This is a genomic window from Paenibacillus sp. PvR098 (genome assembly GCF_017833255.1).
Taxonomy (GTDB): Bacteria; Bacillota; Bacilli; order Paenibacillales; family NBRC-103111; genus Paenibacillus_G.
Map to the genome: position 1 here is coordinate 2,364,533 of NZ_JAFIBU010000001.1, position 57,671 is coordinate 2,422,203.

Genomic DNA, 57,671 nt, shown 5'->3' on the forward strand with positions numbered 1-57,671 from the left:
ACCGATCGCTGCCGCATCACCGGTAATCAAGTTCACGACACCTTGGGGAAATCCGGCTTTTTCCACAAGACGGGCGAGCATCAACGCTGTTAACGGCGTTTCCGGGGCAGGCTTAGCCGCAAACGTGCAGCCCGCAGCGACGGAGGCTGCCAATTTTCTGGCCAAGATGCCAAAAGGGAAATTAAAGGGACAGATCGACACGACGACACCCACAGGTCTTTGCAACACGAAAATACGTTTTTTCGGATCAGCCGGCGATACTACAGTACCGTTAATGCGCTTCGCTTCTTCCGAATACCAGCTTACATAGGCGGAGGCCGAACGAATTTCCTCTAACGCTTCCTTCAGTACCTTGCCCGATTCGGCGGTCAATAAAGACGCCAGAGGCAAAGCATGCTCTCTCAGCAAATTGGCTAATCGATATAAATATTTCGAGCGTTCTCTCGCACTGACCATCGACCAGCTTCCAAACGCGGCCTGTGCGGCTTCAACCGCTTGCTCCGCCTCTCGGGCGCCCCCTTTCGAAACATAGGCAATCACTTTCTTCAATGAAGGATCCTCCACAGGCTCCCATTCCCCCGATTGGCCTTCAACCCATTGTCCGTTAATGTACATCTTTAATTTTTCATCAAGCCCGAAAAACTCAAACCAAGGAAAGCTTTGCTCGTTCATTTGCACATTCATATTCCGTCTCCCCCACTTCATTCCGTACTTTCGACAATGGCGGCAATCCCCTGTCCTACGCCGATACACATGGTGGCCAAGCTTCTTCTGGCTTTTCTTCGTTTCATTTCATGTATCAGTGTGGTCAAAATTCTTGCACCGCTGGCGCCCAGAGGATGCCCCAAAGCAATGGCTCCTCCATTGACGTTTACGATCGACGGGTCCAGCTCCAACCCCCGAATGCACTGCAGCGATTGAGAAGCGAACGCCTCGTTCAATTCCACCAAGTCCAAATCGCGGACGGTGAGCCCCGCTCTTTGGAGTACCTTTTGAACAGCCGGGATCGGTCCCAATCCCATGACATCCGGCTCGACTCCAGCGACGGCTCCAGCAACAAATCGGACGAGCGGCTTGATGCCCAGCTCCTTCGCTTTGTCCGCACTCATCAGCAGTAGGACGGACGCGCCGTCGTTGACTCCGGAAGCGTTGCCTGCGGTAACGGAACCGCCCGTGAACAGCGGCGGTAATTTCTCCAGCTGCTCCATTTTGAGGTTAAAGCGAGGATGTTCATCCCGCGCAAAAGACGTGTGATTTCCCTTGGCATCTTTCACCGTAACGGGTATGACCTCATCGTCGAACCGTCCGGATTCCCAGGCTCGCTGTGCTTTCAGCTGACTTTGAAGTGCAAATTCATCCTGATCGGCACGGGAAATGTGATGCCTGTCCGCTACGATTTGAGCCGTTCCAGGCATGCTTGTCGATCCGTACAAGCTTTCCATTTGGGGGTTGACGAACCTCCAGCCGATGGTGGTATCGTACATTTTCACATCGCCGCGGGGATATTCGGATTCCGCTTTTCCCATGACCAGCGGCGCCCTCGTCATGCTCTCCGTTCCTCCAGCCAAGTAAATATCGCCCGCACCTACGCTAATACTTCTCGCGGCATATATGACCGAATCCAAACCTGACCCGCATAAACGATTGACTGTCGTACCGCCTACCTCGAGGGGTAATCCGGATAAAAGAACCGCCATACGAGCCACATTGCGATTGTCCTCCCCCGCTTGATTCGCGCACCCCAGAATGACATCTTCAATGTCTTGAACCGGAACCAGAGGGTTGCGTTCAAGAATAGCTCGTATGGCGGCAGCGGCCAAATCGTCCGGACGTACAGATTTGAGTGAGCCCTTGTACTTTCCTATAGGAGTTCTAACCGCATCGACGATCACAACTTCTTTCATGAACGATCACCGTCACTTATTCTTTTTTCTCGTACACGTATACGCCTCTTCCGGTTTTGCGCCCTAACCGGCCGGCTTGCACATATTTCACAAGCAGCGGACAAGGCCGATACTTTTCACCCAAGGTTTGATGCAAATAGCGTAAATTATTGAGCCGAGCATCCAATCCCACAAGATCGGCAAGCTCCAAAGGCCCCATCGGATAATTCAAGCCTAGCTTGATCGCTTTATCGATTTCCTCGGGAGTTCCGAGTCCCTCCATCAGCATATAAAAGGCTTCATTTCCTACCAAGGCGCTCATCCGGCTGGTGACAAACCCGGGAAATTCATTAATGGTTACCGTTTCTTTGTTCATACGCTCGGCAGCCAGCTTGATCATGCTAACCGTCTCATCGCTCGTTTCCAGGCCCCGCACCATTTCGATCAACTTCATTTTGTAGGCCGGGTTAAAGAAGTGCATGGCCATGACTTTGTCCGGACGCTTCGTGAACGAACCGATTTCGGTAGGGCTCAAAGTGGACGTGTTGCTGGCAAGCAAGCAATGCTCCGGAGCATGCTGATCGAGCGTTTCGAAGATCTGCTTTTTTAAATCGAGCTTCTCCATTACGGCTTCAATGACAAGATCCGCCGTTTGGACGCTTCCTTCCAAATCCGAGTGATAGGATAATCGTCCCTTGGCCAATGCCGCTTCTTCAAGCGTTAATTTATTTCTTTGGATCGCGCCTACGAATAGTTCTTCTATCTCCTGTTTGCCGCTAAGCAAAACCTGCTCATACTTATCGACCAGCTTCACATGAAACCCGGAAACCGCCCCTGTGTAAGCGATTCCCCTGCCCATCACGCCGCCGCCGACAACAACGATTTGTTCAATCAAAGCCTGTTCCCCTCCCGCTTAACGGCTCTTGCGTGCTGCTCCTTAAGCCAAATGCTTCATTTTTTCAAAAGGGTTCTTGCAATGCTTGCAGTAATAAATTTCCTTGCATAGGGAAGAACCAAAAGGGCTGTCCCTCACAATATGCTTAGAGCCGCAGTAGGGGCAATGAACGACCCCGTTCGCAGCCAAGGCAATGCCGAAGTTTTTTAGTGCCGCTTCCCCATCAGAGCTGATTTTCTGGGAAGTCCAGGAGGATGTGAAGCTCCAGCTCACTTCCGCTCTTTTGCCCGGAAATTGCTCTTCCAAGGCATCAATGACCAGCTTGCGAATATGCTCTAACGCGGGGCAGCCGGAGAACGTGGGTGTAAGAACGATTCTAATGTGGTCCGGGCTGCAGTCAATGTTCTCAACAATACCCAGATCCACGATGCTGACAGGAAGCTCGGGATCCTCTACTGTTTTTAACACCTCGCATACCGCTTGTTGTTCCGCATTCACCCTAGATCACCACCTTCGATTTATCCCCAGACCATATCTGGATTTTGACGGTATATTACCGTGAACTCATTGTATAGCGGCATAAAATCGGAAGAGTGCTGCCCATAGCGTCCGCCTTGAACCGACAGGTTATCGATCATGTCTCTCTCTGCACTCGGTATCGATAATCCCAACTGGGCCAACCGGGGATTCAAATCCTTCAGGCATTCCTTTAACAGAGACTGCGTACTGACCGAGTCCAGACCATATTCCTTGGCGACACGCTCCACTAACGGGTCGGCAAAAAAATCGGATATCAAAGGGTAAATTTGCTCGACTGCCTTCTGCAGTAGTTGCTTTCCCTTGCTGTCCTCCGAGATCAGCAAAGCCCATTCCATCCAATGCTCGAGATGAACAGCTTCCTCCCGCTTCATCATACGGAGAACATCCTGCAGCCCCGAATCCGGGATTTGCTTGCCGAAGGACAATCTCACACTATCGCATATTTCATAGATGAGCTGTTTGATCACCAGACTTGCCCAATCATACGCATACCAGTATTCAGCCAGTCTCGAGACGTTGATTCTCTCCGGCTGCTTCCCGTAAATCAGATGATCCATCTCTTTTTCGCTCGACATATGGAGATTCAGCAGCATCCTGCAATGACCGATCTCATCTTGGGAAATCGAACCGATGGCGATGTTTTCCTCCAGATCGGGTCCGTATTCATATATTTTTTTGGTCAGCAAATGGCCTACCCAAAACTCGTCTTCCGCCCATTGAGTCAAAAAATCAACTAGCACCGTATTAGATTGCATGACAGACCCTCCGTTCAAACATTGTACTCCATAGATGCCAAGCGATATCTTTTATCTTTAGACATGCCCAAAAACTCAGTATCTTGAAAATGAATCATGTTCTTTCGATTCACAATGCTCAGCTTCACGCAATTCTCGCGGCGGGCAAAAATTTCACGTGCGCTGTGAAGAGCCAGAATCTCGCTTGGTGCCCGCACACTCCCTACATGAATCGCGGAACGGTCTACCTTCTCCTGAATGAATACTTCATATAATTGCTGTTCGCTCGTATCGTGTTGACCATGAGTCATGTCGGTTCACCCCGCTTCATGCCGATTGATTTTTGCTGCTCTTGTTCATCAAATCTCTGATCCATTGATAGTTTTCGTAGCTTTTACTTACGCTTTCCCGCCAATATTCCGAGGAAGGTCCGCCGCCGTTAATCACCGCTTTGACCTCTTCCCATTTCGGCTCGGTGTAGGACCAGATCCCTGTTTCGGCATCTTTAGATAATTCCGAATCTTGAATTTTGTAGCCTAGAGACTCTACCAGAGGAACAATCTTATCTAACCAACGCGTACGAATGGTATCGTTGGTGTCGACCTTGATTTTCCATTTCAAAGCATTGCTTGGTGCTTTGCCTTTCTCCGATGGACCAAAGTAAGCCAGCATTCTCGGGTACCAGATATCGAATGCATTTTGCACAGCTTCCCGCTGCTGATCGGTTCCATGCGTAGTCAGCTGCTGAATCATATTCACAGCCAGATTGTAATGAAAAGACTCTTCTTTCATAATTTTTCTCAGCGCCCGTTGATAAGGGAGGTAGCTGCCCAGAACGAGCGATTGAAATTGCACGATCGCGCCGGTGTTTTGCAGCAGCATGGCCGCAACCATTTCCTCATAAGAACCGAAAGAGTAATGAAAGATATTTAGAAGCTTGTTCTTGCGCTCAATATATCCTTCAATGATTTCCTCCCGGGTGTAGCCCAAATCTTCGCATGCCCGAATGAGAATATGAGCATGGCCCATTTCGTCCTGTGATTTCGCCGCGTACATCATCTTCCTGACGATGGATGGGGTGTATGGAATCCACTGCGATAGCATCATCGCGCCTACAATTTCGGCTAACGCCTGAAAGCCCATTAATCTCGTAACTTCCTTTTTGTATTCTTCAGGCATCCAATCGGTTGAATCGACTTTTCCTCCACCTTCCACATGCTGAAAGAAAGATTCTGCCGTCGTCATATCGCATAACCTCCTATTTTTTTAATGACTATTCATTAAGTAGTGCTGCAAAAAATATGCACGGCCAGAGCAGCAGAATCACTTCCTACTCTTCCACCGGCATTTTCCGTTAAACCGACTCGGGCTCCTTCCACCTGTCTATCGCCCGTCTGGCCTCTAAGCTGCCATACGACTTCACATATTTGAGCTAATCCGGTCGCTCCGCTGGGATTCCCTTTCGAAACAAGTCCCCCGCTCGTATTGACTGGAATTCTGCCGCCTAATGTCGTTGCTTTTTCCTGGAGAAGCTTGATGCCTTCCCCTTCCTTGCAAAAGCCCAAGGATTCATAAATCAACAGCTCCACCGGAGAAACAGAATCGTGAACCTCCGCTACATCAATATCGTCCGGCCCCACTCCCGCCAGCTCATACGCGCGCTTGGCCGCCCGCTCTGCCGCACGTTCACTGTCCTCGATATAAGGCGCTGAAGAATTAACTACAGAAGCCAGGACATCGACTCTTCCCCTCAAGTATTTGCGCTTGGCATACTCATGGCTGGAGATCACGGCTGCAGCGGCGCCATCGCCTATTGGCGAGCACATCAGCCGGGTCAAAGGGTCGCTTACCATAGGTGAATTTAATATCTCCTCGGCGGTGATCAGGTTTCTGTATTGGGCATACGGATTAAGAGAAGCATGGAACCGGTTCTTCTCCGATATGTGGGCAAATTCGAGCGGACTCACACCGAATTTATCCATGTAAGCTCTTGTTCTTTGCGCATAGGATTCGATGAAAATACTTCCCTGCATCTCGCGATCCTTGATCAGCTCCACATCGGTTGCGGCAGCAAGAGCTTTTAATGTTCGGGTTCGGTCTTGATGAAACAGCTTCTCTACCCCTACCACCAGAACCACATCGTATTGTCCGGACTTGACCGCCATATGGGCCAGGTTGAACGCGGTAGATGCGCTTGCGCAGGCATTCTCCACATTATATACAGGAAGTCCCGACAACCCGGAATCCCAAAGGCTGACCTGTCCACGCACGCATTCCTGCCCGGTGACAAAGCCGGCCATGGAATTGGCAAAGAATACCGCCTGGATTTCTTTTTTGTTGATTTGAGCGTCTGCTAGAGCTTCTGTTATTGCGCTTTGTGCCAAGCTCCTAAGGGTTTCGTGTTCATGCCTGGCAAATTTGGTCATCCCGACTCCGAGAACTTTCACAGGGTTCATGCTGAAGCCCCTTTCCCTCAACTAGCCTGACTTTTACTTCTTTTCCAAACCGCTCAGAATCATCTGATTAAAATGCCGGCTGACTTCCTCAACATTGTATTTGTGGCCTGGCTTGAACCATTTATAAAGCCAACTGCACATCCCCAGAATCCCATTGACGACCAGCACGGGGTCCAACTCTTCGAAATCGTTGGTTTTCACCCCTTGAGAGTAGATATTTCTGAGAATACCGATGAATTCTCTCTCTCTCGCGGTAATCAGCTCTGTGTGATCTTGGGACAATTCATATTTGTCTTGAAAAAATACGGTGAAGAAATCGAGATTATTGGCAACCAGCGCTGAATATTCTTCTATAACCAATCTTAATTTTTCTCTTGGATTCATGGAATTCTCAGCGATACGATTCATGGAATCCAGCCCTAATTTCATCGTCCGTTGGAAAATTTCGTATAGAATCTCCTGCTTACTATGGAAATGATAATAAACAGCGGGTGCGGTAATTTCCAGACGGTCCGCGACATCCTTCAAGGTTGCGCTTTTATACCCCTTTTCCTGGAATATACTGGCCGCCTGGTCTATGATTTCCTCACGACGGAGATGGTATTTTTGGCTTTTAGAACCCATGACTTAGAACACCTCTAACAATGATTTACTATATTAATTCGGCTTCGAATTGACCAATACGACCGCCGTAGATTCGACGAGTTCATTGCCGTGCTGGTTCACGCATCGCCCCACAAGCTCAACGAATCCCGCTTTCAGCTTTTCTTTATAGGTCAATGCTTCGATGGTCCACCTTGTGGTTACAGTATCACCTGCAAACACCGGCTTGAGAAATTTGCCACTGATGTTCGTGTTGGCCACGGCCGTACCCGCAAAAAAGTTTCCTAAGGACGACGCCATCACACCAAGTGTGAAAGGTCCGGGAAAAATCCGTTTCTGAAAAGGACCATTTTGGACAAACGTCTCATTCACATGCACAGGGTTGAAGTCACCTAACAAGGCACTCCCCAATACCAAGTGCGTTTCGGTCAATGTAACGGAGGAACCAAATTCATCGCCAACCTGCAAATCATCGAAATACTTCCCCTCGGCGACACCAATAATTGACATTATACCCTAACTTCCTTTCTTATTGTATCAAAGATTCGATACAAATCTCCAGAAATTTCAGTTGCTTTAAAAAATTCAAGGTCAATAAACCGGTGATAGGTTTTCCCTGTACAGATTACTTTTTCTTGATCCGCGTGGTTCATGTTATAGTCGCATTCGAATCCTTTTGTCGATAAATTTTCGATTTGGGCATGAATGATCAGTTCGTCATCCAATCGGGCCGGCGAAAGATAGGAAAACTCCGAACGAATCACCGGTGTTGCCACATTATATTGTTCCGCCATCTTTTTGTGCGATAGGTTATAATTGCGCAAGACTTGAGCTTGCGCTTTTTCTGCAAATGCCAAATATCTCGCGAAATAGACCACTCTGGCATAATCTACATCGTCAAAATCCACAACCAGCCGATACTCCAATTGCAACCCCTCACTTCATTATTCATAATCGTGGATATGCTCCACATGAAAAGGATCTACCGTCATGACCAATTGCCTCGAAAGAGCCAACATGAGAATGGCTAAATTTTTGATGCTGGGAACATCATGCTGACAAAGCAGTTTAAGGTTTTCGTGCGTTTGAAACACCAATTCATCCGTATTCAATTCCAGCTGCTTGCTCATGTTTGATTCTCCTCCCGATTCTTATTTCGCTGTATAAAAAATGCGGTCGCGGTCTTTGCTGCGCTCGTCTGTCCAACGGCGGACTTTAAATTCAAAACGCGGCAAGCTTTCCTTCGCTTCTGCGACTTTCATTCGGACCCCTACTCTATGCCGGATTTGATTTTCCAAGGAGCATATCATTTCCTGCTTTCTTTCCTCCGAAACGAAACTTTTGAATTCCAACGTGATCAACACGTCTTCTGTCCCGTTCTCCTCCATATACACCTTGCCCCGATATTCTTCCACTTCATCATAATCGAACAGAATAGATTCGATCGCAGCAGGCCATACATTAACGGCCTTGATTTTGATCATATCGTCGTATCGTGCGATACTCCCGGCCTCAAAAGCATCAAAGGTACGACCGCAGGAGCAGGTATGATACGGCAGGAACACGACTTTGTCATCAGTAGAGAAACGAATGAGAGGAGCCGCTTCACGATCCAGATTCGTCAATACGATTTCGCCTTCTTCACCCGGTTTCACCGGCTCTCCTGTTTCCCGGTTGAGCACCTCGACATAGGACATGTGTTCGAAAATATGAATGTGTCCTCGAGTCCCGTTATGCAAAACCCCGTGCTCGCATGTAAATCCAAGTCCGCCGCCCTGCTGTGTTGAACCATACATTTCAAAAAGCTTAGCACCCCAGAATGCTTCCATTTTCTCAACCCAAGCGGTGGAATAGCATTCCGTCGCCAGCATAATGCTCTTGAGATCCGGAAATTCTTTGCGCGGGTCAATACCCATTTCGGTACAAAGCACGGATAACCGTGTAAGATATGCAGGAACAATCGTAATTTGATTTGGCCTGAAACGAAGCATCATTTTGAGTTTGTCTTCGGATCTTTGCGTCCCTACATGCATGCTTAACACGCCAAGGTGTACGTAGGATTGCGTCAATGAATCCGGACCCGCCAATTGTCCAGCCGATCCGGGCCACGTGTTATAACAGGTATCTCCCCGGTTTACCCCGGACCAATGCAGGCCCATCGCCCACGTTTGGCCTGCGTATTCCTGATCTGCTCGGCTTCGGCCGTACAGTTCCTGTCCTAATCCGGAGGTTCCGCTTGTCGTGTACAGACCGATTAATTGCTCCTTTTTCATCCATGTCCGGCTGCCGAAAGGCGGATTGGCCTTCTGGTCGGCAATCAAGTCTTGTTTATTAATTCTCGGAACCTTGTTCCGGAAATCATCGAAATTACGGATATCGTCCGGCTTGATATTGTGCTGATCAAACAAATTCCGGTAAAACGGGTTGCGCGCATATTGATGCTCCAGCAAAAATTTGATCTTTTTCCATTGGAGCTGTTTCATTTCCTCCCGTGACAGTTGTTCCAATCTCGGATTAAATACGCGTTGATTCATCTTCATTCCTCCGCTATGTTGGATTGATTATGCACCCATGTACATCTTTTGAATATCAGAATCTGCAGATAATTCGGAAGAGCTCCCTTCCTTCAGCACCTTTCCGTTCGACAGGACATAAGAACGGTCCGATACGTTTAATGCCGCTTTTACATTTTGCTCCACCAGCAGAATCGAAATATGTTGATCCCGCAGCATGCGAATGGTTTTGAAGATTTCTTTGGTAATAATAGGCGAAATCCCCAAAGAAGGCTCATCGAGCATCAGTAATTTAGGCTGTGCAATAAAGCCGCGTGCAATAGCCAGCATCTGCTGCTCTCCACCGCTTAGCGTACCGCCTTTGTGATGTACTCGTTCATAAAGCCTCGGAAAGAGCTCGAACGCTTCCTTGATTTTTCGGGCTACCATTTCCTTTTCCTTTCTCCACCGAAAAGCGCCCAGCTCCAAATTTTCAATCACAGTAAGATCCTTGATGACTCCCCTTCCTTCCGGCACATGAATCAATCCGGCCTCGACTCTTTTGTAATCGGGCATATGGGTGATATCCTGGTCCATAAAAGTGATGCTGCCTTTATACGTGGGGTTCAACCCGGATAAGGTTCGAAGCAGCGTGGTTTTGCCGCCCCCGTTCGCACCGAGAATGCTGATGATCTCACCTTCAAGCACTTCCAGCTGTACCTGCTGCAAAACACGAATTTTGCCATACCCCGATTCCAGGTTTTCCACCCTAAGCACTGATATCCTCCTCTCCCATATAAGCCTGAATTACATCTTGGTTCCGTTTAATATCTTCCGGGCTTCCCTCTGCGATTTTCTTTCCATTATTCATGACCACAATGTCATCCGAAACCTCCATGACAAGTCCCATATGATGCTCCACCAATAAGATGGTAATGCCCATTTGGCGAATTTCGCGGAGAACGCCAACCAAGCGTTTGGTCTCGCTATCATTCAATCCTGCGGCAGGTTCATCCAACAGCAGCAGCTTGGGCTTTGCCATCAAGGCTCTTGCCAGCTCAAGCAAACGTTGATACCCGCAAGGAAGCTCGCTTGCCGGCGCGTGCAGCCAACCGGACAACCCGATCTGTTCGCTCACCCGATACGCTTCTTCCAAAGCTTCTTGCTCTTCTTTACGGGAGATGAAACTGCGTATACTGTTTCGGATCATACCCGCTTGAAAGCGCTTGTCATAGCCGACCAACAAATTCTCCAAAACGGTAAATCCGTTGCTGTCAAACATTTTGACGCCTTGAAAGGTCCGAATAATTCCGTGATGGGCAATCTGATGCGGCTTGCTTCCCGTGATGATGCGGTCTTCAAAAAGCACTTGACCCTCAGTTGGAGCAAAATTTCCCGATATCATGTTGAACACGGTCGTTTTCCCCGCGCCGTTGGGGCCGATGAGAGCTTTAATGCTTCCTTTTTCAATGTGAAAGCTCACTTGATCCACTGCTTTCAAACCGCCAAACACTTTGGAAATCTTCTGTACCTGTAACATCGAAACACCTCCATACCGTTCGAGCAGATTCGGTCTTGTCACACTTTGCGTCGTTGAAAGAACCTTTTTTGCAAGATACCGTATATGCCTTTAGGCATGAACAGCAAAATGACGATGAGCGCCGCGCCTGTCAGCAAAATTTTATAATCCTTAAACGAATGCGTCGTTTCGACCAACAGTACCCACACGAAGGATCCCAGCAAAGGACCGTAGATCACACCGTGACCGCCAAGCAAGGACATGACAACCAAATCGACGGAAAGGGCTAAGCCGAAAATATCCGGCGCGATAAAGCTCAAATAGTTAGCCATCACGAAACCGGCCGCAGCCGCATACATCGCACTGACCACGAAAATTTGAAGCTTGATCTTCCCCGTATAAATGCCTAAGGCCGATGCCGCTTCTTCATTACTTTGAATCGCAACCAAGGATCGTCCCGTGCGTGTTTTGGTCAGGTTACGAGCCAGAATAAATCCGACTCCGAATATGACCCAGGCTAATATAAAATAGCCCCTTTCGCCCAAACTGTTCGAAAATACGGTCAAGGAGTTCACGGTCATTCCCGAAGAGCCGCCGGTGATCGGGAACATCGATATCGCGAGCGCCTGGACCAGCAGAGCAAATCCCAACGTGGCGATGGCGAGATAATAGCCCTCCAGCTTCAAAATCGGATAACCGATAATTAATGCTATAAGCGCTGAGCCGATAAGCGCAATCATAAAGATGAGGATCGGATGTAATCCATGATGGCTTAGTATGCCTGTGATATAGGCTCCAAGAGCGATAAAGCCTCCGTTGCCAAGCGAAATTTGTCCGCCGTATCCCATGAGCAATTCCAAGCCGGTAGCTGCTAAAGCATAGATTCCTACAAAGGTAAGCAAGCTGTACAAATAGTGATTGGGAGGAAGCACAATCAGCATGGTACCGACCAGTACGATGACAACACTTAAACCGGCGATTTGTTTTTTCCTCATCGTTTAATCCCTCCTACTAACCCTTTTGGCATAAAAATAAGGAGCAGGAGCAGAAATACCAACGTCATCACATCCTTGTATTCCGATGAAACGAATCCCGCCATGTTGCTTTCGAATATCCCGAGCAGCAGTCCACCCAGCAAAGCTCCGACCGGACTTCCTAACCCCCCAAGAATCGAGGCCACCAATCCCTTAACGACGAACACAAGTCCCAAGGTATAATTCATCAGCAGCAGGGGTGCAATAACTACGCCGCTAATGGCCCCGATCGCTCCGCTCAAACCATAGGCCGTCATTCTCATCTGATTCACGCGGATCCCGGCAAGCCTTACGCTTTCGGGATTCGAGGAGCAAGCCCGAAACGCTTTCCCATAATAGGTTTTATGCAGAAAATAGTAGAGCCCTCCGTTGATCAGAATCATCACGGCAACAATAATCAGAACCTGATTCTGAATGGTGATGTCTCCCATTTTGATAGCGCCAGTCCAAATCGGCTCGGCCGTTTTGGACTGTTTGCCGAAGACCAGCATGGAAATCCCTTGTAAAGTAATCATGATCGCCAAGGTCATAATAATTTGATTAATCAAAGGCGAGGAAGAAATCGGCCTCATCAATGAACGCTCAATGATCAGTCCAATAAGTACCGCAACGACTATCGCTGCAAAAAAAGCCAATACGGAAGGCATATAACCGATGAACACAACGAAAGAAAGCGCTCCCAATGTAAAGTATTCGCCTTGTGACAAATTAATCACCTTGGAGATCGAAAAGACTAACGTAAATCCCATTCCGATCAAGCCGTAGATGCTGCCTAAACTAATTCCTGTGATTAGGCTTTGCAATAAATTGTCCATAGGTCATCCCCTTTAAAACAAATTTACTCGAGCAAGGACCATTTATTATCACGAATTTCTACGATTCTTAACGTTTCCGGGGACAGACCGATCCGATTATCTTTGGTGAATTTAAAGGTTCCATTCACGCCGATAATGCTCTCTCCGCCGTTTTCCATATAATCCTTGATCTTCTGCGGGTCTGTTCCAACCTTTGTCAAAGCATGATAAGCGACATTCAAAGCATCATAACCAAAACCTTCGATGTAACCGGGAACATAGTTATGGTCCTTTTGAAATTGAGAAATGAATTTTTCCAATACTTGTTTTTGCGGATGATCGCCTGGGATTTGCTCGAAAGCCGTGATAATCCCACCGGCGGCGAGCACCTTATCATTATCGACTTTCCCGATCAAGTCCAAGAAAGCTTGCGTTGCTGAGGAGTGGGGGGGCAGCATCGGCACATTCAGCCCGATTTCACTCATTTCCTTCCTTACCTTGACGGCAGGCTCGCCTGTCACGAACGAAATCACGGCCTCCGGCTTAGCAGACATAATGGAAGTAAGCTGCGGCTTCACATTGATGTCATTCATATTAAATGATTCGCGTTTCACGATATGGACATTATACTTCCCTGCATACTGGGTAATCGCTTTGTCTGCGATCTGTCCCAATGCGTCGTTGGGGTTGATGACTCCAATGTTCTTCATACCTTTTTGGGCGAAGTACTGAAATTGCCGCTCGATGACTTGATCCGTGGAATGTACGATCGACCACCCCCAACCGACTTTCGGATTCGGGACATAGCCTCCTGACATCGAGATCATAGGAATTCCGGCAGCCCCTGCTGCCTGCTCCGCAGCATTGGAGGTCGGCGTTCCATTCGGACCGATAATCATGATCACCTTATCCTCATTGATTAGACGTTTCGCCCACCGGCTTGCCTCTTCGGGTTTGGATTGGTCATCGTAAATAATAATCTCAAGAGGGTGGCCATTCACTCCTCCGGATTCGTTAATTTGCTTCTTCAAGGTTTCAACGGCACGCTGTGTGCTTTGTCCCAGCCATCCGGCAGGACCTGTAAGAGAGAGTATGGTACCGATTTTATAAGATTCATTTGCCTTTGGTTCAGCAGGTTTATCGTTAGAAACTTGGTTAGTAGCAGCCTGATTATTTGCAGATTGGTTCGAACATCCAACAGCCGCAAGCATAAAGATCATGATGAAAATACAAGAAAGTTTGAACTTTTTCACCACTGGCATTTCCCCCTTTTAAAAAATAATTCTTAAATAAAGCGCTTTCTTTTTTAAGTAAAAAAAGTAAGGGAGCTACAAGACTCATCCTAGTTCATTGGTTTTCGGCTGTCAAAGATAAAATATGGCTAAGGTCAGCTCCTCAAATTTGCATCAGGCCTCACCTCCGACATCAGAAAATTTTAATTAACATTAAGTAAAATATACTGTAGAAATCCCCCCTTGTCAATTGATTTTTCGTACTATTCTGATATTTGTTTTTGTTTCTGTTTGAGCCTATTTTTTTTCCCATCTTTATCTGAAAAACAAAAGAGGCGAGCAGCTGCCCACCTTTATCAGTTAATAAATATCTACGCGAGCATATGTTTTTTTTGTTATAAGATCTAACCCGCCGCTGCATTTTTAATGCTAAATTCTTTCTTTTGCGTATCAGGAATTTGGTAAACAACCCATGCGCTAATAACAAGGAAAATCGCGGAAAACCATATGCTCAGCGTGTAAGAGCCGTACAGATCATACAATAATCCCGGTATCCATGATCCGGCTGCCGCTCCAACCTGATGGCTAACGGAAATAAACCCAAAAATGACTCCAATTGAATAACGTTCAAATAAATGAGCACAAACGGAACTCGTGGGAGTAATTGCCGCGACATCGGTAAGTCCGTATATCATTCCAAATATAATAAGAGCTGCAATGGAATCAGTTGACAATAGTATCATATAGGTAATTGCTCGTAAGGTAAAAATGATAGCAAGCAGTTTCCCCCTGTGCATTTTATCAGAAAGATATCCGCTGCCAACCGTTCCAAACAGGTTAAAGATGGCTATAAGCGATAAAGTAAGCATGATCCATCGGGTTGGGACCCCTGTTCCTTCTGTATATGGAATAAAATGCGTTTGAACAAAACCCACATCCGTAAATCCACATATAAAATAAGGCGCCGCAATCATCCAAAAATATTTACTTTTCATGATCGCATATACGGATTGTTTTTGTTCAAGAGAATCGGTTGATTCATGCTCTGTGTTCGTATGCTGGGTGCTTTCTTCCTCCCCATACGCCTGAAGTCCAATATCGGACGGTTTGGAGCGCATGAAAAAATAACAAAGTGGAACAATTAGGAAGGTTATAATCAACCCTGAGACCAACATGGAAATGCGCCAGTGATAGGTTGAAATGATGTAAAGAGAAACGGGTACGATAATCAATTGCCCCACAGCCATACCTGACAGTACAATCCCCATGACTGTACCCTGCTTCTTATGAAACCATCTGGCGGCCGCAGCCGTACCTGTCACATTAGAGGCACCCGAAAAACCTATCGAAGCAATAATACCGTAAACGATAGCAAGCTGCCAAAAATCAGTGATATAGGATGAAATAATTAAAGAGATTCCGATCAGCAGCATGCTGACCGTCAGTACCGGACGTGCTCCGTATCTGTCATTCATCCTTCCGGTTACCGGTTGGAAAACACCATACACGACCAGACTTAATGTCGATATGATAGTCACCATACTTCTGCTGACCTCAAACTCTTCCTCCCAAGAGGTTACATATGCTCCAAACGAACTGCGAATCCCCATGGAGCCAAAAAGTCCAAGAAAACCTAAGCCGATGATAACCCAACCATAAAAAAAGGGAAACTTTCTAATGATAAAACCACCTCACACAAACAAATCGTTAGCAGGTTCATCCAAAGCAAACTCTGCTTTACAGCCATAATAAATAAAATCCCCTCGTTCGATAGCGTATAAATCCATTCTTATCGAGTGAATTTTTTCCACTATCAGACGTAGGGGATCCAACCAGTTCATAGGTGACTAAATATTAATGATGATGATCATGATCATGATTATGATCGTGGTCGTGGTCATGGTCTTTACAGTTTTTCAACTCATGCAATAGTTGTTTTAACTGATCCTCAGATACTATTTTCTTTTCAATCAGTAATTTTTCTAACGCCGTTTGCCAATGCTCATAGTAATACTTTTCGGTTTCATGATTCGGATCATTTTTTTCCGCTTTTGTTATTTCTTCAGCTAATTTATCCCGAAAATCATTCCAGACATATAAACCTTTCTTATCCAATGCTACTGCCATTGCAAATATTTTGCCTTCCCAAGGCTCCTGAAAGACAAGCTCTCCATTTTTGCGAGGCAGCGCACTTTTTCCTTCCATGCCTGAGATATAGGATGGGGCTTCCATTTTCGACCAATCCTCTCGTTTTATTAATTTAATGTTACTTTCGATACGCCTATCAAGGCTTCTCTTTGAATCAGTGTAACTAATTCATCTTCAGTCATACTTTCCGTACCCTCTGGTCGTTCGGGCAATACCATGTATCGTGTTTCCGCTAAGCTGTCCCATACCCGAATTTCAACGGTTTCATCCAGCTCCAGGCCAAATTCTTTTAAAACTTGTCTAGGCTCAATGACAACTCGGGATCGATATGCGTTACTTTTATACCATCTAGGCGGCAGCCCTAATACATTCCATGGGTAGCATGAACACAAAGTGCAAACGATAACATTATGAACATTAGGAGTGTTTTCAACTACAACAAATTTAGTGTTCTGAAGATTCTTTATGTCACACTCAACGAGCGCTTTTGTGCCATCGTCCAACAAACGCGCTTTAAATTCCGGATCGGTCCATGCCCGCGCAACCATTTTAGCGCCATTCAACGGTCCGATTTGGTTCTCAAAAAGATCAATTAATCCATCTAACTCCTCGGTGGAAATGAGTCCCTTTTCGAGAAGAATCGATTCTAACGCTTGAATTTTATACTCCACCTCAGTGATTGGAGCTGGATTATGATGGCCATGTTGATTCGACATATATGTAACCCCTTTCTTATTATGTAGCGGCTGGATCTAAATAGCTCTCCCAAAGATCAATCAGGACTTTATCTTTTCCGGGTGCATGAGGACCCCATAACTCGGACGCGTTAAATTCAACAACATAAACAGGCTCTTTATATGGCTGGTCGGAATATACGTTCGATTCAGGGAGCTTGTAATTTCCGTAAATGCCTTTAACAACCCCATATTTCCCTTTGGCATAACCGGGCAATCGGATATGAGCCTTCGAATGGATCATCTTCGTTAAAATTTTGTCCCCCGGCTTAAACTTTGGCGATGGTTCAGGAGTCTGTTCAGGTGTGATTCCCTCTTTATCTTGAACGTATTTCAATTGAGTGAATGCGCCCAAAAGATCCGCTTGGTCATCAATAGAAAATATCTTTCTTATTTCTCTTGTTTCATCATCATTCAGAACATTTTTCTCAAGCAATAGGATCATTAAGCCAATTAACCAACGTTCATAGTAACTGGAGGCCAAGTAATAATCAGGTCTGACTCTTTCAATCGCATAACGAACTTCATCTAATTTAATCACTTTGTTCTTATCCAAACACACCATCATGGCACGCATCTTTTTTTCCCAGTCTGCATGAAAAACAGGCTCATTTTCTTCGCGTATGACCGGTCCAAATCCTTGCATTCCTCCCATATCATGAACGCCATTCATTATATTACAACCCTTCTGTATATTAAGTCTGATTGATAAAGATTAAAAAAACACCTACACATTACTTTTATAGCAATATTACACAATATATAGTTCGATTTGGAACACCCAGTCACGTCCTTGCCAAGAAACAACCTGCCAAGCGGTTGTTTCTTGGATCCGTAGGACAACCAAGTTTCAATTCCATTCACTCATATTACGCATTCGGCACAAAGCTTCTTTATGCTTTATAACCAAAGGATGCCGAGACCTCTTTCATCATCTTTAACAAATATTGGCTTGTCACATCATCGATTTGCGTTGGTATCGTATGGGAAAAACCAACGACAACGATGACTGTGAGCAATCGCTTTTCGAAATTAAAAACCGGAAAGGCAATGGAGGATATACTCGGGACTAGCGGTTCTTTAGCAAAAGATATACCGTGTTCACGGACAATCGAGATTTCGGATTCCACATGGAGCCTCTGTTCCTCGTCAAACTTGGCCAATTGCTGCTGCTTCCATTCCCGAATGAGATGATCCTCCATAAAAGCTGCAAAAACCTTTGCAGTTGCCGACATAATAGGAAGAAACGTGCCGATTTGAGCACCGATATTAAGTCCTTGCAGACTATTGATAATTTTAACTACCATCGGTCCATTGTGAGACCAAGTCGTCAGCAGCACCGTGTTTTTGCAGGTTCGGTTGATTTCTTGAAGAAAAGGCGTCACCCGCTCGATCATGTTCTCCTGATTAATAGCTTTCATACCGTACTCCACCAGTTTGCTCCCAAGAGAATACAAGCCGGAATCCTTATCCCTATAAAGCATCCCAATTTGAGTAAGCGTATTTAAGTACTTATACAAGTTGCTTTTGGTGATTTTTGTTTTCTCGTATATCTCGTTAAACTTCAGCGGTTTTTCATAAGAAGCGACTAATTCGAGTATATCATTGCCAATCTGCAAAGATTGAATTGTCGTACTTGTTTTGGAAATAACCATTTTAGACAACCCTTCTGTAATTGACCTATGTATACAATATAAAATAATCATATCCAATGATCAACATATCCCAATCGTTGGGCAACTGATTTGGGTCGCCCTAATTCCGATTAAACATTATACCGAAAGCGAAACCAGCATCAGAAAGCTGGATCGCTTTCAGAAAAATCATGTTAATTCATCAAACTTGGGAGCCAAGTCGTGAGCGGAGGATAAAACGTAATTAACATAAGGACCACAAGCGCAACGGCTAGAAAAGGCAATACCGAACGTGCTAAGGTTTCAAACTTTACTTCCCCAACCGCTGAGGCAATGAATAAACCCGCTCCAACTGGCGGTGTAAGCAAGCCTATGGTGGCATTTATACAAATGACAACACCAAAATGAATCGGATCAATATCAAACGCGGCAACAAGAGGCATGAATATCGGCAATAACACAATCAATACCGCCATCTCGTCCATAATAATTCCTATAAGTAATAAAAAGAGATTTACGAGCAACAAGAAAACGATAGGGCTTGATGTCAGCGCCCCCATGAATTCTACTATTTTTTGGGGAATTTGTTCAAACGTCATAATCCAACCAAACAAGTTTGCAGTTGCGATCAGTAAGGTTACGGTGGAAGTCGCTATGGTCGCACCCACCAATATTTTGGGAAAATGCTTGATCTTTAAGTCCCTGTAGACAAAAAAACCAATTAAAATGGCGATAAAACAGGCAAATGCAGCAGACTCTGTCGTTGTAAATATACCGCTCATGATCCCGCCTACGATGATGAGAGGAACGGACAGCGCCGGTAGAACCTTAATAAAGCTGATGCCGATTTGTTTCCATGTAGCTCTTTCTGACTTCGGGAAATTATTTTTGTAACCTAAATATGCGATTAATAGGATAAAAGCTCCGGCGAGCAAAATCCCTGGAAGGATGCCGGCCATAAACATCTTGCCTACCGAAACCCCGGATCCGACGGCATAGATAATAAAAAGCATACTTGGAGGGATGATAGGTCCTAATAACGCTGCCGATGCAGTCGTTGCCGCCGCAAATTCACGGGTGTAGCCCTCTTTCTCCATCTCCGGAACCATTACCTTCGCCATCATTGCCGTTTGGGCCGTCGCAGAACCAAGAATGGAGGCCAAGAATACATTCGCGATAACGTTGACGTAAGCCAATCCCCCGCGGAAATGCCCTACGATCTTTTTCGCAAAATCAATTAATCTTCCGGTAATGCCAGCTGAGTTCATAAGTTCTCCTGCAAGCATAAAGAGAGGAATCGCCAACAAACTAAAGCTTTCGACTCCAGAATAAAGACGCTGCGGAACATTGTTGAATAAACCCGCGTTACCGTCAATCCCGATATAGGCTATGCTTGTGATCCCGAGCACCAATGCTATGGGGATCTGAATGGCCATCAATACGAAAAAAATGAGTAAGATATGCATCTACGTTCCCTCTCTCTGCTGTTTTTGGAATACGCCTGCGAATAAATCCAGAGAGTGCACAGCCATAAATAAAAACCCTAAGGGGATAGCAATGTAAGGGATGATCATCGGTAAGCCAACGGCTGGCGATTTTTGCAATAGTATAGAGGGATTCGTAATCCATTTCATCGATAAATACAGGAGAAAAACACAAAATAACAATGAAATCATAAAAGCAATCCCAAAGAATATTTGTCTGGCGGCTACCGGCAGCTTTTCCATGACAAAGCCTACTGCTGCAGCCCTGTTTGTCTTAATGCTCATGCTTCCGCCAATAAAGGTTATCCATACTAAAGCAAACATGCCGAATTCATCTGACCAACTGAGGGGTGAATGTAAAAAATAGCGAAAAATGACCCCCAAAATGAGAGAGGTTACCATAAACAATAAAAATACACAGGCCAAAATTCGTTCTATGAAAAAGATTCCATCACTAAGTTTGCGAACGAACGTCATTCTTCCAACTCCTTATGAATGAAAATATCAAAAACCGGCAGTCAAATAGATATCCCGGCCCATCGCAAACATGATTTGTTTGAGGCCTCTCAAGAGGTCTGGCAACGATGGTGACTGAAGCGTGCCTCGTTTAATTGCTTCATTTGATAAATGCGATCCTGGACGAGGGATATTCTCCCTCGTCGGACCCATTTAAAAGAGTGCCGCGCGGATCTAAGTGATACTCTCAATTTATAATTTTATTTTTGGTTTGCTTGAATAAATTCTTTAATTAACTCATTTTTGGAATATTTAGCATAGAGTTCTTCACTAATCTTTTTAAAACTATCCACATTGGTCAACTCGGTAACCGTCGCGCCTTTGGTTTTCAAATCTTCCAAATGTTTATGTTCTAGGGCAATCTGTTCTTTATTTCCCCACTCAACGGCCGCTTTCATCGCTTCGGTTATTATTTTTTGATCTTCCTGCGGAATAGCTTCGAATATCCCCTTGTTCATCATAACGATGCCCGGGTACACCATGTGATTGGTCAACGTGAGGTTTTTCGCGAGCTCATAATATTTTTCAGTCATTAAGGCATCGAGGTCAATGTCGACACCATCGATAACGCCGGTCTGCAAGGCGGTGTAGACTTCAGACAATGGCATAGGGGTAGGGGCTGCTCCTACAGCTTTCCAGAAGTCTTGAACGACAAGACTGGCTGAAACCCGAATCTTTTTCCCTACCATATCTTCCGCTTTGGTTACGGCTGCATTTTTCATCAGGATATGACGATCACCCGCAAAAACGTAATCCATTCCCACAAGTCCCTGCTTGCTCAATTCTGCTAAAATTTTCTTCGCCGGTTCGGAATTACGTGCATCCACAGCTGTATCAAGATTCTTGAATAAGAGCGGCATAAACCATGCGTTAAAAGCTTCCGAGCGGGTTCCTACATACCCGCCGGCTATAATTCCGAAATCCAGCGATCCGGTTTCCAACTGCTGCATCAAGTCTTTATCGGGGCCAAGTTGCGACGCCGGGTATAAACTCACTTGCATGCGGCCGTTGGAACGTGCATTTAATTCTTCATTAAATTTTTCGGCTGTTTTGTGCCACACGTGAGTAGGTTGCGTAGTATGAGCCAATTTGAACGTATACGTTTTACCGCCCTGTCCTTCGCTAGTTCCCTTGTCTTGCGGTTCGCCTCCGCAAGCGGTCAGTATGGCTGACAAGCTCAGAATCGAAACCAATGCCAAAGTTAACTTCTTTTTCATTCTATTAATCCCCCTAATAGCATACATTGTCTAAGTGTTACTCTCATTACACGCTTTTATTTTTTGTTTGCTTCAATAAATTCTTTAATCATTGCGTTGCTGGAATACTTCGTGTAGATATCATCGCGAATTTTTGCAAAGCTTTCCGTGTTCGTTAACTCGGTAACCGTCGCGCCTTTTGATTTCAAATCTTCCAGGTTCTTCTTTTCCATAGCGATCGATTCTTTGCTGCCATACTCAACTGCAGCTTTCATTGCTTCGGACACGATTTTTTGGTCTTCCGGAGACAATCCATCGAATTTCGCCTTGTTCATCATAACGACGCCCGGCCATGGCATATGGTTGGTAATCGTGAAGTTTTTAGCAATTTCATAATATTTTTCAGTCATCAAAGCGTCGAGGTCAATGTCAACACCATCGATAACGCCGGTTTGCAATGCAGTATACACTTCAGGCAAAGGCATTGGAGTAGGGGCACTGCCTACAGCTTTCCAAAAGTCTTGGATGGACGGGCTGCCGATGATACGGATCTTTTTATTCTTTAAATCATCCGGATTCGTAACAGAGGTGTTTTTCATCAAGACATGGCGGTTACCAGCCATAATATAGTCCATTCCAACAAGACCTTGCTTATCTAATCCTGCTAAAAGTTTTTTCGCCGGTTCGGAATTGCGAGCAGCCACGGCTGAGTCGATATCGCTAAGGAGGTAGGGCATGAACCAAGCATTAAACTCTTCGGCACGTGTACTCATTAATGCATTGGTAATAATCGCGAAATCGATCGTTCCGGTTTCAAGCTGCTGGATCATGTCTTTCTCCGGTCCAAGCTGACCGGCTGGGAACGTTTCCACTTTTATCCGCCCATTGGAACGCGCACTAACTTCTTCATTAAATTTCTCGGAGGTTTTGTGCCAAATATGAGTAGGCTGCGTAATATGCGCCATTTTGAACGTATACGTTTTGCCTTCCTGCCCTGCATCTTTTCCTGCGCCGGATCCCTCATTTTGAGAATTGCCTCCGCAAGCGGCAAGAATAAGTGATAAACTAAGAGTCGCGGCCAATACGAGTGAAAACTTCTTTTTCATAGTTGAAATCCCCCTATAAAGTGTAATTTTTTGATAAATTCATTTTCATTGCAGGTTCAACGAAGCTCTTTTCGTTATCAAGAAATCGTTTTCATTTTAGCTGCAACAAATGGAGTTTGGGAAGGTTACGACATAAACCATGCATTGTGTCAGATGCTATGCTCGCATAACATCTTCCTTCCATTCCACGCATAGTTCTCTTAGCATTCATTCTCAACTCCCCTTCAACAACAATGTCTGTAACCGTATACATTTAGAAATTAGCCATGGTTTTAAATTACAATTTTGATTTTCTCTAGATAAAGATTGGGCATCTGGATGCGTTTTCACAAGATGGTAAACATCAAGATCTCTTTCGTCTCCTTCCCGTATTATTCTATCTAGTCAGCTGAGAACATGTGAATTAAGTTCTCTATGTTTATATTATATAACTATGTTATGCAGTATCTGTCAATATTATTTTTTTCGACAAAAATATCACAAACGATTGACAAATGCTGCCGAAACTTACTTTCCCCGTATGTAACCTACATACTTTATAATATAAGGAATATGATTTTTAAAAAAATAATTTATAAATAAAAAAATATTCGTGTTTTGATATTGACAATCATCTAGTGATAAACATTATAATATAATTATCAATAAAGAACTTAATTCTCTATTTGTGGAATAATCCAAGTCGAGGTGATCCAAAATCAGCGTTGCAATGAAATGAAATCCTAGAATGCAGCCTATCCCAATTCTAAGTGAGGTGAAGCCCATTGAAAAAATTCCTCGTATTCATTGAACGTAAACCGAGCTTTTCTGGAAATTCCATACCGGACCACCGTAATTTTATACAAAGCTTGCGTGAAAAAAGCATCTTGGTTTCTGCCGGCGGGTTTAACGATCAAACTGGCGGTGCCTATATCCTTCAAACCGATTCTCTTGAAAACGCTATCCAAATTATGAATGAAGATCCCATGTTTATTGAGAACGAATGTATCTATACGTTAAAGGAATGGAACATTCAGTAAAATGTACAAGCTACTTTAAATTATATATAAAAGGAGTTTTAGCCATGAAATTAGTTAGCTTTAGTTACAACGGGAATACTCGGATTGGTTGCATTAATGAGGATCAAATCATCGATTTAAATTTTGCATACCGGAGCATGCTTGAATCCCAAGGCGTCATCCGCGCTGAGCAAATTGCAGAAGCATATGTTCCTGCCAATATGGTTGAATTCTTTCAAGGCGGAGAACAAAGTCTCCAATTGGCCAAACAAGCGATCGAATACGTTAACAATAGTGACGAAAAATTTAAATACAAAGTAGTTCTGCAGGTTTCAGATGTAAAAATAGAAGCTCCGGTCCTCAACCCCGGGAAAATGATTTGTGTCGGCCATAATTATCGCGAGCATATCTTGGAGATGGGACGAGGGCTCCCTCCGGTTCCTGTCGTATTTGCTAAGTTCAGCAATACCATCATTGGACCTCAAGATGATATTCCTTTCTTCCCCATCTCCGAGCAGCTTGATTATGAAGCGGAGTTCGCTTTTGTCATTGGAAAGCGGGCCAGAAATGTGTCGCAGGAACAAGCGCTCAATTATGTATCCGGTTACACTATCGTCAATGATGTGACGTACCGTGACATCCAAAGAAGAACCCTTCAATGGCTGCAGGGAAAAACCGTGGAAGGCTCTGCTCCAATGGGCCCATGGTTAGTAACCAGTGATGAGCTTGATGATCCGACCGGCTTGGAGGTTGTGCTCACCGTCAATGGCGAAGAACGTCAACGTTCCAACACAAACAATCTGGTATTTACCGTTGCCTATTTGGTCGAGTTTTTATCCAATCTGATGACTCTCGAGCCGGGCGATGTAATTTTAACAGGTACACCAGGCGGTGTAGGCGTAGCCCGCGATCCTCAAGTATTTTTGAAAGACGGAGATGTTGTTCGAATTGAAATCGACCGCATCGGGGCGCTTGAGAATCGGGTATCTAAAGTTGAAGGAGGGCAATAAGAATGAGTATCCAAGAGGCAATTCATTCCATCCAAGAAACGATAGATGAAATCGTTCGCGTTTCCAAAGTGTTACCCGAAGAAGTCATTCAATGGAAGCCAGCGGAAGATAAATGGTCCATTATCGAAGTATTGTGCCATGTGGAAGAAGCCACTCCTTATTGGTTAAATGAAGTTCAAGCGCTGCTAAAGTCTCCGGGAATCGAATGGGGGCGCGGACTGCAGCATGAAGGCCGATTAGCCGCCGTTGCTGGAGCCAGCGAGCGCTCTACCAGCGATGTACTGCAAGGCATCGAGAAATCCAAGGCGCAAGTGCAGGAGATTCTCAGCACCATTAGTGAGGATGATTTAAAAGAAGAGTCGCCAAGCCGCAATCCCCGTTTTGGAACTAAGCCACTGCAATTTATTGTGGATCATCTGTTGGTAGAGCATCTCACCACACATCTAAACCAAATCAATCGAAATATCGGGCAATTTAAGGAAGCTTAATAAATAATCTAACGAATGGGGTGTAGACGCATGGCAGATAAATTGGAGTTTTTCCAAAGTCAAACCGTAAAAGACTTTAATAAGGAAATCGAGAAGTACCATTTAGGACCTCTTTGGAATGCCATTCCTGACTTGATGCATAAGCAGCCTACGCCGCAAGCGGTACCTTATCTGTGGAAATGGGAGACGCTATACGCCAAACTCATGGAAGCCAGTGAAATTTTCACCCCTGATCGCGGGGGTGAAAGAAGAGCCATCTATTTACAAAACCCTGGGTTAACCTCTCGCCAGCCATGGGGTTGGGCCTCCACTACCCAAACCCTTTATGCGGCGGTTCAGTTAATACTGCCTGGCGAAACGGCACCCTCACACCGTCACACGCAGAGTGCTCTCCGGTTCATTATGAAAGGTGAGGGAGCTTATACTATCGTTCAAGGCGAGCGTATCTTCATGGATGAAGGGGATTTTCTGACCACGCCGGGGGGGCTTTGGCATGGTCACTCTCACCCTGGGAATCAGCCGATGATTTGGATGGACTGTCTGGATATACCGACTATCCACGCTATCGGTGGGTCATTCTTTGAAAGCTACCCTGAAAAAATCGAGCAGCCGAAAGTGCCGGATAATTATACCGCTCAACGCTATGAAGGCGGCATGGTTCGTCCGATCTCCGATCGTCATCCTAAGGTCGCACCACTCGGTTCTTATAAATGGTCGCAGACCTTGGCTGCACTCGAAGGCTTAAGCCGGTTTGAACCGGATCCGTATGATGGATATGCAGTAGAATTTATCAATCCATCCAATGGAAAAACAGCTAACCCGAACATTGCCTCTTGGATGCAGAAACTTCCTGGAGGGTTCCATTCTAAAGCACACAGACATACCAGCTCAACCATCTATCAGGTATTCAAAGGCAAAGGTTATTCCGTCATCAACGGGACTCGTTATGATTGGTCTCAAGGAGATTTCCTTGTCATACCTAACTGGGCTTGGCATGAGCATTTCGCTGCGGAAGATTCTTATTTGTTCTCCGCAAGTGACTTGCCGATCATGGAGAAATTCGAGCTTCAGCGAGAAGAGAATTATGAAGAGAATCAAGGGAATCAAGAGATTATTGATGAATTTAAACCTCTTTTACCTTAACATGTGCCAGATTCATTACATCAAAAATTAGCTTTAATTTAACCCTACATTACTTGAGGAGCATACCATTATGACAAACGAAAAAGACGTTCCTTTCCTTATAGTTGGTGGCGGTATCGGAGGTCTTGCTACAGCACTAGGCGTTGCCAAGACAGGTCGATCCGTCCAGGTATTAGAGTCAGCGCCGGAATTTGCCGAGATTGGCGCGGGAATTCAGCTAGCGCCCAACGCAACAGCCGTATTGGATCAATTAGGCGTGCTTGATGCCATCTCCGAATTTGCAGTCTTTCCAAAACGCCTAGTGCTGATGGATGCTGTAACCGGTAAAGAACTCAGCGCGTTAGACTTGGGCGAATCCTTCCGTGAGCGTTATGGTCATCCGTACATCGTACTTCACCGTTCAGACTTACACAAGGCTTTGCTTGATGCTTGTATAGCTGATGACCGGATTACGCTTCTGAACAACAAAACCGTAAAGACTGCCGAGAATATGGGCGATAAAGCCCAAGTTACCTGCACTGACGGTACATCTTATCTTTCTGATGCGGTGATTGGAGCCGACGGACTATGGTCCAGTACACGCCAATTGTTCAGCCAAGATAAGGCAATCTGTTCACAATACGTTGCTTACCGTGGTGCGATCCCTATGTCTGAGATTACTCCAAGTGCGGACCTGGACGATGTCATCATGTGGATCGGTCCTAACCTCCACCTAGTGCAGTACCCTGTGCGCCGCAAGGAGCTTTATAACCAGGTGGTTGTGTTCAAGAGCTTCCGCTACAAGGAAGATTCCGATGATTGGGGCACTCCAGAGGAGTTGGATGAGCATTTCGGAAAATGCTGTGAGCCCGTGCGTCATGCGGTGACTTTCATCCAGCGTCAGCGTCGTTGGCCGATGTACGATAGGGAGCCGATCGACAACTGGACGTCCGGCCGAATCACCCTTCTTGGGGACGCTGCTCACCCTATGCTACAGTATCTCGCTCAAGGTGGCTGTCAAGCATTAGAGGACGCGGCTTGCCTAACAAAACAGCTTAGCTTGCATGGTAACGACACGGAGAAAGCTTTCTTAGCTTATCAAGAGGATCGTATTCCACGTACGGCAAAAGTACAGCGCAGCGCACGCCTGTGGGGTGAATTCCTCCATACTGAGGATTCGATGGCAACATTTTTACGGAACATGATGTTAGCACAGCGCGGTCCCCAGAATTTTGAGACTAGCGATTGGCTGTACGGTCGTAGATACAATTAAAAGTACCACATTGAGAAACAACAAGTTGAGACACTTCAACCTGTTGTTTTTCATATGCATAAGAATAGCCGATCATCCTTAACAGATGATCGGCTAACCAAATCATACACCTTCCTTGAAGCCCTGGTTTGTTTGAGGTAACCGCAATGCGAAAAACAACATGAATACGCTAATTACAACGCAAATGAATCCCATCCAATGCAACTGCCTTATAGTAATTTCAACACCAAACACGATCCCCAGCAAGATGGATGAGATAATAGACCCTAAATACCGTGAAGTCATAAAAAGACCGGAAGCAACGCCTGTTTCATGGATGAATACAAATGAATACAAGGCGGTTTGCAGGCTTATATTCATCATTCCAATACTAACACCCAGAATCGAAAGCACAATAAATATCCATAAAGGCCCGGATTTTTCTTGGATCGTTAATAAAAGAAGAATCCCTACCATTACAATCCCTGTTCCGACAATTAGGGGATATCTTGTTCCGCTCCTCTCTAACCATCTTGCGGTCAATGGAGTAATCAATATTCCGAAAACGGACATGGATAACATGATTAATCCCGTTTTTTGTGTATCGTAAACCTTATCGTTCTGTAGATAAAGAGGGATTCCAAAGACAATCGAATACGTGATAATATTTACCAAAATAAATTGAGCATAGATCAATGTAACGTTGACATTCTGTTTCATAAAATGAACATCGATAAAAGGCTTCTCCTGACGTGATTCATATACATAAAAGATAACAGCTAATGCAATGCCTGCACATAATCCCCACCATTTGATTTCCTGACTCACGGAAATTAAAAAAAGAAGCCATATAAAGATGAGTAAAGAAAACAGTATTATTCCCCAAATATCGATTTTAATATGCTTCACGTTTTGCTTTACATCTGCAGGAATGATCTTTACCGCTAAAACAAACGACAATAGAATCACAGGAAGATTAAACAAAAAAATAGCTGGCCAATCCCCATAATGGATTAATAAACCTCCTATCGAAGGCCCCAATGCAGCAGAAGTAGATGAAAATATGGTTAGGATCCCGAGGGCTCGTGCCTGATTTTCAGTAATGCTGCTTCGTATAATTCCCATACCCGAAGGAAATAGAGCCGAAGTTCCAACAGCTTGAATGACACGGAATGCTAACAGCCAATGAAAACTCGGTGATAAAGGGGCCAGCATGGAGGAAACGGTGACCATTAGCAAGCCTACCAAAAAAAATCGTTTTCTTCCGTATAAGTCACTAAACCGCCCCATCACCGGTTGTGCAATCGCACTTGCCAAATAATAAGTCGAAATCAGCCAAGAAATATCCATGAAGGAAATATGAAAATCCTCTTGAAGACGCGATAAAGCTACCGAGATCATCGTCGTGTTCAAGGGATTTAACATGATCCCTAGTGCAACAGCTGTTATTAATAGCAATCGTTTTTTTTCAGTATGTTCCACTTTTGGGCCTCCAACATTCTTAAGACTTCAAACCAACCCTCCTTAACCGGGCTTTAAATTCACCCTCCGACATATATGCTACAATGCAGCCAAAATTACTTGGCTGCATTGTATAGTTGTAGCTAGTTTCACTTGTTCCTTGCTTCATCAGTAAGTCCGATTAAAGCGCCCTCTTTTGAAGCTTTCTCCTCGTGGTAGGTCCATATTTTCTGGATAATGCTCGGCTGCCAGTTTGATTCTCTCGTACGCTCCAAGTTTGCCCCTTCCAGAACTCGAACCCCTTTCCCCACCAGCATCGCATCATACTGTTTTTTTGCATTTTCTTCTATGAATACCGACCTTGCAAAGGCGCTTTTCACACTCTCGCCAACCACAACCGTGCCATGATGGCGCAGCTGTACCGTGATACCGCTTCCAAGCATTTCGGCTAACTCAGCACCCATTTCCGCTGTATTCACTAAACTCGATTTTTCATATACCGGCACATGATCGACAAATGAACCAATCCCAAATACCGGTTTCATCTCAACATCAGCAATGCCAAGCACGGTTTGGTAATGCGGATGATTATGGACGACGCTGAATACATCACTGCGTTTTTTGAAAATTTCCGTATGAATGTGATATTCACTTGGGGGCTCCGTGCCTCCATCAAGCAGATTGCCGTCCAGATCGCACATCACGATATCAGCCACAGAGACGGATGCCCGGCTGGCTTTACGCGAGTTAATTAAAAACCGATCGGTACCGGGGATTCTACAACTTACATGTCCGTTCATATCGAGCAGCTTGATATTTTCTAACAAACGAACCGCCATAGCAACCTGAATTTTTAGTTCTCTATCTTCGACCATATTCATGAAATATTCTCCTTTTTTGGTAATTAAATGATGATCTGTTTTAATTTCGGACAAAAGTTTAGTATAATGTAGTTGACTCTAAAATTCATAACTCAAAATGGGGCGCTGGTATGGATTCCGAAAAACTGGAAGCTTTCTTATGTATTGCTCGAGAAAACAGTTTTTCCAAAGCTTCGCAGATATTATTTGTCAATCAACCCACGCTTACTGCACGCATTCAATCTTTAGAAAAAGAGCTCGGGGTCGAATTGTTTGAACGCCTCGGCAAAGGAAAAGGGATTAAATTATCGCACTATGGAAACTTATATCTCCCATTAGCCCAACAAATCTTAGAACTCGTGAACGATTCCAAAGATTTAATGGAAAAAGAAAAGCGCGCCATGTATACCCATCTTCGGATTGGCGCTTCTCCCCGCATAGGAAGTTACATTTTGCCAGGAATACTTAGTGAATTTCACTTTGAATTTCCAAATATCGAAATGACCATGTTAAGCGGTTCCGCTTTGGAAGTTGCACAAATGGTTGCGGATGGAGACATCGACGTTGGTTTTATCAACCAACTTGTACATTTTGACCAGCTTCAGAACATTCAACTGATGCGGGATGACATCATGCTGTTCTTTAGCCATAAACGTCTGGAGCATTTTTTGGATCCCCAGCCGATTGAACAAATTGCCAATGAAATGATCATATTATTCGATAATAAACGAAATACCAATAAACAAAGTTCATACTGGCAACTGATTGACCACTATTTTACGGATCAAAATATGAACTTTCACAATGTGATTAACATTGACCAACTGGAAGCCATCAAAACTTTAGTGAAACAAAATGCCGGTGTTTCTTTTCTACCAAAAAGCATGATTTTACAGGAACTCAAAAGAAACGAGCTTGGTGCTGTTATGGTTGTACCCCCAATGCCTAAATTAGGCATACATATGATTTACCATAAACAACGGCACCGCTCGATTATTGATTCCCTGCAAAAAGTCGCCCAAAGATGTCTAATCTAAACGGTTATTTTCGTTAGCAATGAAAGCGTTTATCTGCGGTCTACGGTTATTATATGCCTATCACGCGTCCCCATTCGTACTTTCTACCTAAGCATTGATTATCCTTATCCATACTTTATTTTCCTCTACATAAATAGTAGTACGTAATGCTGCGAGACACGCACGGATTAATCCAATGGCTTAAAAGCCCAAATATGAAGTTTCTGGGCTCCTCCCTGAATACAATCGTGCAGTTGTTTCCAGAGGGGAGAATCTTCATTCAACCGCTCCGCTTTAATTCTGCTGTAGTGATCCATGTCTTTGACGTAGAATTCTTCGACAAAGAGCAGCGGTTGATCTGTTCCCTCGGCCACTTGCCGCCCCTCTACATCCTGTGCCAACGCTTGTTGTTTGAGCTGCGGCATGAGTGCCAGAAAGACATCTCGCGATTCTTTCTTAATCATAAATTCAATGTAGACTTTAAGCACAGAATCATACCCCCTCATGGACGATCTTATGATCTTTCCAACGTTTGGTCAATGTATTGGATATATCAAATTGATCCAATGTTCTTGCTACGATGTGATTGACCATATCATCGATACTGGAAGGTTTATTGTAGAACGCAGGAACCGGCGGGAGAATGACTGCACCCATTCTTGATAGAGCGAGCATATTCTCTAGATGGATATCGTTGAGCGGCGTTTCTCTGGTTAGCATAACCAGCTTTTTCCGCTCTTTCAGAATTACATCCGCTGCGCGTGCAAGCAGTCCATCCGCATAACCGATACGAATCGCAGCCAGCGTTTTCATGCTGCAGGGGGCAATGATCATCCCGTCCACCCGGAAGGAGCCGCTGGAAATAGATGCAGCCTGATTCATCGGAGAGTGAACGACTGAAGCCAGCTTCGATACTTCGGAAACGGAATAGTTGGTTTCCAAAGTAATGGTTGTTTCTGCCCATTTGGACATGACGAGATGCGTTTCCACTCCCTGTTCACGAAGCGCTTCAAGAATTCGGATTCCATAAATGGCTCCGGTAGCCCCAGAAATTCCTACTATGATTCTCATATCCGGCACCGCCTTCTCCTTATTAAAAGAAAACCGCGCCCGCGAACCTATCTCGAAACATCGATTAGGCATGCATCTATTTGCAGCAGCGGGCGCCCCATAATTAAATCCCTGCAAAAAAACTTAATTCCTTATGTTGTTTTTGAACCTTCCTATACTTTCTTTCTCATCTCTGCTAATTTTTCGCCGGTTTTGTAGTGCTCTCCCTGAATCGCTGCTAAAGCTTCTTCATCCGCCTCATCGCTCCAATCTCCAAGAGAATATCCGAACCACGGAGATTGCGGCTTCAATTTCGGCAACCCGAGCTCTTCCCAAATGACCCTCGCCTTTTCCATGTACTCTTTCTTGGGCAACGAGATCGGAGGGAACGGTTCTTTTAACGTGGCGTCAACCAACATGACCGAGTCCTCGCTCTCTGAACCCTCTGTAAAAGGCGGCGCATGCCACTTCTCCATACCTGTAATAAACTGGACATCCTTATGAGGCTTCATTCGGTAACACATAGCCCACATCACCGCATCCGTATTCTCCGGATCAATATCCTCGTCAACCGCTACGATGATTTTTCCTACACCCTTATGGAAAACGGCTGCGGCATGTAAAGCTCTCGAAACATCGGAACCCTTCGGGTCTTTAAATTGGATGATGATGAATTTCCTCAAGTTGGTCAGCGGTTCGTGCATGTGCACGCGAATAACGCTTGGAATATTCAACTCATCTTTTAAATGCCGCGTAAACAAAGGATTATATCCGACCTTTTTGATGACGCTTGACTCGCTTGGGGTTACCTGGCTGATGAACGATACCCAGATGGCTTCGTTACGGTGTGTAACCGCTGTTAAGTTCATATAAGGATTCCATTCTCTTGGATGCATATATCCGTGGGATTCGCCAAACGCTCCTTCAGGTTCCAAATACTCCGTTGAGATGATCCCTTCGAATACGATCTCCGCATCAGCGGGAACCATGACATCAACCGTTTTGCATTTCACCATGCGAATCGGTTCCCCTGCCAACCCGCCGGCTACCTCGATTTCATCTACTCCGTATGGGACTTTTTGTACGGCAGCATAGGACACCACAGGCGGAGAGCCGATGACCAGAGCAGCCTGCAGTGGCTCGCCTTTTTTCTGCGCTTTGCTCCAATGAATGTACATATGCTGTCCCGCTGCGGGATAGGCCCCTATTTTGGTTCTTCCTTTAATTTGCCCCCGATAATTTCCGACATTTCTTATGCCCGTCTCCGGGTCATGGGTGAACCAATGAGAACAAGTGGTGAACGGCGCGACATCAAACCCTGGGGTCGAAATCGGTATTGGGAATTGATCAAATCCGAACCCCTCTTGATCCAGCTCCTGGCCTGTACGGACAACTTCATGTACAGGAGCTTCCTCGCTGCTTACTTCTACGGGAGGGATTAAGTGATCCATTGCATGCTTCCATTTATCCTCGATCTCTTCTAACTTGCATCCCATGCCGATCGCATACATCTGTGGATTAGCCGCTAGTGCAGCAACCGCTACAGAATGCGCGTATTTTTTTCCTTTGGCATCCGTAACGTTTTCGAACAGAAATGCTTTCCGCTCCTCCTCGGGAATACCGCCCACGAATTGCCAGCGGACTAGCGTGTGGATATCGGTTTCTTTTTGAACTTCACGTTTAACGCGAAGCAGCATCCCTGCCTTTTCCAATTCCGCGAGATGTTCACGAAGATTCCTGTATCCCCGCTTACCTGTGATTTGGGCTTCCTGCTGCATGTTCATATCGTCACTCCATTCTTAATAAATAGCTGTTCAATTAAAATGAGACAAACCTAAAGTGCAGTACTTACCATACACGGCTTTTGCCGAGTTCAGCAGCTCCTCCTTTCTTCCTTAATCAAATTGCCTTCCTCTACTCCAATCATTTTTTCTGTAAAGACTCCTTGATTACAGGTAAGAGCTTTTGGCCGAATTCCACGTTCTCCTCTCTGGAATACTGGCGATATTGTTCTATTTTCGCAGGATCAACTGCTAAATTTGGGGAAACCGGAGGCACATCGGTTCGCTTGCTGTTAAGCAATACATTTTTCGTCAGCTTGATCTGGGTTTCTTTCGACAGCAGCCAGTTAATATACACCTTAGCCGCATTCGGATTAGGGGCGTCTTTAAGTAAGGAAAGACCGCCAAATCCGGAAGTTACCGGTATCACTTTATCCTTCAAGAATGTTATATTTTTGCCCAATCCCTGTTGTTGAAACGGAATAAGCTGGGTATCAATTAACCCAATGGCGATGGGATATTTGCCGCGAACCACCCACTCAGCCTGCTGGCGATTGTCATCGGTGACCACCACATTCTGGCTGGATAAAAGATCCCGTACAAATTGTTCTCCGTACATAAATCCCATACTGGCTAGAGCTTGGAACGAGACCCCGCCGGTTGGATTCTGGATTACGATTTTCCCTTTAAATTTAGGATCAAGCAGCTGTTCCGATGAAGAAAGCTCCGATTCTGAAACAAAGTCACGGTTCACAAAAACTGTCGGATCGACATACATCGTATAAGCCAACATATGTTTGTTTTCCTTGTCCATAAACAGCCCGTCTAGACCGCCGATCCATTTGCTCTCATCAGCAATTTCAGGACGCAGTAAAGGACGGATGGGCTCCAGAAAACCATCTTTCTTCGCTGCGTATAACGATGTTACCCCACCGGTCCGTAAATCCCACAGATGTTTCCCAAGCTCTCTTTCTTGTTTAACACGCGGATAGAAATCACGTCCATTAATCCCCGTATATTCTACTTTAATTTCGGGATAATCCTCTTGGAACAAATCTACCAGTGACTTTCTCCATGCTTCCGTAGGGTCGCCGGCGATGACAATTTTGCCCTCTTTTTTCGCGGCGGCTACAATGTCATCCCATTCGGTCGGTTGCTTTGCGGCGTCTTTCGTCTCTTCCGTTGTTGCTCCAGCCGGGGACGAAGACGGTGTTACGTTTGGAGCAGTGCCACAGGCTGCAAAGATGGAAAACATCAGGATACACATCAAGATCAATCCGTTTTTACGCAAACGGTTCCATGTCATGTTACAAATCACCCTTCCCATATTCTTGGTTTCACATTAAATGCGAATTCCCATTCGTTTACCTAACCATTTGGCAATGAGCGCTACGCCGATGGTAAGAATAACAACAAACACACCCGCGATCCCCGCCGCTTCGTAATTTCCATCCACCATATAATCCAACTGCAGCATCGCGATAGGCCTATTCTCTCCCGTAACAATCATGGCGATATTAGCTACGTTCCGGGATGCGGAAATAAAGGTTAACGTGCCGACAGAGAGCAGTACAGGTGCAAGAATCGGCATGATGATGCGCCTAAAGGTATACAACCAAGATCCTCCGGAGATCGATGACGCCTCTTCCAATTCGCTGCCCAGCTGAACCATGTTGCTTTTGATGAGCTGAACTCCTGTCGTCATGGAATTAATTAACACCGCTATAATCAAGATAAAGATCGTTCCGTAGAGCGGACGGAACACCGGTGTGCCGAGAAACATCCAAAGCAAACCGAGGCCCAGAATGATTCCAGGTATAGCGGCAGGGAGCCAAGTGAGAAAATCGATGATTCCCCGTCCAATATATTTGCTTCGGACAGAAATATAGGCTAGCAGGGTATACAAAACCATTCCTATCAAGGCCGCACTCCCCGCGAGAATGACTGTATTCCATAGAGATTTAATCAAGATCGGATCTTGAAGAATACGCTTCCAATGATCCAGAGTCCACACTTTTTCAATGTCGAAAAACCCGAACAAATTCATAAAAGTGCCCATGACCATAAAAATAATCGGGACTACCGTAACGAAGAAACTGAAGCCGAATACAAAAATAAATGCCGGCCATTTCATAGTTCCCAGGCGAACGATATTCCGTTTAAAATGACTCGTCACGGTTGTAAATCTCTTTCTTGAATTGAAATACTGCTGGAACAAAATCAATGGCAGCATGGCTACTAAGATCACTAAACTCAGCACGGTTGCCGCACCAAACTGAGGCTGCGCTTCCGAAATCAACTCGTATATTTTCGTACTGAAAACGTAAAAGCCCGTTGGGCCCCCCAACACCTTCTCGATCTCAAACGACTCCAGGGAGTGAATGAGGGAAATGATCAGTGTGATGAGAATCGCCGGTGTCATGACCGGCACAACAATGCGTAATATCGTTCCCATAATGCTTCTACCCGAAATTCGCGAAGCCTCTTCATAAGAGGAATCAAGATTGCGGAAAGCCGGCGTAAGGAAAATGTATGTTGCCGCTACACCACGGATGACGATATGCGCCCATACGATTCCCCAAAAGGAATAAATATTGAACGGTCCTTTCTCAAGACCAAACCAACTTGTGATGATCTGGTTAATCAATCCGAAATCGGGTTCCAAGAGAAGGATCCAGCCCATCAATATAGGCAGCGTAGGCAGGAAAAACGCCAACCACATAAAGAAGTCTAAATATTCTTTGCCAGGAAGATCCGTACGGGTTATAAGCCAAGAAATGAAAATACCGATAGGAAAAACAAGGATCGTCGTTACAATGACCCGGTTAAACGTATTGACGATGGATTCGAGCAAGCCTGCTTGGAACAAGGCCATTGTCCAATTTCCGAACCCGATCTGTTCCGTTCCGTCGGGAAGGGTAACGATAAAGCTGTTGATCACGAGTAAACCGAGTGGATAAACGATAACGATTAACAAGGCCGCAAGTATCAAAGTGCAAAAGATCAATCCGGCTTCAACTTTGAATCGTCTCCGTCGCATAGATTTCTGACTGCTATGTTCTATTACGACTTCGGCCATACGGACAACACCTCCGGAGGAAAGTACAGCCGTACTTTCTGGCCTTCTTCTAAATTTTGGACGCGGGGCGTGTATACAAGAATGGCTTCATCGCCTAACTTGACATGGCATTCAAATCGGTCTCCGCCGAAGAGAAGGGCGTCAATTTCCCCTTCCAAAACCTGATGATCCGATTCTTCGTTCCGGGCGTTCACCACAATATCTTCGGGTCGTATAGAAACAACCACTTTCTGCCCCTTGACTGGCTGTGTAATAAAGTTATTTTTCGCTGTTAGAACAGTACCCTTCCCTCCCTCCAACATGATCTGTATCTTATCCTGCTCTACGCTTTCAATTTCTGCTTCAAGCGTGATGTTTTTGCCGATAAAGTCACGAACAAACTGCGTATGCGGTTTCTCATACAGTTCTTTTGGAGTGCCTACTTGTTCGATCTTTCCTTGATTCATAATGCCGATTCGGTCTGAAAAGCTAAGAGCTTCCAATTGATCATGCGTGACAAGGATTACGGTTACCCCTATTCTTCGCTGCAGAAGCTTCAGTTCAACGCGCATCTGCTCGCGGAGTTTAACATCCAGATTACTAAACGGCTCATCGAGCAAAAGAATTTCCGGTTCATAAACGAGTGCTCTAGCTACAGCCACACGCTGCTGTTGGCCTCCGCTCAGTGCCGGTCCCGGGCGATTCTCCATGCCCTTGAGCCCTACCAGTTCCAACGTTTCCATGACCCGCTTGCGTATTTCCTCGCTTCGTACCTTTCGGGCGCGAAGCGGGTAGGCCACCGTTTCAAAGACAGTCAGGTGAGGCCAGATTGCATAAGACTGGAACACCATCCCCATCTGCCTTTTATGAGGAGGTACATATATGTTGTCTAAGGGCGAGACAAGCACCTTATCGCGAAAATAAATCTTGCCCGAGTCCGGCTGCTCAAGTCCGGCGATTTGCCTCAGCGTCGTCGTCTTGCCGCATCCGCTCGGCCCGAGCAGGGTGAAGATTTCCCCTTTTCGAACATTTAAACTCAGCTCATTTACAGCCGTATTGCTTCCAAAATGTTTGATGAGTTTCTCCAATCGGAGAATATGGTTTGTTTCACCGTCTTTCATAACCTTTTCTTCATTTGGGGAAGACGTCTTCAAAAATAACTCGGACAATTTTATACCTCCCTGGGAACTATACTGCTTATTCAGTTTTATTATTCTTGATAACCTAGTGAGGCTGGATGGCCGGATTCGATAGCTTCGAGGGCAGCCAACTTATGCGACCGCTTTTTCACCGCTACTGTTATTTCTGCATATAGGCCGCCCGGCGCATCGCAGCGAAGGGGTTTTCTTCCTCTACCAATATGCTTTTTGCCGCCGTTCCCGCAGATTCCTTCACATCTTCCGGCCGGGCAAACGGACTTCGCTCAGCATTTCCTTCTAAAACGGTCAGTTTGAACTTTCTTTCATCTTCCGTAAGATACGGCTCGGTTCCCAAGCCCTGACCGCAATGCTTCTGGCTCCCTGGACGACGATCGGATCCCGGGAAAAAACCGCCTCCACTTCTTCTTTGCTGTCCCCTTCAATCAACAGTACACTATGGATATCTCCGTTACCGTAATCGGGGAATTTCCAGGCGTCTTTATATCTTCCGCTTTTAGAAAATTTGTCTAAAAATTCAACATGAGCAGGTCTGAATTGATGGTTGAGATCCATGTTTTCAATCTTATAAATCACGGCATAAATCATCCCAATCGCTCCTTTTATGCAGACATTTCGCCTACTAATTTTGAGTTATTTCCTTTTTTATACCAAAACCAAAAGACGGCGCTTAATAGTAAAGCGACAACGGTGACCCACCAATTCGGTACGATGAGCATCAACCCCGTCAATCCTGACAAGGCTCTTAGGCTTGTCGACAATTTACGATTGATCCAACCGCCAAAACTGACGACCAGCAGATAGATTCCCAATACAGCCAGAGCCATTCGAGTAATGATGGTCGGCGTATCGCCCTGAAGCAATAAAGCAGGCTCAAACAAAAAGAAGAAAGGAAGAATAAATGCAACAAACGCCATTTTAACAGATTTATTCGCGACATCCATCGGATGAGCGTTGGCAATCGCCGCCGCAGCAAAACTGGCCACAGCGACAGGGGGCGATATGGCGGACATCGTAGCGTAATAGACCAGGAATAAATGGGCCGACAACGGATTCACCCCTAAATCAATCAAGACTGGAGCGAGCAATCCGGCGGACAAGACATAAACGGAAATCGTGGGCATACCCATTCCAAGAATAATCGTTATAATCATTGTAAGAAGGGCGGCTAATACCAGATTTCCTCCTGCAAACGCATTCACCAATGATGCTACTTTTCCGGATAAACCGGTAAGAAGCAAAGCACCTTCTACAATTCCCGCCGCAGCTACCGCAGCTACCAGCGGGGCCACTGTCATACAAGTTGACACAAAAGCGTCGAAAAGTTTTTTTAATGTAATCCTCGTATGCTGCTTAAACCAGCTGGTCATAATCACCGCAAAAACGGACATGGTTGCAGCATAGGAAGGCGTATACCCGGTAAAAATCATCCAGATCAGCACCGCAAACGGCAGGATGTTGGCCCAGCCCTCAATGAGGGCTTTGGACACGCTGGTCATTTCTTCATCCTTCAATCTTCCGATTCCTTGACTTATAGACAGATAATGAACTTGCATGTACAACGCAAAATAGTACAGCAGGGCGACGAATATCGCCGACGTGGCAATTTCCGAGTAGGGAATTCCGGTGAATCCCGCCATTAAAAATACCGTGGCGCCCATAATAGGGGGAAGAATGCTGCCCCCACAGGAGGCGGCTGCCTCAATCGCGGCAGCATAACTAGGAGAATAACCGATTTTCTTCATCGCCGGTATCGTTGCCGATCCCGTTGTCATGACATCCGATACGGGGCTGCCTGAAACCATTCCAAACAAACCGCTTGACACCAGAGCTACTTTGGCCGGCCCTCCTACCCTGCGGCCCGTCATGCTGGCTGCGATATCAAAGAAAAATTTGCCGCCGCCCGAGACCTGGAATAGAATCCCGAACAATACAAACAAAAAAGCATACGTAACCGCCACTAAAGTCGATTGACCGAAGATTCCATCGTTGCCGATGGTCATGATTTGAAAGAAGCGATCCAAATCGACCTTATGGACGGAAAAAGCGCCCTGGATGTGATGGCCGAAAAAGATATACGCCAGCAAAGCATAGACAACCATGGAAAGCCCGATCCCGATTGCACGCCGCATAAGCTCTAAAGTTAAAAGTACAAAAAGGGCTGAAAACACTTTATCCCAAATGATAAAACGGCTGAGACCGACCATCCATCCGGTAAAGCGCTCGATATTGAAGTAAAAATAAATCCCACATGCCAAGCTTAAGAAAGCGCATAAATAATCCGTCCAAATCAATCGGCTTAACTTGTAATATGAAGTGGTTGTCAGGTAGGCGATAAAGTACATGACCGGCAAAAAAATCATGCCGATTTCCAAGGGATGCAGGGTACCTTTAAATCCGAGCCATAACGCAAACAGTGTAATGCTTACTGATAGCAGAACAATTAGCCGGTACGCCCATTTCGGCGGATGTACGCGGTTTCCTTCCCGGAAAAAGAAGAACAATACTTTCAATAAATTAAAAGCAAAGTGCATTCAGCATCATCCTTCCTGAGTCATATGGTTTCACCCCTACTTCATTAAACCGACTTCTTTATAAAATTGCTCTGCGCCGGGATGAAGGTCATACCCCGTAGGTTTGGACAGCATTTCTTTATTGAATTGTTTAAAGACAGGATGCACTTTTTGGTAGTAATCATAATGATTGTAAATCCCCTTGGCCACTTTATAAGTTAACTGGTTGTCGGCCAAATGTCCGGCAAGGATCAACAAATCGCTGCCAACCGTGTAATAATCCTCTTTTAGGAATTCATAGGCGCCTGCTTTGATCGTTGACGCTTTACCATTGTATTCCTTAACAAAATTGTCCACCACCTTCTTGCTCATGGGAACCAGTACGGAATCTTTTACCCGCGACGCTTCCAAAATCTTTTGATCAGGCGGCCATGTGCTGACGATGATGATATCGACACGGCCATCTGCATAAAGTCCATAGGACTCGCTATTAGGAATATCCAGCACCTTTCCGCCCCAAGAATTTAGCTCATTTCTTGTAATGCCATGCCCTTCTAGCAGAGCATTGGCAATGGTGTGCTCCATTAAGTTGCCCGGTTGATTCGTTGCGATCTTGGCGGGAACCTTGTTGGTTTTAATATCGGATAACGTTTTAATTTTATATTTGTCTATAAATTCTTTGCTGGCAAAAACGTGGGTTTGCATATTTTCCGTAATGGTGGCTACCGTTTTAAAATTGTTTTTATCAAACTTTTTCGGAAAAGGAGCTTTCCCCGCTATGGCCATTTCAACGGCAATGGAGGCAACGCCCAGTGTGAGCGGGTATTTGGTCCCTTCCGCTATTTCCACCAAATCTCCCGCCATATTTCCGGGTTCATAAGCTACGTTTGAGCCGGGATACTCGCGTCTGACCATTTCATTCACTGCTTCTCCCACTAACGACAGCAATCCGCTGGCAGCCTGACCGGCAATCGGAACATTAACCGGTTTTTTGTCATCTGTAATAGGGGCGCTGCTTGAGTTGCCGGTCGTCGTAGCGGACGGATTAGTCGTCGCTGCCGCATTATTCTGATTTCCTCCGGCACAACCTGTTACTGTCAATGCCAATGCAAGTATGCCGGTAACCAACAGTTTTTTCATTTTCATTTTGTAATCTCCCCATTAATTAATAATTATTCTGAGAGCATATGTTCAAGCCACTTCCTGTGGAATGCGATAGTCGATATCCGGTGTCAAACCGTCCAGCCACTGAAATAGTTGTGCGTTATCCATAAGCTCAGCCTCCTGATGAAGGAAACTAACGCATTCCGCATAAAGCACCATATACTCCTGCAAATTTTCCGATGCCGTCAACGTCATATGAATTGCCTTCTTTCTTGATAAAATGTTGTTCTATGATGTCCTTATACGAGCAATGACCAATATATGTAAATCAATGATAACGCTTTCATTTTTAATTTGAAAATCAATCAATCTATATCATCTTAACAGTTTACTTTTAAAAAGCTTTTCCCGTTTCCCTCTTGAAATTTCTCCAGACTGCAAACTTTTAAAACCTTTATACTATCAATCCACCCCCTGATGCTGCCGGTTTTTGAATAACCAACTACGTAAATAGTATAATTGTTATAATTATTTGTCTAATAGAAATATTTTGAGTAGTATTCAACTTATTTGATAACTTTTACTTTTAGTTCATTACAACTCCACCGTCTACCACCAGTGTCTGCCCGGTAATGAAATCACTCTCATCAGAGCATAAAAACAATACGCTGCCCACAACATCCTCAGGAGTCTGTATACGTTTAATCGATCTGGAACCCAGCCGGGATTCACGGTATTTTCTCATTTCTTCGGAGACGTTATCTTCACTTTGCGTATTGCCCGGAGCGATACAGTTGACATTAATATTATAATCGCCCAATTCCCTGGCAAGACATCGGGTAAATCCGATGATGGCCGATTTGGAAGTCACATAGTGGATAAAACCGCTATTTCCGTGGAAAACGGTTCCGGATGAGACGTTTACGATTTTACCTTTTCCTTGCTGCTTCATAACGGGAACCACTGCACGACAAGCCAGCCAAGTGCCTTTGAGATTGACTGCCATAACTTTGTCCCAATCATCCGGTTCGACTTGATCGAAGGTTGCCTTCGTAATGGGTATGGTAGCGAATATTGCTGCATTATTAATTAATATATCCATTCTCCCATACGCCTTCATTACTTTCTCCACCATATGATTCAAGCTCTGTTCATCCGCTACATTAGTCGCAACGGCAAGGGCATCGAAATTTCGGTCCGTTAATTCTTTGGCTACTGCCTGAGCAGCCTTCTCATCCAATTCCGCGATAATCACTTTTGCGCCTTCCATTGCAAAATGTTTTGCGTAAGCTTTTCCTATGCCATGTCCGCCTCCGGTGATTACAGCTACACGATCTTGAAAACGTTTCATGAATGGCATCCTCCCTTTGTTTGCGGATTTACTTTTTTCGACTTATCGCGTGATATTCGACATATTCAGCCAAACCAATTTTTGTCCAAGTTCTTCCAATTCCACTTTGTTTGACACCGCCAAACGGCATAACTTTATCACCAAGAGCAGTACGAGAATGACTGTTTATAAATGTTGTCCCCGCTTCGATTTGCCGGGCAATCCTCAGCGCTCTGTCGACGTTTGGAGACCAGATGGAAGAGCACAGTCCATAGTCGGTGCTATTGGCCATGTGAATGACTTGTTCCTCCGTTTTGTATGGAATCAAAGGAATGACCGGTCCAAATTGTTCGCATGCGACGATTTCCGCCGCAGGTTCAACATTACCGATCACAACAGGCAGCAGGTAATAGCCGTTGTCCCATTGTTCCGGTTCCAATTTCCTGCCTAATTCCTTAACAACCGCCTGACTCATCTTCGCCCGCTGTATTAATTCTTTTACCCTGACCCATTGGTGTTTGTTGTTTAACGGTGCTAACGTGGATTGTTCATTAAAGCCGTAGCCTACTCTTAATTCATCGACAGCTTCACACATGAGATCAAAAAAGCGCTTATACATGTTTTCTGGGACGTAAATTCGTTTAACGGCATAACAAACCTGCCCCGATCGTATCAATGCTGCTTGTCGCAGTGCCGGGATGATCTCTTCGGGTTTCGCATCTTCCAATACGATTGCCGGGTCATTGCCTCCCAATTCTAAATTAATATTTTTCACTGTGGCTGCCGCATCCCCCATAATCAGCTTTCCGGTATGAGTGCCGCCGGTAAAAGCGATTTTCTTCACCAATGGATTCCGGGATAAGGCCGAACCGATTTCACCCTCACCATGCACAACGTTTATCGCGCCTGGAGGAAAGAACGCAGCCATGGTCTTCAATGCCAATGTTACGGATACCGGCGCGAATGGCGAGGGCTTCACGACAATCGTATTTCCGGATACCAACGCGGGAGCAACCTTGGACATCGTCAGTACGATCGGGGCGTTCCATGGGACAATAGCCGCCACCACGCCCCTTGGCATTTTCTCTATACTGATCCAGCTCTCATCGTCCTCAAACCGTTCCGGCTCGAAAAACGTTTCTGCTATTTCAACGGTGTTCCTTATAATTCTTATTCCGCCTGCAAGATCCCTCTTGGTATCCCGATGAAGCATTCCCTGCTCTTTTACCAAAAGAATCGACAATTCGTCCGCTTTTTCTTCCAACGCTTTGGCTGCAGCCAGCAGACGTTCAACACGTTCATGGATATCCGTCTTTCGCCATATTTGAAAAGCATTGTGCGCTGCATCTACCGCTTCATTGGCTTGATTTACATTTCCTATCGCAACTTGGGCAATCACATCCGTAAGACACCCCGGGTCCCTAATATCCATGTATGTATGTCCAGAAACATCTTGATTGTTAATAAATAAATCAATTGTCACCATATCCGGTCACCTTTTTCTTGCTTGATAAATTTCAATACATTTTCCCGCACCGTGGCCACCTCGGCAAAAAGCAACCACCCCGTTTTGAAAAAGCATGACGACCGTTCCTGGAAGATTGCCGAGTTACGATAGCCACTTTATTCACCATGACGGGAAGTTAAGACCACATATGATGGATACCGAAAGCCTTGACAAAAACAAGGTAGGAAAGAATGGCCGCTGTTACTGAATAGAGAATCGTCAGTTTCCAACTTTCCTTTATGACCCACTTGAGGTAAATGAACAAGGAAGCTAGGATAGCCAAAATCATGTTGGTGAAATAAATCAAAATCACAAATAGCAAGATCCATCCGGCAAAAAGCAACAAGGACTGTCCCGTTTCTTTCGAAGCTACCGGTTCTTCGGCTTTTTCGGGTTCCTCGGCCGCGCCCATCTGAACAAACGCGGTTTCGGATGCTCTTTTGTTTAAAAAAGGAAGCCTTTCCCGCACGGCAGGAAACAGGCTGTGAACCAAGTCAATACCCGAGAAGATCAGCATCGTAAAACCGACAATGCGCGGAACAAGCGCAACGTCGCTTCTCATCCCGATGGTAATATAAAGCAACAGCCCAGTAAAAAGGAACAATAAGCCGGAAAATATGCTTTTTTCATTGATTTGGATCAAGATTTTATGCTCCTTTCAGTCCTGTTTTTCCGCTTGTTTGAGATGAACGGATATACCAATGAAACAATAGTCAATGTTAACAAAGTCACAGCAATAGGCCTGGTAAAGAATCCCGACGGGCCAAATGTAGTCATGGATTGATGATAGGTAGCTTCCACCATTCCTCCCAATACCAATGCAATGGTAAGCGCAATTCGGGAATAACCGTATTTTTGCATAAAGATTCCGATCAATCCGAATAGAACGGTCACGATGACATCACCGAAGCGACCTTCGATCCCATACGCGCCAAGCATGGAAATGACAATAATGGCCGGCGCCATCAAAGTACAACGGATTTTAGTCATAAAAACCAACCGGGTCCCGATGACCAAACCGAGAACCATAGCCACCACTTTAGCAACAATAGCAGCCGCAATCAGAAAATAAGTCAAATCAAGATTTTTCTTCAACATCTCAGGACCTGGAGTCAGTCCATGCATCATCAGTCCTCCGATTAGCACAGCCATACTTGCGCTTCCCGGAATACCGAAAACCAATGTCGGGAGCAACGAACCGCCCTCCTTGGCATCGTTGGCCGATTCTACAGCGATAACTCCTTCAATTGCGCCCTTTCCGAATTTCTCTTTATCCTTCGACATTTGAACGGCGGTCCCATAAGCCATAAAACTCGCAACCGTGCCGCCCACTCCGGGAATCATGCCGAGATAGATACCGATAAAGCACGAACGCAAGAACAGCCAGAAATTTTTGAAAACTACGGTAATGCCTTCCCAGGTGAAACCTGATTTTACTTTCACTTCTCCCGCTATCGTGTTTTCTTCCCTACTTAATTTGAATGCCTCCGTTACCGCGAATAACCCTATAATCGCAGGAACCAAACTGATTCCGTCCCACAGATAGTCCGAATCGAATGTAAAACGTTCCCCTCCCATAATCGGTTCCGTACCGATGAAAGCCAGCATCAGTCCGAGTAATGCGGATATAAAGCCGCGGAACGTGTTGCCTTGCGTTACCACCGCAATGACGGCCAAACCGAATAATCCAAGCATAAAGAAATCCGGATAGGAAAATAACAAGATGAAATCTCTGGCAAAAGGAAGCATCAGATCCAAAACAACAAGACCTACAAATCCCCCAAGTGCTGAGCAAAACATGGCGGCTGTGATAGCCATCCCGGCTTTGCCTTGTTTAGCCAAGGGATATCCGTCAAAGGTTGTCGCCGCATTCACCGCATCGCCTGGCGTATTAATCAATATGGAAGTGATGGAGCCGCCAAAGTTAGATGAGCCATACGCGGATAACAAAACGACAATGGCGGCTTCCGGGCTCAAACTGAAGGTAAGGGGGATCAAAAGAGCCATCGAAATCGGCCCCCCTATCCCCGGCAATATCCCGATAATAAGCCCATAAATAACGGAACCAACCATCAATAACATCAAATCCCATTGGAACACATTTCCTATTTGAGACAGGAAACCCAAGTTAGTTCCTCCCCTGTGAACGGTAATTATTTTTTGGATTACAGTTGGACTGATGCGCAGTACGCAACTGAAATCGTGTTCTCGTGTTCTTTCTACTGGATAAATCGCATCTAGCCTTTGAACAACACTTCAATGACACTCTTATATTTACCGAACGTTTCAAACGCTTTTTTTACGGCTTCCGTAGACTCTTGCGGCGATAAATAATGGGTGCTTAACTCCAGCTTCTTGATGCTTTCTTGAAATTGCGGATCTTCTATCGCCTTCTTCAGCGCATCGGACAATATTTTTGCTACAGCCGGGTCCGTTCCCGGGGGAGCGGCAACCATTCGGGCAAACGTGAAGGCATTGACATATTCCGAATACCCCAAATCTTTGGCGCTCGGAACTCCAGGCAGTTCGGGGTGAGGTTCATTATCCAGATAAGCAAGCGGTCTCAAGTCGCCATTCTGAATGTTAGCACGAACGGTATCATAGGAAGGCGTACTAAATTCTCCGTCACCGCGGATGATGGAAAGTGCCGTAGACGCGGTATCATTGTGGTTCAACGACTTCCATTTCACTTTAAGGACATCCATCAGGATTGCATTGGCGATGGTTGTGCTGGCGGTCATTCCGTTGGTGCTCACGATCATTTCTTTATTGACTTTTTTGATATCCTCCAGAGATTGATACTTACTTTTTCCACCAACAACAGCTACCGTAACGTCCTTCGACACCTGACCCAACCAAGTGAATTTATTCAAGTCATATTTTACATTGCCCATCAACTGGGAGACAGCCATGCCGCTAAGGGTCAGAATCTGGATCGTATGTCCGTCAGGTTTGGCTTTGGCCAGAGCTTCGGTTGCTATAACTTGGCCTGCGCCGGGGATGTTTTCGATCACTACGGGATAATCCCCGGGCAAATACTTCTCCAAATAAGGCGCCAATGCTCGGGCCCACGTGTCGAAACCTCCGCCGGGATTTGCGCCTACAATAAACCTGATTCTCTCTTTAGGGAAATTGACTGCCGGTTCGCTGCCTAGAGCCGCTGTTGCAGCAGGAGTAGTTTCCATCCCGCCGGTTTTGGCATCGCCGCCGGTACTCTTGGCAGAGCTGCAGCCTATTAAAGAAATACAAATCAATAAAACAAGAATGATATGGAAGTAAGACCTCCTGTAAACCAATGCATTTTTCAAACAAAATCCCTCCGTTACCTCGTTTTTAACTCTTTTAAGGGCGGCCGGCGTATATCCATATCTAAAGTAAGAACGCGATACCTGTCTGCGGATGGGTATTTGTCGTATACGAAGGGCGCTGTCTTCGCTGTTTACCCGATGATTCCGATTCGGCATTCGATCTATTATTGCGGCTGCAGCGCCCCAATTTGGAAATCGTACATAAGACTGCCGTTACATCTTGAACAACTCCGTTACAACGTCCTTATATTTCACAAACGTTTCGAGCGTTTTCTTTACGGATGCAGCCGACTCTTCCGGTGAAAGATATTGTGTGTTGAGCTGCATCTTGGAGAGAATCTGTTGAAACTCAGGATCCTCGACCGTCTTTTTCAGGGCATCGGACAATACTTTTGCCACGGCCGGATCGGTTCCCGGCGGAGCGGCTATCGTGCGGGCAAAATTAAATGCGTCGGCATATTCGCCAAGACCCAAGTCTTTAGCATTCTGAACATTCGGCATTTTGGGATGAGATTTCATATCCAAATAGGCGACCGGTTTCACATCGCCGTTCTCGATGTAAGGACGAATGCTGTCATAGGAATTCAGGGTAAAATCTGCATCTCCACGCACAATAGACAGGATAGACTGCGACGTGTCGCCATGGTTGAGCGGCTTCCAATCGATTCCGAGCACTTTAAACAGAATGGCGTTGGCAATCGTGTTGCTTCCGGTTAGTCCTTTGGTGGCAACAACAATCTGCTTCTTGTCGTTAACCATATCCTGAAGGGAATTGTATTTGCTTTTCGCTCCCACTGCCACCGCAGTAACATCATTGCTTACTTGGCCAATCCAGGTGAATTTGTTCAAATCGAATTTCACATTCTCCACCAGTTGGGTGGCAGCCATGCCGCTAACCGTGACAAGCAGAATCGTATGTCCGTCCGGCTTGGCTTTGGCCAGGTACTCGGTAGCCGCCCTTCCCCCTGCACCGGCCATGTTCGTGACCACAACCGGATAATCACCTGGCAAATATTTTTCCAAAAAAGGAGTAATCGCACGCGCCCAGTTATCAAAGCCTCCGCCAGCCGTAGCCCCTACCAAAAATTCAATCTTCTGTGTAGGGAAATTTACGGGAGCTTTGGTTTCGCTTGGTTTGCTGTCGCTTCCTGTTTTCGTATCTGCGCCCGCTTGCTGCGGTGCCAAAGTTTTGTCATTGGAACCCGCACCCGGTGGTCCGGACGCGCAGCCCGCCACAAACACGGCCAATATTAAAATGATCGACAAAGGAAAAAACAACCGACGGTTTAACCGAATCGTTCTCATACATCATTCCCCTTATCAGTGGATTCATGTTATTGGTTACAAACCCTCTCTGCTGTGCATATTACAGATTAAGCGCTTACACAAATGTTCGCCGAACACGTCAATTTAAGCGTTCCGGCCTCCCGGCCTTAAAGGCCGGAGGCAAGTCATTCGTTATGCCGCGCTTTTATTAGCTTTTGACCAAACTCTGGCGCTCTAACAGATGTCTGTATTTTTCTTCTACATTGCGAAGCTGCTCGGCGTCCGTTTCAATGACCGGCGAAAATTTATCCTTCCATTCATAAGGCCGACAGGCATCGATAATCGCCCGCGAGGTAAAGAGCTTCTGCCCCTCGGGCATCGCCGGATCCAACGGAGCGTTGTAGGTACGGCGGATAATATCGATCGATTTCTCGGGATCGGTGCGCGTCGACATCGCCCATATCACTTCACCCAGGTTGGTCGGATCGATATCCTCATCCACCACGACCACGTATCGACCCATCCGTACGCCCTCGTTGCATTGGGATGCAATCAAAGCCGCCTGCTTGGCATGACCGGCATAACGCTGCTTGATGCTGATGATGTTGAATAAGCGGGTGCCTCCGGCTTCATGGCACCAAACTCCCCGAACGTCGGGAACGCCAACTGCCTCCAGCGCATTCCAGATCTCCGCGGACTTCTCGACCGCCCTGTAGAAGGTAATCGTTGAAGGAGGTTTAACCGGCGGGTGGGCATGAATGATCGGATTATCCCGGTACAAAATTCTTTCGATGCGAATCACCGGTTCCGGTTTTACTTCCTTCGCATAGTAACCCGTCCATTCGCCGAAAGGTCCTTCGTCCAGTTCCTCGCCCGGGTGCATAAATCCTTCCAGAACGATTTCAGCTCCTGCCGGGATAGGCAACCCGGTCAAATCGCTAATGACGACCTCCGTTGGACGTCCACGCAAGCCGCCGGCCAAATCGTATTCGCAAACCTCCTCATGCGAATGCGTCGAGGAAAAGACGAAGTGCAGTGGATCGGAGCCGAGGATAAGCGCAAATGGTGCCGGCTTTCCTTTAGCCCACCATTGTTCCCGATGCAGCTTTGCGTGCTTTCCGGGTTCCACATAGTTGCCGACCAGATTCTTGCCCAGGATTTGACCGCGGTATGTCCCTAAATTGACCCATCCGGTATCGGGATCCTGCGTAACCACCACGTTGCCGGTGCCGATATAAGCGCCGCCGTCGCGTTGGTGCCACTTCGGTATCGGCAAACGGGTCAAATCGATTTCATCGCCGACCAGGCGGTTTTGCAAAATCGGACCGTCGGCGACCACCTTATACGGAAGCTGTTTATGCTCGTTCAGCTTGCCTTTCCATTCCTTGACCAGACCCATTTTGTCACGGGCCGACAATCCGAAGGTATAAGCCAACCGTTCGGGTGCGCCCAAAAGATTGACGATGAAGCGAATATTGAGGGGGTTCTCGCAGTCCTTCATTTTATCAATCAGTAAAGCCGGACTTCCATCCTGGTGACATATCCAATCAATGAGCGCCGGAACCTCCTCATGAAGCGAAGCATTGCTGACGGTACGAATTTCACCCTTTTCTTCCAAATCCTCAATCCAACCACGCAGATCGTCAAAGCGAATATCCATGCCAAATACCTCCCAAAATAATATTATTATAATCCTCTGTACTGCTCTTGCTTCGAGGTTGTTTAACATAAAAATCCGATTTATTTAAATAACCAGCCGAATTTTTCTTTTACCTTCTTGGTCTTTTCCGGACTGAGCATATTGACCGGCGGGAACTGATCGCGCCACTCCCATGGGCGGCAAGCGTCAATAATACACCTGGAATTCGTCAGATTCTCGGCGGCTTTCTTGTCCGGATGGATGCGCGGATCCAGCCTCGTGCTCCAAGCCCGGTCGACAATATCGATCGATTCGGCCGGATCCGACCGCGTAACCATCGCCCACATCACTTCTTCCAAATCGGATACATCAATGTCATCGTCCACCACGACGACATACTTGCCGGCATAGTTGCCGACACGGCAAAACGTTGCAATGTGACCCGCCTGCCTTGCGTGCCCAGGGTAGCGCTGTTTGATGGATACGGCGAGAAACATCCGGTTCGTTCCGATCTCATGTGCCCAGGCCCCGGTTACGTCCGGAACTCCGGCCTTTCCCATCTCTTCCTTTAACATCGCCGAACGAAGAATGGCGCGGAAACGAGCGATGCTATCGGGCGGACGAGAAGGGGGGCAACCCAGGATGATCGGATTGTTCCGGTAATAGATCGCTTTAACGTCCATCACCGGCTCTTCCTTTTCCCCGCTGCCGTAATACCCGGTCCATTCGCCGAAAGGCCCTTCCTTCATGCTCTTATCCGGTTGCACGAAGCCTTCCAATACGATCTCGGCATGCGCCGGTATAGGCAAACCGGTCAGTTTCCCCTTTACGACGGGATAAGGTTTTCCCCGCAATGCTCCCGCTACATCATACTCAGTGACGTCAAACGGAACTTCGTTGCAGGACATCAAAAAAAGCAAAGGATCTCCGCCAACCACGATCGCTACCGGCATGGGTTCTTTTCTTGCAAAGTATTTATCGCGATGTATGCGTCCGTGTTTGCCCGGAGAGATGTAAAACCCTACCGTTTTGTCATCATGGACCATGACGCGGTAAGTCCCTAAATTCACGATTCCCGTTTCAGGATCTTTGGTGATGACAAAACATCCCGTGCCGATATAACGTCCTCCGTCCAGCTCATGCCAAAAAGGCGCGGGAAATTGCTGTACATTCACCTCCTCGCCCATTTGAATATTCTCAAACACCGGACCATCTTCAATATATTCATAGGGAAGCGGTTTTAAGCTTTTGTATATGTCATAAAATGTGTCGCTGGCTTCTTGCTTACTAAATTCCGTCGGCAACCCCAAACTCATGTTCATCCGCTTTCCGGCAAAAAAATTAGTGAGGACGCGGAAGCCCTGCGGATAACCCGGTATGTTGTCGAACAACGCCGCCGGGGAGGGATATGTATGATGCAAAATCTCGGTGGCATCTCCGATGTCTTCCTCCCAAGTAGCGCCGTTCACATGACGAAGCTCACCCAACCGTTCCACTTCATCCAACCATTCTCTAAGATCTTGATAGGGTATTTGGTATTGAGATATACTCCTGTCGTCTAAATTTTTGGCCATTGTCAATCTCCTTTCGGAAATTAGGGGGGGATTCAGGTAAACGATCCTTTAACGAACAAAATGAATCGCTTTCGTCTGCGTATAGCTGAACAGTTCCTCTAACCCCTCTTCGGTACCGAGACCGCTTTCTTTAAAGCCTCCGAACGGAACGCCGGTATAGTGGGCGGAATAACCGTTCACCCATACGTACCCGGCCTCGATGTCCTCCAAAGCGGTAAGAATCTGCGAGAAATTGTTGCTCCAGATGGAAGCCGTCAACCCGTATGATACGCTGTTCGTCATGGCGATCAGTTCGTCGTAAGTTTTCCACTTGATGACGGACTGTACCGGTCCGAAAATCTCTTCGCGGAAAATGCGCATCTCCGGTGTCACGCCGGTAAAGATCGTCGGTGGGACAAAATAACCGTTCGCCAGCTCCGGATCGCCCGGCTTCTCTCCTCCGACAAGAAGTTTGGCCCCGTCTTCATGGCCGGCCCGGATGTAATACATAACCTTTTCGTACTGCGCTTCCGACACCACCGGACCCATATTCACTACCGGATCGAGCGGGTTGCCAAGTTTGGCCTCTTTCGTTTTTTCCACCAATTTGGCGATAAATGGGTCGTACACCGACTCATGCAGGAACAGGCGAGTCATCGAACCGCAAGATTGTCCCTGCGAACGCAGAAAGTTCATGCCGTAGAACGCGCCGTTGACCGCAGCTTCGATATCGGCATCGGGGAATACCATCATTGCGTTTTTCCCTCCAAGCTCCAGGGTAACATGCTTGATGCCGGTTTCCGCCGCCGATTTCATAATCGCCTTTCCCGTCGGAACGCTGCCCGTCAACGACAGGCGCTTGATCATCGGATGACGAACAATCGCGTCCCCGGTCACGGGACCGTTGCCGCTTAATATGTTTACGACGCCCGGAGGTAGAATCTCTTTCACCATTTCCCCGAACAGCAGCGAAGACAGCGGGGGTTGATCCGGCGTTTTCACCACGACGGTGTTTCCGGCCATCAGCGGCATACCAATTTTGGTCGCAGTCTGTCCGATCGGATGATTGTACGGATTGATCTGTCCGACAACGCCAAAGGGTTCACGTCTCGTGATATGCCAATGCACGCCGGAGGACGGGATCGTCTCTCCTTTCAACTCTGTAGCGAGTCCTGCGCAATACTGCAGATTTTGCACCGCCCGTTCCACATCGTTATACATCGCAATGACTGGATTGCCAGAGTCTATAGCGTCAAGGGCGGCGAACTCATGCGCCCGCTCTTTCAGTGCAGCCGCAATTTCCCGCAAATACGCCGCCCGGCGCAGCGGGGGCACCTTCTTCCATTGCCTCTGCGCTTCCGCTGCCGTTTCCACGGCTTCATTCACATCTTCCGGCTGAGCCAACGGTACTTCTCCCAAAATTTCCCCGGTAGACGGATTCGTGGTCGTATAAGTCTTCCCGCTTTTGGCTTTGACCAGCCGATCCCCCACCGTCATTTTCCAATCTCGGTCCAGCAGTTGCTTAGCCAGCGATTCCCATTCCGCTTTGGACCGATTCTTCCCTTTCTCGATAACAATAGAAATGATAATCTCCTCCATATCGTATTAATCCGAGGTTAGCTGATGATTCGAACGGTTCCACAGAATATGACTCCGGACCTTTTATTCCGAGAGCATATATTCAAGCCACTTCCTATGGAACGTTCTCATGACTCCCTCTTCCAACCGGGAATCGTAAACGACGCCGGGTCCCGCCCATTCTGTAATCACTTCCGCATCGCTCATGAAATCGTAGCCCATTTGATAGTTCAGCTTGACGTCGTTTTTTCGCGAATACACGCTTCCCGCGGTAGCGGATAATCCGTTCCATATCGCAATATCGTCCTGCTCGAAATTCCCCGACGGGCTGAATGTGCTGACCGCCACTTTATACGATCGTTTCTTGAATTCTTCTGACGCTTTGGCCGGAACCAGCACCCAGCTCCAGATTTCCATCTTTCCGCTACCGCGTGGCTGCCATTGTCTGAAGCTCAAGACCGGCGTGAACGTTTTATTCGGCGCATCGGTTGTATAAATGTGCACGAACGACAAATTCGGGAAGATGTTGCCGGTATTGACCAATGACCTTCTTACGATCTCAAACTGTTCCACCGGCATATCTTTACGGAATAGCGCCTGCACTTCCTCAGGATATCCCCGGAATGGCGATACATCGGGCGCGGTTAGTTTCAAGCTCGTGGAATGACCGTCACAATCGGTCACATGCACCTCGTGATTTTTTTTGCGCAGCTGCTCCCACGGAGGTACGCCCAGCCCCAGGTCGAATACCGACCGGTGCGCCATTTGGGTGTGATAGCTGTCCCCGCTGAAATTATCCGCGCCTATCTTCCAGTCCGAATCGACGATCCAGCGGTGCGGTTCCCCAACGACCTCCATTCCCCCCTCCACAAAATCGATGTGCGTATCCATATACCAGCGGAAACCTCCCAGATGCTCTTCCAAGGTTCCCGCTTTCTCATCCAGACAAGCAAAAATCATCCCTTTATACGAATCCACCCGCGCCTCCAGAAGCCCCCATTCCTTTTGTTCCAGGTTCCGGTAGGCTCTTTCTTTTTGCGGTACGGTCGTCAGTTCTCCCGAACAGTCATACGTCCATCCATGATACGGACACCGGAAATGCGAAGCATTCCCTTTCTCGCTGTGGCACACTTTGACGCCCCGGTGCCGGCACGAGTTGAACAAGCATTTGATTTCATCGTTTTTCCCTCTCGAAAGAATAAACGGGTCTCCTCCGATATACCGGGTGACAAAATCCCCAGGCTTCCGAATTTCCGATTCATGTCCGACAAAAACCCATGACTTGGCAAAGATTTTCTCAAGCTCCATCGCGTATAGTTCGGGATCGTTAAATATTTGCAAAGGAATGTATCCTTTATCGAATTCTTGCTGCATTTGCGTCAAAACGTCTTTGCTCGTTTGGGTGGCCATGCTTACTCGACTCCTTTATTGGGATCTAACGTGTTGTTCCATCAACCGCTCTGCGAGCTGCTGCCAACGTCTTCCCGACTCGCGGGCTCCTTCGGCAAATTCCTCCGGTATTTCATGATACGGCGGTCGGCTTGGCCCTGCCTTGATGTACCCTGCCTCTTGAATCCTGAGTTTTTCCACCTGAATCGTGTAGAGGCGGAACAGGTCTCTGTCTCCTCTCGGAAAGAAAGTCTCATACGTTTTATAAATGTCATTGCTCAGATTTCCCGCTTGTTCCAGATCCCCCGAAGCGATGGCCTCACGCAAGGCAACCACCGGCTCAGGATGGCAAGAGGCTCCGCCTGACCAGCAGGCGATATTATGCTCCGGTGAAAGCTTATACACCTTCAGCCAATCTTTTTCCATTAACATCAGCCGTATTTTACCGTTTACCGCCTCAAAGCAGCTCGGATATTGTTCATTGTAAGAGCCGTATTTGGCCCCTATGACTTGAGGAATTTCTGCAAGCTCCGCCCACATGGCAGGCGTAATCTTGCTCTTGAAAGCAGAAGGGTTGTTATAGACGACGATGCCCATGTCCGGAAGAGCTTCCGCCACATCCCGATAAAAGCCGAGCACAGCGTCCGAGGGCAGTTCACACCAGAAGGGACGGCCTAACAGCAAACCTACTGCGCCTACCTCGCGCGCAAACTTGGCTCTGGCGATCGTATCCCTTGTATTCAGCGTCGTCGGTCCCGCCACAACCGGAATCCGGCCGTCAACCGTTTTCACGACCGTCTCGGTAAACGCCCTCCATTCATCTTCCGTCAGCGTTGAGGCTTCGCCAAACGTGCCGGTAAGCATAATGCCGTCCACCCCGCCCTGAACCAAAGCTTCGGCCCCTCGGCGAGATTCCTCCAGATCTACCGAATAATCCGCCAACGCTGGGGTCGGCATAATGGCAAACACGCCTTTAAGGTCTTCCAAACGCAATCTCAATGAACTCATGTGTGGTTCCCTCCGGTTCTCAATCTTAAAAAGGTCTGACGGAAATGCCGCTGTCGACAAGAATTATCGTTCCCGTCATATGTCCCGCATTCCTTCCCGATGCCAAAAACACATAGGAACCCGCGACTTCCTCCGGCAGCGGCACCTTTTTGAGCGGAAGTCTCTCGTCGGTCATAGCGGAAATGGATGGCCGGTCCACTTTCGGTTCAATGACGGATTTCAAATTAGTCAAGGCTTTGCCGATAGCGACCCCGTTAACCCGGATATCCGGCGACAGCTCCAACGCCAGCTGGCGAACCAATCCCGCTATGGCGTGTTTGGAAGCCACATAAAGCGTTCCGCCCAAGCCGGCCTGAAGGCTGGATATTGACGCCGTCATCACAATGCAGCCTTTCGTTTCGGATAAGGCCGGCAGCGCTGCTTTGACGGTGAACAAGTAACCTTTCACATTGACTCCAAACAGCTTATTGTAAGCCGCCTCCAGGTTTTTCTCCTCAATTTCCCTCAAGGAGACCCGCTTGTCGTAGACACCGGCATTGGCAATCAAAATATCCAACTTGCCGAACGCTTGCAGCACCTCCGCCACGGCGTGCTTATTGTCTTCCAAGGAAGCAACGTTGCCGCAAATCGTGATCAAATCTTCCCCGCACTCTTCTTTTAAAGAATCGAGAGAAGCTTCATCGAGGTCGAAGGCTCCGACCTTCGCGCCCTCTTCCACATACCGTTTGGCCACCGCACGGCCGATTCCCGAAGCTGCTCCTGTAATGAAAGCGACCTTTCCATTCAGCTCGCCCATCGCTCAGCTACCTCGCGTAAAGGATTCTGGCCGACCGTGTATTCCGCCCCAAGCTGAAAATTTGCTTTCGTTTTTGTTAAGAAAACGCGTCGGCATCTCATGCGAGACGGTAGCCACTTCGGCCGAAAACTCAAACCTGTTGCCTCCAGGCTCCCAAAAATAACAGAATAAACTGGCGCCGGTTACGTGTCGTCCCGGCCCTACCTCGAGCTCCGTACCAAACTGCATAGCCCGATCTGCAATCTGCTTCATATGATCGAAATCTCTCAAGTTCCAGGCATAATGGTGTAAGCTTTCCTTTTCTGACTTCGCCAGACTGAAAGCAACATCGTGATGGTATGTCTCTCTACGCGTAAACGCCTGCATCCAGGAGCCGTCATTTTCCAGCTTTACATCCGAAATATAAAATCCAATACTTTTTAAAAAA

Annotated in this window: 58 protein-coding genes (2 of these 58 running past the window's edge); 6 read left to right on the top strand and 52 right to left on the bottom strand. The window is 46.4% G+C overall.

What is annotated here, in order from left to right; translation table 11 throughout:
- The 27 genes from JOE45_RS11770 to JOE45_RS11900 all read right to left on the bottom strand — a co-directional run.
- Positions 1 to 684: the 5' end (the start) of an NAD-dependent succinate-semialdehyde dehydrogenase gene (locus JOE45_RS11770; RefSeq protein ID WP_210020024.1), read on the bottom strand. It extends 810 nt beyond the left edge of the window; 684 of the gene's 1,494 nt are visible here — the first part of the coding sequence; the start codon lies at positions 682 to 684; its stop codon lies beyond the left edge, outside the window.
- Positions 685 to 701: 17 nt separating this feature from the next.
- Positions 702 to 1,904 carry a thiolase family protein gene (locus JOE45_RS11775; protein ID WP_210020023.1) on the bottom strand — a complete coding sequence of 401 codons (1,203 nt, stop codon included), beginning with the start codon at positions 1,902 to 1,904 and terminating at the stop codon, positions 702 to 704.
- A 16-nt stretch (positions 1,905 to 1,920) separates the two neighbouring features.
- Positions 1,921 to 2,778, bottom strand: a complete 858-nt coding sequence (locus JOE45_RS11780) for a 3-hydroxyacyl-CoA dehydrogenase (RefSeq protein ID WP_210020022.1) — start codon at positions 2,776 to 2,778, stop codon at positions 1,921 to 1,923.
- 42 nt (positions 2,779 to 2,820) lie between these two features.
- Positions 2,821 to 3,276, bottom strand: coding sequence for a 1,2-phenylacetyl-CoA epoxidase subunit PaaD (paaD, locus tag JOE45_RS11785; RefSeq protein WP_210020021.1), 456 nt, complete (start codon positions 3,274 to 3,276; stop codon positions 2,821 to 2,823).
- A 20-nt stretch (positions 3,277 to 3,296) separates the two neighbouring features.
- Complete coding sequence (locus JOE45_RS11790) at positions 3,297 to 4,073, bottom strand: Phenylacetic acid catabolic protein (protein WP_210020020.1); 777 nt, start codon at positions 4,071 to 4,073, stop codon at positions 3,297 to 3,299.
- A gap of 14 nt (positions 4,074 to 4,087) precedes the next feature.
- On the bottom strand, positions 4,088 to 4,363 hold the full coding sequence (locus JOE45_RS11795) for a hypothetical protein (protein ID WP_210020019.1): 276 nt from the start codon (positions 4,361 to 4,363) through the stop codon (positions 4,088 to 4,090).
- A 16-nt stretch (positions 4,364 to 4,379) separates the two neighbouring features.
- The gene (locus tag JOE45_RS11800) at positions 4,380 to 5,297 is read right to left on the bottom strand and encodes a Phenylacetic acid catabolic protein (protein ID WP_210020018.1); all 918 of its coding nucleotides are present in this window, start codon (positions 5,295 to 5,297) and stop codon (positions 4,380 to 4,382) included.
- Positions 5,298 to 5,332: 35 nt separating this feature from the next.
- The gene (locus tag JOE45_RS11805; RefSeq protein WP_210020017.1) at positions 5,333 to 6,508 is read right to left on the bottom strand and encodes a thiolase family protein; all 1,176 of its coding nucleotides are present in this window, start codon (positions 6,506 to 6,508) and stop codon (positions 5,333 to 5,335) included.
- A gap of 33 nt (positions 6,509 to 6,541) precedes the next feature.
- Positions 6,542 to 7,132, bottom strand: coding sequence for a TetR/AcrR family transcriptional regulator (locus JOE45_RS11810; RefSeq protein ID WP_210020016.1), 591 nt, complete (start codon positions 7,130 to 7,132; stop codon positions 6,542 to 6,544).
- A gap of 33 nt (positions 7,133 to 7,165) precedes the next feature.
- Positions 7,166 to 7,621: a MaoC family dehydratase gene (locus tag JOE45_RS11815; RefSeq protein WP_210020015.1), complete on the bottom strand. Its 456-nt coding sequence runs from the start codon at positions 7,619 to 7,621 to the stop codon at positions 7,166 to 7,168.
- Complete coding sequence (locus JOE45_RS11820) at positions 7,621 to 8,019, bottom strand: acyl-CoA thioesterase (protein WP_210020014.1); 399 nt, start codon at positions 8,017 to 8,019, stop codon at positions 7,621 to 7,623. Before JOE45_RS11820 ends, JOE45_RS11815 begins: the two co-directional genes overlap by 1 nt.
- A 36-nt stretch (positions 8,020 to 8,055) precedes the next feature.
- On the bottom strand, positions 8,056 to 8,241 hold the full coding sequence (locus JOE45_RS11825; RefSeq protein WP_210020013.1) for a hypothetical protein: 186 nt from the start codon (positions 8,239 to 8,241) through the stop codon (positions 8,056 to 8,058).
- Between the two features lie 21 nt (positions 8,242 to 8,262).
- Positions 8,263 to 9,645: a phenylacetate--CoA ligase family protein gene (locus JOE45_RS11830; protein ID WP_210020012.1), complete on the bottom strand. Its 1,383-nt coding sequence runs from the start codon at positions 9,643 to 9,645 to the stop codon at positions 8,263 to 8,265.
- A gap of 27 nt (positions 9,646 to 9,672) precedes the next feature.
- Complete coding sequence (locus JOE45_RS11835; protein WP_210020011.1) at positions 9,673 to 10,380, bottom strand: ABC transporter ATP-binding protein; 708 nt, start codon at positions 10,378 to 10,380, stop codon at positions 9,673 to 9,675.
- Complete coding sequence (locus tag JOE45_RS11840; protein WP_210020010.1) at positions 10,373 to 11,143, bottom strand: ABC transporter ATP-binding protein; 771 nt, start codon at positions 11,141 to 11,143, stop codon at positions 10,373 to 10,375. The genes JOE45_RS11835 and JOE45_RS11840 overlap by 8 nt, the downstream gene beginning before the upstream one ends.
- Before the next feature lie 38 nt (positions 11,144 to 11,181).
- On the bottom strand, positions 11,182 to 12,117 hold the full coding sequence (locus tag JOE45_RS11845) for a branched-chain amino acid ABC transporter permease (protein WP_210020009.1): 936 nt from the start codon (positions 12,115 to 12,117) through the stop codon (positions 11,182 to 11,184).
- Entirely contained in the window at positions 12,114 to 12,971 is an 858-nt protein-coding gene (locus tag JOE45_RS11850; protein WP_210020008.1) for a branched-chain amino acid ABC transporter permease, read from the bottom strand. Before JOE45_RS11850 ends, JOE45_RS11845 begins: the two co-directional genes overlap by 4 nt.
- Before the next feature lie 23 nt (positions 12,972 to 12,994).
- A complete protein-coding gene (locus JOE45_RS11855; RefSeq protein WP_210020007.1) occupies positions 12,995 to 14,203 on the bottom strand; it encodes an ABC transporter substrate-binding protein in 1,209 nt (402 codons plus the stop codon).
- A gap of 383 nt (positions 14,204 to 14,586) precedes the next feature.
- Positions 14,587 to 15,864 (bottom strand): MFS transporter, encoded by a 1,278-nt coding sequence (locus JOE45_RS11860; RefSeq protein WP_348632597.1) that lies wholly within the window; start codon positions 15,862 to 15,864, stop codon positions 14,587 to 14,589.
- Positions 15,865 to 16,036: 172 nt separating this feature from the next.
- Entirely contained in the window at positions 16,037 to 16,414 is a 378-nt protein-coding gene (locus tag JOE45_RS11865; RefSeq protein WP_210020005.1) for a nitrile hydratase accessory protein, read from the bottom strand.
- Positions 16,415 to 16,437: 23 nt separating this feature from the next.
- Positions 16,438 to 17,046: a nitrile hydratase subunit alpha gene (nthA, locus tag JOE45_RS11870; protein WP_210020004.1), complete on the bottom strand. Its 609-nt coding sequence runs from the start codon at positions 17,044 to 17,046 to the stop codon at positions 16,438 to 16,440.
- Between the two features lie 19 nt (positions 17,047 to 17,065).
- The gene (gene nthB, locus JOE45_RS11875; RefSeq protein ID WP_210020003.1) at positions 17,066 to 17,737 is read right to left on the bottom strand and encodes a nitrile hydratase subunit beta; all 672 of its coding nucleotides are present in this window, start codon (positions 17,735 to 17,737) and stop codon (positions 17,066 to 17,068) included.
- Between the two features lie 220 nt (positions 17,738 to 17,957).
- Positions 17,958 to 18,719, bottom strand: a complete 762-nt coding sequence (locus JOE45_RS11880; protein ID WP_210020002.1) for an IclR family transcriptional regulator — start codon at positions 18,717 to 18,719, stop codon at positions 17,958 to 17,960.
- Positions 18,720 to 18,892: 173 nt separating this feature from the next.
- On the bottom strand, positions 18,893 to 20,164 hold the full coding sequence (locus tag JOE45_RS11885; RefSeq protein WP_210020001.1) for a TRAP transporter large permease: 1,272 nt from the start codon (positions 20,162 to 20,164) through the stop codon (positions 18,893 to 18,895).
- The gene (locus JOE45_RS11890) at positions 20,165 to 20,659 is read right to left on the bottom strand and encodes a TRAP transporter small permease (protein WP_210020000.1); all 495 of its coding nucleotides are present in this window, start codon (positions 20,657 to 20,659) and stop codon (positions 20,165 to 20,167) included. It lies immediately after the preceding gene.
- Positions 20,660 to 20,898: 239 nt separating this feature from the next.
- Positions 20,899 to 21,915, bottom strand: a complete 1,017-nt coding sequence (locus JOE45_RS11895) for a TRAP transporter substrate-binding protein (protein ID WP_210019999.1) — start codon at positions 21,913 to 21,915, stop codon at positions 20,899 to 20,901.
- A 56-nt stretch (positions 21,916 to 21,971) separates the two neighbouring features.
- Positions 21,972 to 23,000, bottom strand: coding sequence for a TRAP transporter substrate-binding protein (locus JOE45_RS11900; protein WP_210019998.1), 1,029 nt, complete (start codon positions 22,998 to 23,000; stop codon positions 21,972 to 21,974).
- Between the two features lie 764 nt (positions 23,001 to 23,764).
- Between JOE45_RS11900 and JOE45_RS11905 the strand changes: the two genes are divergently transcribed.
- The 5 genes from JOE45_RS11905 (at position 23,765) to JOE45_RS11925 (ending at position 27,891) form a co-directional block, all read left to right on the top strand.
- Complete coding sequence (locus tag JOE45_RS11905) at positions 23,765 to 24,019, top strand: YciI family protein (RefSeq protein WP_210019997.1); 255 nt, start codon at positions 23,765 to 23,767, stop codon at positions 24,017 to 24,019.
- Positions 24,020 to 24,063: 44 nt separating this feature from the next.
- Entirely contained in the window at positions 24,064 to 25,008 is a 945-nt protein-coding gene (locus JOE45_RS11910) for a fumarylacetoacetate hydrolase family protein (RefSeq protein WP_210019996.1), read from the top strand.
- 2 nt (positions 25,009 to 25,010) lie between these two features.
- Positions 25,011 to 25,496, top strand: coding sequence for a DinB family protein (locus JOE45_RS11915; protein ID WP_210019995.1), 486 nt, complete (start codon positions 25,011 to 25,013; stop codon positions 25,494 to 25,496).
- A 30-nt stretch (positions 25,497 to 25,526) separates the two neighbouring features.
- Complete coding sequence (locus JOE45_RS11920) at positions 25,527 to 26,639, top strand: cupin domain-containing protein (RefSeq protein ID WP_210019994.1); 1,113 nt, start codon at positions 25,527 to 25,529, stop codon at positions 26,637 to 26,639.
- 70 nt (positions 26,640 to 26,709) lie between these two features.
- Positions 26,710 to 27,891 (top strand): FAD-dependent monooxygenase, encoded by a 1,182-nt coding sequence (locus tag JOE45_RS11925; RefSeq protein ID WP_210019993.1) that lies wholly within the window; start codon positions 26,710 to 26,712, stop codon positions 27,889 to 27,891.
- A 102-nt stretch (positions 27,892 to 27,993) separates the two neighbouring features.
- Here JOE45_RS11925 and JOE45_RS11930 read toward each other — a convergent pair whose 3' ends face one another.
- Both JOE45_RS11930 and JOE45_RS11935 read right to left on the bottom strand, forming a co-directional pair.
- Complete coding sequence (locus JOE45_RS11930) at positions 27,994 to 29,352, bottom strand: MFS transporter (protein ID WP_210019992.1); 1,359 nt, start codon at positions 29,350 to 29,352, stop codon at positions 27,994 to 27,996.
- A gap of 128 nt (positions 29,353 to 29,480) precedes the next feature.
- Positions 29,481 to 30,212 (bottom strand): class II aldolase/adducin family protein, encoded by a 732-nt coding sequence (locus tag JOE45_RS11935; RefSeq protein ID WP_210019991.1) that lies wholly within the window; start codon positions 30,210 to 30,212, stop codon positions 29,481 to 29,483.
- A gap of 110 nt (positions 30,213 to 30,322) precedes the next feature.
- Between JOE45_RS11935 and JOE45_RS11940 the strand changes: the two genes are divergently transcribed.
- Positions 30,323 to 31,228, top strand: coding sequence for a LysR family transcriptional regulator (locus JOE45_RS11940; RefSeq protein WP_210019990.1), 906 nt, complete (start codon positions 30,323 to 30,325; stop codon positions 31,226 to 31,228).
- Positions 31,229 to 31,395: 167 nt separating this feature from the next.
- On the opposite strand, the gene JOE45_RS11945 is transcribed toward JOE45_RS11940, so the two are convergent.
- The 23 genes from JOE45_RS11945 to JOE45_RS12055 all read right to left on the bottom strand — a co-directional run.
- Positions 31,396 to 31,695 (bottom strand): hypothetical protein, encoded by a 300-nt coding sequence (locus JOE45_RS11945; RefSeq protein ID WP_210019989.1) that lies wholly within the window; start codon positions 31,693 to 31,695, stop codon positions 31,396 to 31,398.
- Between the two features lie 4 nt (positions 31,696 to 31,699).
- On the bottom strand, positions 31,700 to 32,278 hold the full coding sequence (locus JOE45_RS11950) for a non-oxidative hydroxyarylic acid decarboxylases subunit B (RefSeq protein WP_210019988.1): 579 nt from the start codon (positions 32,276 to 32,278) through the stop codon (positions 31,700 to 31,702).
- Positions 32,279 to 32,430: 152 nt separating this feature from the next.
- Positions 32,431 to 34,041 (bottom strand): UbiD family decarboxylase, encoded by a 1,611-nt coding sequence (locus tag JOE45_RS11955; RefSeq protein WP_210019987.1) that lies wholly within the window; start codon positions 34,039 to 34,041, stop codon positions 32,431 to 32,433.
- Positions 34,042 to 34,180: 139 nt separating this feature from the next.
- Positions 34,181 to 35,344 (bottom strand): ABC transporter substrate-binding protein, encoded by a 1,164-nt coding sequence (locus JOE45_RS11960; protein WP_210019986.1) that lies wholly within the window; start codon positions 35,342 to 35,344, stop codon positions 34,181 to 34,183.
- 36 nt (positions 35,345 to 35,380) lie between these two features.
- Positions 35,381 to 37,117 (bottom strand): ABC transporter permease, encoded by a 1,737-nt coding sequence (locus JOE45_RS11965; protein ID WP_210019985.1) that lies wholly within the window; start codon positions 37,115 to 37,117, stop codon positions 35,381 to 35,383.
- Positions 37,102 to 38,265 carry an ABC transporter ATP-binding protein gene (locus JOE45_RS11970; RefSeq protein WP_210019984.1) on the bottom strand — a complete coding sequence of 388 codons (1,164 nt, stop codon included), beginning with the start codon at positions 38,263 to 38,265 and terminating at the stop codon, positions 37,102 to 37,104. The genes JOE45_RS11965 and JOE45_RS11970 overlap by 16 nt, the downstream gene beginning before the upstream one ends.
- A gap of 276 nt (positions 38,266 to 38,541) precedes the next feature.
- Positions 38,542 to 38,841 carry a YciI family protein gene (locus JOE45_RS11975; RefSeq protein ID WP_210019983.1) on the bottom strand — a complete coding sequence of 100 codons (300 nt, stop codon included), beginning with the start codon at positions 38,839 to 38,841 and terminating at the stop codon, positions 38,542 to 38,544.
- A gap of 14 nt (positions 38,842 to 38,855) precedes the next feature.
- Complete coding sequence (locus JOE45_RS11980) at positions 38,856 to 40,787, bottom strand: TRAP transporter permease (protein ID WP_210019982.1); 1,932 nt, start codon at positions 40,785 to 40,787, stop codon at positions 38,856 to 38,858.
- A 36-nt stretch (positions 40,788 to 40,823) separates the two neighbouring features.
- A complete protein-coding gene (locus tag JOE45_RS11985) occupies positions 40,824 to 41,912 on the bottom strand; it encodes a TAXI family TRAP transporter solute-binding subunit (protein ID WP_210019981.1) in 1,089 nt (362 codons plus the stop codon).
- Positions 41,913 to 41,957: 45 nt separating this feature from the next.
- Positions 41,958 to 42,125 carry a nuclear transport factor 2 family protein gene (locus JOE45_RS11990; RefSeq protein ID WP_210019980.1) on the bottom strand — a complete coding sequence of 56 codons (168 nt, stop codon included), beginning with the start codon at positions 42,123 to 42,125 and terminating at the stop codon, positions 41,958 to 41,960.
- A gap of 331 nt (positions 42,126 to 42,456) precedes the next feature.
- Positions 42,457 to 43,221, bottom strand: a complete 765-nt coding sequence (locus JOE45_RS11995; RefSeq protein ID WP_210019979.1) for an SDR family NAD(P)-dependent oxidoreductase — start codon at positions 43,219 to 43,221, stop codon at positions 42,457 to 42,459.
- Positions 43,222 to 43,249: 28 nt separating this feature from the next.
- Complete coding sequence (locus JOE45_RS12000; RefSeq protein ID WP_210019978.1) at positions 43,250 to 44,686, bottom strand: aldehyde dehydrogenase family protein; 1,437 nt, start codon at positions 44,684 to 44,686, stop codon at positions 43,250 to 43,252.
- A 157-nt stretch (positions 44,687 to 44,843) separates the two neighbouring features.
- Positions 44,844 to 45,350, bottom strand: a complete 507-nt coding sequence (locus tag JOE45_RS12005; protein ID WP_210019977.1) for a tripartite tricarboxylate transporter TctB family protein — start codon at positions 45,348 to 45,350, stop codon at positions 44,844 to 44,846.
- Entirely contained in the window at positions 45,347 to 46,834 is a 1,488-nt protein-coding gene (locus JOE45_RS12010) for a tripartite tricarboxylate transporter permease (protein WP_210019976.1), read from the bottom strand. Before JOE45_RS12010 ends, JOE45_RS12005 begins: the two co-directional genes overlap by 4 nt.
- Positions 46,835 to 46,944: 110 nt before the next feature.
- Positions 46,945 to 48,015: a Bug family tripartite tricarboxylate transporter substrate binding protein gene (locus JOE45_RS12015; RefSeq protein WP_210019975.1), complete on the bottom strand. Its 1,071-nt coding sequence runs from the start codon at positions 48,013 to 48,015 to the stop codon at positions 46,945 to 46,947.
- A gap of 213 nt (positions 48,016 to 48,228) precedes the next feature.
- Entirely contained in the window at positions 48,229 to 49,320 is a 1,092-nt protein-coding gene (locus JOE45_RS12020; protein ID WP_210019974.1) for a tripartite tricarboxylate transporter substrate binding protein, read from the bottom strand.
- A gap of 169 nt (positions 49,321 to 49,489) precedes the next feature.
- Complete coding sequence (locus JOE45_RS12025) at positions 49,490 to 50,941, bottom strand: UbiD family decarboxylase (protein ID WP_210019973.1); 1,452 nt, start codon at positions 50,939 to 50,941, stop codon at positions 49,490 to 49,492.
- 80 nt (positions 50,942 to 51,021) lie between these two features.
- The gene (locus JOE45_RS12030) at positions 51,022 to 52,494 is read right to left on the bottom strand and encodes a UbiD family decarboxylase (RefSeq protein ID WP_210019972.1); all 1,473 of its coding nucleotides are present in this window, start codon (positions 52,492 to 52,494) and stop codon (positions 51,022 to 51,024) included.
- 48 nt (positions 52,495 to 52,542) lie between these two features.
- Complete coding sequence (locus JOE45_RS12035) at positions 52,543 to 54,072, bottom strand: aldehyde dehydrogenase family protein (RefSeq protein WP_210019971.1); 1,530 nt, start codon at positions 54,070 to 54,072, stop codon at positions 52,543 to 52,545.
- Between the two features lie 63 nt (positions 54,073 to 54,135).
- Positions 54,136 to 55,461, bottom strand: coding sequence for an aromatic ring-hydroxylating oxygenase subunit alpha (locus JOE45_RS12040; protein ID WP_210019970.1), 1,326 nt, complete (start codon positions 55,459 to 55,461; stop codon positions 54,136 to 54,138).
- Between the two features lie 15 nt (positions 55,462 to 55,476).
- Positions 55,477 to 56,448 (bottom strand): dihydrodipicolinate synthase family protein, encoded by a 972-nt coding sequence (locus JOE45_RS12045; protein ID WP_210019969.1) that lies wholly within the window; start codon positions 56,446 to 56,448, stop codon positions 55,477 to 55,479.
- Between the two features lie 25 nt (positions 56,449 to 56,473).
- Positions 56,474 to 57,244 carry an SDR family oxidoreductase gene (locus tag JOE45_RS12050; RefSeq protein WP_210019968.1) on the bottom strand — a complete coding sequence of 257 codons (771 nt, stop codon included), beginning with the start codon at positions 57,242 to 57,244 and terminating at the stop codon, positions 56,474 to 56,476.
- Positions 57,245 to 57,247: 3 nt separating this feature from the next.
- A protein-coding gene (locus JOE45_RS12055; protein ID WP_210019967.1) for a VOC family protein crosses the window boundary here: on the bottom strand, positions 57,248 to 57,671 show its final stretch. It continues 467 nt past the right edge of the window; only the last 424 of its 891 coding nucleotides appear in the window; its start codon lies beyond the right edge, outside the window; it ends in the stop codon at positions 57,248 to 57,250.

Coding starts and splice junctions, on each gene's coding strand:
- JOE45_RS11940 (WP_210019990.1), top strand. CDS start 30,323: ATGGATTCCGAAAAACTGGAAGCTTTCTTATGTATTGCTCGAGAAAAC.
- JOE45_RS12040 (WP_210019970.1), bottom strand. CDS start 55,461: ATGGCCACCCAAACGAGCAAAGACGTTTTGACGCAAATGCAGCAAGAA.
- JOE45_RS11925 (WP_210019993.1), top strand. CDS start 26,710: ATGACAAACGAAAAAGACGTTCCTTTCCTTATAGTTGGTGGCGGTATC.
- JOE45_RS11885 (WP_210020001.1), bottom strand. CDS start 20,164: ATGCATATCTTACTCATTTTTTTCGTATTGATGGCCATTCAGATCCCC.
- JOE45_RS12035 (WP_210019971.1), bottom strand. CDS start 54,072: ATGGAGGAGATTATCATTTCTATTGTTATCGAGAAAGGGAAGAATCGG.
- JOE45_RS11935 (WP_210019991.1), bottom strand. CDS start 30,212: ATGAATATGGTCGAAGATAGAGAACTAAAAATTCAGGTTGCTATGGCG.
- JOE45_RS11920 (WP_210019994.1), top strand. CDS start 25,527: ATGGCAGATAAATTGGAGTTTTTCCAAAGTCAAACCGTAAAAGACTTT.
- JOE45_RS11990 (WP_210019980.1), bottom strand. CDS start 42,125: ATGACGTTGACGGCATCGGAAAATTTGCAGGAGTATATGGTGCTTTAT.
- JOE45_RS11810 (WP_210020016.1), bottom strand. CDS start 7,132: ATGGGTTCTAAAAGCCAAAAATACCATCTCCGTCGTGAGGAAATCATA.
- JOE45_RS11890 (WP_210020000.1), bottom strand. CDS start 20,659: ATGACGTTCGTTCGCAAACTTAGTGATGGAATCTTTTTCATAGAACGA.
- JOE45_RS11880 (WP_210020002.1), bottom strand. CDS start 18,719: ATGGTTATTTCCAAAACAAGTACGACAATTCAATCTTTGCAGATTGGC.
- JOE45_RS11985 (WP_210019981.1), bottom strand. CDS start 41,912: ATGAAAATGAAAAAACTGTTGGTTACCGGCATACTTGCATTGGCATTG.
- JOE45_RS11965 (WP_210019985.1), bottom strand. CDS start 37,117: ATGGCCGAAGTCGTAATAGAACATAGCAGTCAGAAATCTATGCGACGG.
- JOE45_RS11850 (WP_210020008.1), bottom strand. CDS start 12,971: ATGGACAATTTATTGCAAAGCCTAATCACAGGAATTAGTTTAGGCAGC.
- JOE45_RS11840 (WP_210020010.1), bottom strand. CDS start 11,143: ATGTTACAGGTACAGAAGATTTCCAAAGTGTTTGGCGGTTTGAAAGCA.
- JOE45_RS11800 (WP_210020018.1), bottom strand. CDS start 5,297: ATGACGACGGCAGAATCTTTCTTTCAGCATGTGGAAGGTGGAGGAAAA.
- JOE45_RS11825 (WP_210020013.1), bottom strand. CDS start 8,241: ATGAGCAAGCAGCTGGAATTGAATACGGATGAATTGGTGTTTCAAACG.
- JOE45_RS11955 (WP_210019987.1), bottom strand. CDS start 34,041: ATGAACATGCAGCAGGAAGCCCAAATCACAGGTAAGCGGGGATACAGG.
- JOE45_RS12045 (WP_210019969.1), bottom strand. CDS start 56,448: ATGAGTTCATTGAGATTGCGTTTGGAAGACCTTAAAGGCGTGTTTGCC.
- JOE45_RS11830 (WP_210020012.1), bottom strand. CDS start 9,645: ATGAATCAACGCGTATTTAATCCGAGATTGGAACAACTGTCACGGGAG.
- JOE45_RS11805 (WP_210020017.1), bottom strand. CDS start 6,508: ATGAACCCTGTGAAAGTTCTCGGAGTCGGGATGACCAAATTTGCCAGG.
- JOE45_RS12030 (WP_210019972.1), bottom strand. CDS start 52,494: ATGGCCAAAAATTTAGACGACAGGAGTATATCTCAATACCAAATACCC.
- JOE45_RS11775 (WP_210020023.1), bottom strand. CDS start 1,904: ATGAAAGAAGTTGTGATCGTCGATGCGGTTAGAACTCCTATAGGAAAG.
- JOE45_RS11980 (WP_210019982.1), bottom strand. CDS start 40,787: ATGCACTTTGCTTTTAATTTATTGAAAGTATTGTTCTTCTTTTTCCGG.
- JOE45_RS11790 (WP_210020020.1), bottom strand. CDS start 4,073: ATGCAATCTAATACGGTGCTAGTTGATTTTTTGACTCAATGGGCGGAA.
- JOE45_RS11960 (WP_210019986.1), bottom strand. CDS start 35,344: ATGACATGGAACCGTTTGCGTAAAAACGGATTGATCTTGATGTGTATC.
- JOE45_RS11815 (WP_210020015.1), bottom strand. CDS start 7,621: ATGTCAATTATTGGTGTCGCCGAGGGGAAGTATTTCGATGATTTGCAG.
- nthB (WP_210020003.1), bottom strand. CDS start 17,737: ATGAATGGCGTTCATGATATGGGAGGAATGCAAGGATTTGGACCGGTC.
- nthA (WP_210020004.1), bottom strand. CDS start 17,046: ATGTCGAATCAACATGGCCATCATAATCCAGCTCCAATCACTGAGGTG.
- JOE45_RS11795 (WP_210020019.1), bottom strand. CDS start 4,363: ATGACTCATGGTCAACACGATACGAGCGAACAGCAATTATATGAAGTA.
- JOE45_RS11895 (WP_210019999.1), bottom strand. CDS start 21,915: ATGAAAAAGAAGTTAACTTTGGCATTGGTTTCGATTCTGAGCTTGTCA.
- JOE45_RS12000 (WP_210019978.1), bottom strand. CDS start 44,686: ATGGTGACAATTGATTTATTTATTAACAATCAAGATGTTTCTGGACAT.
- JOE45_RS11975 (WP_210019983.1), bottom strand. CDS start 38,841: ATGATTTATGCCGTGATTTATAAGATTGAAAACATGGATCTCAACCAT.
- JOE45_RS11845 (WP_210020009.1), bottom strand. CDS start 12,117: ATGAGGAAAAAACAAATCGCCGGTTTAAGTGTTGTCATCGTACTGGTC.
- JOE45_RS12025 (WP_210019973.1), bottom strand. CDS start 50,941: ATGGATATTCGCTTTGACGATCTGCGTGGTTGGATTGAGGATTTGGAA.
- JOE45_RS12020 (WP_210019974.1), bottom strand. CDS start 49,320: ATGAGAACGATTCGGTTAAACCGTCGGTTGTTTTTTCCTTTGTCGATC.
- JOE45_RS11915 (WP_210019995.1), top strand. CDS start 25,011: ATGAGTATCCAAGAGGCAATTCATTCCATCCAAGAAACGATAGATGAA.
- JOE45_RS12050 (WP_210019968.1), bottom strand. CDS start 57,244: ATGGGCGAGCTGAATGGAAAGGTCGCTTTCATTACAGGAGCAGCTTCG.
- JOE45_RS11865 (WP_210020005.1), bottom strand. CDS start 16,414: ATGGAAGCCCCATCCTATATCTCAGGCATGGAAGGAAAAAGTGCGCTG.
- JOE45_RS11950 (WP_210019988.1), bottom strand. CDS start 32,278: ATGAGAATCATAGTAGGAATTTCTGGGGCTACCGGAGCCATTTATGGA.
- JOE45_RS11995 (WP_210019979.1), bottom strand. CDS start 43,221: ATGAAACGTTTTCAAGATCGTGTAGCTGTAATCACCGGAGGCGGACAT.
- JOE45_RS11900 (WP_210019998.1), bottom strand. CDS start 23,000: ATGAAAAAGAAGTTTTCACTCGTATTGGCCGCGACTCTTAGTTTATCA.
- JOE45_RS11910 (WP_210019996.1), top strand. CDS start 24,064: ATGAAATTAGTTAGCTTTAGTTACAACGGGAATACTCGGATTGGTTGC.